The sequence below is a fragment of the Streptomyces sp. A01 genome (assembly GCF_059026195.1).
The window spans coordinates 56,220-113,030 of sequence record NZ_JBWLKN010000018.1; the positions used below are offsets into that span (position 1 = coordinate 56,220).

49 protein-coding genes and 3 pseudogenes (2 of these 52 running past the window's edge) are annotated in these 56,811 nt (G+C 70.1%); 32 read left to right on the forward strand and 20 right to left on the reverse strand.

The features are described 5' to 3' along the window. Positions 1–42: the end of a cyclase family protein gene (locus tag AC5P1B_RS23660; protein ID WP_493889479.1), read on the forward strand. The gene continues 897 nt to the left of window position 1, outside the view; only the last 42 of its 939 coding nucleotides appear in the window; its start codon lies off the left edge, out of view; it ends in the stop codon at positions 40–42. Between the two features lie 307 nt (positions 43–349). Here AC5P1B_RS23660 and AC5P1B_RS23665 read toward each other — a convergent pair whose 3' ends face one another. Next, the gene (locus tag AC5P1B_RS23665) at positions 350–1,243 is read right to left on the reverse strand and encodes an alpha/beta fold hydrolase (protein ID WP_493889481.1); all 894 of its coding nucleotides are present in this window, start codon (positions 1,241–1,243) and stop codon (positions 350–352) included. A 132-nt stretch (positions 1,244–1,375) separates the two neighbouring features. Between AC5P1B_RS23665 and AC5P1B_RS23670 the strand changes: the two genes are divergently transcribed. From AC5P1B_RS23670 to AC5P1B_RS23685, 4 genes are all read left to right on the forward strand, one after another. Beyond that, complete coding sequence (locus AC5P1B_RS23670; RefSeq protein WP_493889482.1) at positions 1,376–2,515, forward strand: hypothetical protein; 1,140 nt, start codon at positions 1,376–1,378, stop codon at positions 2,513–2,515. A gap of 642 nt (positions 2,516–3,157) precedes the next feature. After that, a complete protein-coding gene (locus tag AC5P1B_RS23675) occupies positions 3,158–3,997 on the forward strand; it encodes a hypothetical protein (protein ID WP_493889483.1) in 840 nt (279 codons plus the stop codon). Between the two features lie 19 nt (positions 3,998–4,016). Continuing rightward, a complete protein-coding gene (locus AC5P1B_RS23680) occupies positions 4,017–4,751 on the forward strand; it encodes a hypothetical protein (RefSeq protein WP_493889484.1) in 735 nt (244 codons plus the stop codon). 331 nt (positions 4,752–5,082) lie between these two features. Then, positions 5,083–5,343, forward strand: coding sequence for a hypothetical protein (locus tag AC5P1B_RS23685; protein WP_493889485.1), 261 nt, complete (start codon positions 5,083–5,085; stop codon positions 5,341–5,343). 406 nt (positions 5,344–5,749) lie between these two features. Here AC5P1B_RS23685 and AC5P1B_RS23690 read toward each other — a convergent pair whose 3' ends face one another. Then, positions 5,750–6,697, reverse strand: coding sequence for a hypothetical protein (locus AC5P1B_RS23690; protein WP_493889486.1), 948 nt, complete (start codon positions 6,695–6,697; stop codon positions 5,750–5,752). A gap of 352 nt (positions 6,698–7,049) precedes the next feature. Next, positions 7,050–7,346 (reverse strand): hypothetical protein, encoded by a 297-nt coding sequence (locus AC5P1B_RS23695; protein ID WP_493889488.1) that lies wholly within the window; start codon positions 7,344–7,346, stop codon positions 7,050–7,052. A 539-nt stretch (positions 7,347–7,885) separates the two neighbouring features. Between AC5P1B_RS23695 and AC5P1B_RS23700 the strand changes: the two genes are divergently transcribed. Continuing rightward, a complete protein-coding gene (locus tag AC5P1B_RS23700; RefSeq protein WP_493889489.1) occupies positions 7,886–10,024 on the forward strand; it encodes a glycosyltransferase family 4 protein in 2,139 nt (712 codons plus the stop codon). A gap of 293 nt (positions 10,025–10,317) precedes the next feature. After that, positions 10,318–12,477, forward strand: coding sequence for a glycosyltransferase (locus AC5P1B_RS23705; RefSeq protein ID WP_493889491.1), 2,160 nt, complete (start codon positions 10,318–10,320; stop codon positions 12,475–12,477). 128 nt (positions 12,478–12,605) lie between these two features. Here the strand turns inward: AC5P1B_RS23705 and AC5P1B_RS23710 are convergent, their stop codons facing one another. Continuing rightward, on the reverse strand, positions 12,606–14,777 hold the full coding sequence (locus tag AC5P1B_RS23710) for a protein kinase domain-containing protein (protein ID WP_493889580.1): 2,172 nt from the start codon (positions 14,775–14,777) through the stop codon (positions 12,606–12,608). A 421-nt stretch (positions 14,778–15,198) separates the two neighbouring features. Between AC5P1B_RS23710 and AC5P1B_RS23715 the strand changes: the two genes are divergently transcribed. After that, complete coding sequence (locus tag AC5P1B_RS23715; RefSeq protein ID WP_493889492.1) at positions 15,199–17,601, forward strand: bifunctional serine/threonine-protein kinase/ABC transporter substrate-binding protein; 2,403 nt, start codon at positions 15,199–15,201, stop codon at positions 17,599–17,601. Between the two features lie 164 nt (positions 17,602–17,765). Here the strand turns inward: AC5P1B_RS23715 and AC5P1B_RS23720 are convergent, their stop codons facing one another. Continuing rightward, a complete protein-coding gene (locus tag AC5P1B_RS23720; RefSeq protein WP_493889494.1) occupies positions 17,766–18,365 on the reverse strand; it encodes a CGNR zinc finger domain-containing protein in 600 nt (199 codons plus the stop codon). 91 nt (positions 18,366–18,456) lie between these two features. On the opposite strand from AC5P1B_RS23720, the gene AC5P1B_RS23725 reads away from it, so the two are divergent. Then, complete coding sequence (locus AC5P1B_RS23725) at positions 18,457–19,239, forward strand: MBL fold metallo-hydrolase (protein ID WP_493889496.1); 783 nt, start codon at positions 18,457–18,459, stop codon at positions 19,237–19,239. Positions 19,240–19,756: 517 nt separating this feature from the next. Here the strand turns inward: AC5P1B_RS23725 and AC5P1B_RS23730 are convergent. Together AC5P1B_RS23730 and AC5P1B_RS23735 are read right to left on the reverse strand one after the other, a co-directional pair. Further along, positions 19,757–20,977 carry a DUF418 domain-containing protein gene (locus AC5P1B_RS23730; RefSeq protein ID WP_493889497.1) on the reverse strand — a complete coding sequence of 407 codons (1,221 nt, stop codon included), beginning with the start codon at positions 20,975–20,977 and terminating at the stop codon, positions 19,757–19,759. Further along, positions 20,974–21,117: a hypothetical protein gene (locus AC5P1B_RS23735; RefSeq protein ID WP_493889499.1), complete on the reverse strand. Its 144-nt coding sequence runs from the start codon at positions 21,115–21,117 to the stop codon at positions 20,974–20,976. Before AC5P1B_RS23735 ends, AC5P1B_RS23730 begins: the two co-directional genes overlap by 4 nt. A 106-nt stretch (positions 21,118–21,223) precedes the next feature. Between AC5P1B_RS23735 and AC5P1B_RS23740 the strand changes: the two genes are divergently transcribed. Then, entirely contained in the window at positions 21,224–21,877 is a 654-nt protein-coding gene (locus tag AC5P1B_RS23740) for a GNAT family N-acetyltransferase (RefSeq protein WP_493889581.1), read from the forward strand. Then, positions 21,877–22,809 carry a PaaX family transcriptional regulator C-terminal domain-containing protein gene (locus tag AC5P1B_RS23745; protein WP_493889501.1) on the forward strand — a complete coding sequence of 311 codons (933 nt, stop codon included), beginning with the start codon at positions 21,877–21,879 and terminating at the stop codon, positions 22,807–22,809. Before AC5P1B_RS23740 ends, AC5P1B_RS23745 begins: the two co-directional genes overlap by 1 nt. On the opposite strand, the gene AC5P1B_RS23750 is transcribed toward AC5P1B_RS23745, so the two are convergent. Next, the gene (locus AC5P1B_RS23750) at positions 22,786–23,757 is read right to left on the reverse strand and encodes a helix-turn-helix domain-containing protein (RefSeq protein WP_493889502.1); all 972 of its coding nucleotides are present in this window, start codon (positions 23,755–23,757) and stop codon (positions 22,786–22,788) included. The genes AC5P1B_RS23745 and AC5P1B_RS23750 overlap by 24 nt on opposite strands. Before the next feature lie 111 nt (positions 23,758–23,868). Here AC5P1B_RS23750 and AC5P1B_RS23755 point away from each other — a divergent pair, with 111 nt between their 5' ends. Beyond that, positions 23,869–24,240 carry a cupin domain-containing protein gene (locus tag AC5P1B_RS23755; RefSeq protein WP_493889503.1) on the forward strand — a complete coding sequence of 124 codons (372 nt, stop codon included), beginning with the start codon at positions 23,869–23,871 and terminating at the stop codon, positions 24,238–24,240. Positions 24,241–24,713: 473 nt separating this feature from the next. Here AC5P1B_RS23755 and AC5P1B_RS23760 read toward each other — a convergent pair whose 3' ends face one another. Next, positions 24,714–25,502: an SDR family NAD(P)-dependent oxidoreductase gene (locus AC5P1B_RS23760; RefSeq protein WP_493889505.1), complete on the reverse strand. Its 789-nt coding sequence runs from the start codon at positions 25,500–25,502 to the stop codon at positions 24,714–24,716. Positions 25,503–25,633: 131 nt separating this feature from the next. On the opposite strand from AC5P1B_RS23760, the gene AC5P1B_RS23765 reads away from it, so the two are divergent. From AC5P1B_RS23765 to AC5P1B_RS23785, 5 genes are all read left to right on the forward strand, one after another. Next, positions 25,634–26,230: a TetR/AcrR family transcriptional regulator gene (locus AC5P1B_RS23765; RefSeq protein WP_493889507.1), complete on the forward strand. Its 597-nt coding sequence runs from the start codon at positions 25,634–25,636 to the stop codon at positions 26,228–26,230. A 435-nt stretch (positions 26,231–26,665) separates the two neighbouring features. After that, positions 26,666–27,400 carry an SCO2207 family protein gene (locus AC5P1B_RS23770; RefSeq protein ID WP_493889508.1) on the forward strand — a complete coding sequence of 245 codons (735 nt, stop codon included), beginning with the start codon at positions 26,666–26,668 and terminating at the stop codon, positions 27,398–27,400. Between the two features lie 295 nt (positions 27,401–27,695). Continuing rightward, positions 27,696–28,445 carry an SDR family oxidoreductase gene (locus AC5P1B_RS23775; protein ID WP_493889509.1) on the forward strand — a complete coding sequence of 250 codons (750 nt, stop codon included), beginning with the start codon at positions 27,696–27,698 and terminating at the stop codon, positions 28,443–28,445. 251 nt (positions 28,446–28,696) lie between these two features. Further along, positions 28,697–29,902 (forward strand): low temperature requirement protein A, encoded by a 1,206-nt coding sequence (locus AC5P1B_RS23780; protein ID WP_493889511.1) that lies wholly within the window; start codon positions 28,697–28,699, stop codon positions 29,900–29,902. 1 nt (position 29,903) lies between these two features. Then, on the forward strand, positions 29,904–30,770 hold the full coding sequence (locus AC5P1B_RS23785) for a LysR family transcriptional regulator (protein WP_493889512.1): 867 nt from the start codon (positions 29,904–29,906) through the stop codon (positions 30,768–30,770). 188 nt (positions 30,771–30,958) lie between these two features. Here the strand turns inward: AC5P1B_RS23785 and AC5P1B_RS23790 are convergent, their stop codons facing one another. From AC5P1B_RS23790 to AC5P1B_RS23800, 3 genes are all read right to left on the reverse strand, one after another. Next, on the reverse strand, positions 30,959–31,372 hold the full coding sequence (locus tag AC5P1B_RS23790) for a TIGR03618 family F420-dependent PPOX class oxidoreductase (protein ID WP_493889513.1): 414 nt from the start codon (positions 31,370–31,372) through the stop codon (positions 30,959–30,961). A 319-nt stretch (positions 31,373–31,691) separates the two neighbouring features. After that, positions 31,692–32,678, reverse strand: coding sequence for an LLM class flavin-dependent oxidoreductase (locus AC5P1B_RS23795; protein WP_493889514.1), 987 nt, complete (start codon positions 32,676–32,678; stop codon positions 31,692–31,694). Positions 32,679–33,205: 527 nt separating this feature from the next. Beyond that, positions 33,206–34,105 (reverse strand): aminoglycoside phosphotransferase family protein, encoded by a 900-nt coding sequence (locus AC5P1B_RS23800; protein ID WP_493889515.1) that lies wholly within the window; start codon positions 34,103–34,105, stop codon positions 33,206–33,208. A gap of 205 nt (positions 34,106–34,310) precedes the next feature. Here AC5P1B_RS23800 and AC5P1B_RS23805 point away from each other — a divergent pair. After that, positions 34,311–34,388 (forward strand): annotated as a pseudogene (locus AC5P1B_RS23805) (VOC family protein); the annotation flags it as partial. A gap of 418 nt (positions 34,389–34,806) precedes the next feature. Next, the gene (locus tag AC5P1B_RS23810; protein ID WP_493889516.1) at positions 34,807–35,922 is read left to right on the forward strand and encodes a M20 family metallopeptidase; all 1,116 of its coding nucleotides are present in this window, start codon (positions 34,807–34,809) and stop codon (positions 35,920–35,922) included. A gap of 216 nt (positions 35,923–36,138) precedes the next feature. Here AC5P1B_RS23810 and AC5P1B_RS23815 read toward each other — a convergent pair whose 3' ends face one another. Next, the gene (locus tag AC5P1B_RS23815; RefSeq protein WP_493889517.1) at positions 36,139–37,008 is read right to left on the reverse strand and encodes a helix-turn-helix transcriptional regulator; all 870 of its coding nucleotides are present in this window, start codon (positions 37,006–37,008) and stop codon (positions 36,139–36,141) included. Positions 37,009–37,166: 158 nt separating this feature from the next. Here AC5P1B_RS23815 and AC5P1B_RS23820 point away from each other — a divergent pair, with 158 nt between their 5' ends. Next, on the forward strand, positions 37,167–38,612 hold the full coding sequence (locus AC5P1B_RS23820) for a DHA2 family efflux MFS transporter permease subunit (protein WP_493889519.1): 1,446 nt from the start codon (positions 37,167–37,169) through the stop codon (positions 38,610–38,612). Here the strand turns inward: AC5P1B_RS23820 and AC5P1B_RS23825 are convergent. Further along, positions 38,605–38,745, reverse strand: coding sequence for a hypothetical protein (locus AC5P1B_RS23825; protein ID WP_493889520.1), 141 nt, complete (start codon positions 38,743–38,745; stop codon positions 38,605–38,607). The two genes, AC5P1B_RS23820 and AC5P1B_RS23825, sit on opposite strands and share 8 nt — an antisense overlap. A gap of 162 nt (positions 38,746–38,907) precedes the next feature. Between AC5P1B_RS23825 and AC5P1B_RS23830 the strand changes: the two genes are divergently transcribed. Next, complete coding sequence (locus AC5P1B_RS23830) at positions 38,908–39,465, forward strand: HAD domain-containing protein (protein WP_493889522.1); 558 nt, start codon at positions 38,908–38,910, stop codon at positions 39,463–39,465. A gap of 193 nt (positions 39,466–39,658) precedes the next feature. Here the strand turns inward: AC5P1B_RS23830 and AC5P1B_RS23835 are convergent, their stop codons facing one another. Continuing rightward, complete coding sequence (locus AC5P1B_RS23835) at positions 39,659–40,093, reverse strand: hypothetical protein (RefSeq protein ID WP_493889523.1); 435 nt, start codon at positions 40,091–40,093, stop codon at positions 39,659–39,661. A gap of 426 nt (positions 40,094–40,519) precedes the next feature. Here AC5P1B_RS23835 and AC5P1B_RS23840 point away from each other — a divergent pair, with 426 nt between their 5' ends. The 3 genes and pseudogenes from AC5P1B_RS23840 to AC5P1B_RS23850 form a co-directional block, all read left to right on the forward strand. Further along, positions 40,520–41,266, forward strand: a complete 747-nt coding sequence (locus AC5P1B_RS23840) for a hypothetical protein (RefSeq protein WP_493889524.1) — start codon at positions 40,520–40,522, stop codon at positions 41,264–41,266. 454 nt (positions 41,267–41,720) lie between these two features. Further along, a complete protein-coding gene (locus tag AC5P1B_RS23845) occupies positions 41,721–42,278 on the forward strand; it encodes a hypothetical protein (protein ID WP_493889525.1) in 558 nt (185 codons plus the stop codon). Positions 42,279–42,452: 174 nt separating this feature from the next. Next, positions 42,453–42,987 (forward strand): annotated as a pseudogene (locus AC5P1B_RS23850) (DUF4158 domain-containing protein); the annotation flags it as partial. Between the two features lie 74 nt (positions 42,988–43,061). Here AC5P1B_RS23850 and AC5P1B_RS23855 read toward each other — a convergent pair. From AC5P1B_RS23855 to AC5P1B_RS23865, 3 genes and pseudogenes are all read right to left on the reverse strand, one after another. Further along, positions 43,062–44,624 (reverse strand): FAD-dependent oxidoreductase, encoded by a 1,563-nt coding sequence (locus AC5P1B_RS23855; protein WP_493889526.1) that lies wholly within the window; start codon positions 44,622–44,624, stop codon positions 43,062–43,064. A 171-nt stretch (positions 44,625–44,795) separates the two neighbouring features. Beyond that, positions 44,796–45,044 (reverse strand): annotated as a pseudogene (locus tag AC5P1B_RS23860) (MarR family transcriptional regulator); the annotation flags it as partial. Positions 45,045–45,077: 33 nt separating this feature from the next. Next, positions 45,078–45,560, reverse strand: coding sequence for a winged helix-turn-helix transcriptional regulator (locus AC5P1B_RS23865; RefSeq protein WP_493889583.1), 483 nt, complete (start codon positions 45,558–45,560; stop codon positions 45,078–45,080). A gap of 92 nt (positions 45,561–45,652) precedes the next feature. On the opposite strand from AC5P1B_RS23865, the gene AC5P1B_RS23870 reads away from it, so the two are divergent. The 4 genes from AC5P1B_RS23870 (at position 45,653) to AC5P1B_RS23885 (ending at position 48,005) form a co-directional block, all read left to right on the forward strand. After that, positions 45,653–46,354, forward strand: coding sequence for an SDR family oxidoreductase (locus AC5P1B_RS23870; protein WP_493889527.1), 702 nt, complete (start codon positions 45,653–45,655; stop codon positions 46,352–46,354). 41 nt (positions 46,355–46,395) lie between these two features. Continuing rightward, on the forward strand, positions 46,396–46,821 hold the full coding sequence (locus AC5P1B_RS23875; RefSeq protein ID WP_493889528.1) for a tautomerase family protein: 426 nt from the start codon (positions 46,396–46,398) through the stop codon (positions 46,819–46,821). Positions 46,822–47,184: 363 nt separating this feature from the next. Then, positions 47,185–47,772: a DUF2975 domain-containing protein gene (locus AC5P1B_RS23880; protein ID WP_493889529.1), complete on the forward strand. Its 588-nt coding sequence runs from the start codon at positions 47,185–47,187 to the stop codon at positions 47,770–47,772. Next, positions 47,772–48,005 carry a helix-turn-helix domain-containing protein gene (locus tag AC5P1B_RS23885; protein WP_493889530.1) on the forward strand — a complete coding sequence of 78 codons (234 nt, stop codon included), beginning with the start codon at positions 47,772–47,774 and terminating at the stop codon, positions 48,003–48,005. The genes AC5P1B_RS23880 and AC5P1B_RS23885 overlap by 1 nt, the downstream gene beginning before the upstream one ends. Here AC5P1B_RS23885 and AC5P1B_RS23890 read toward each other — a convergent pair. Next, on the reverse strand, positions 48,002–48,424 hold the full coding sequence (locus tag AC5P1B_RS23890; RefSeq protein WP_493889531.1) for a MarR family winged helix-turn-helix transcriptional regulator: 423 nt from the start codon (positions 48,422–48,424) through the stop codon (positions 48,002–48,004). The genes AC5P1B_RS23885 and AC5P1B_RS23890 overlap by 4 nt on opposite strands. Positions 48,425–48,599: 175 nt before the next feature. Here AC5P1B_RS23890 and eno point away from each other — a divergent pair, with 175 nt between their 5' ends. Then, entirely contained in the window at positions 48,600–49,907 is a 1,308-nt protein-coding gene (gene eno / locus AC5P1B_RS23895; protein WP_493889532.1) for a phosphopyruvate hydratase, read from the forward strand. Between the two features lie 790 nt (positions 49,908–50,697). Next, complete coding sequence (gene helR, locus AC5P1B_RS23900; protein WP_493889533.1) at positions 50,698–52,854, forward strand: RNA polymerase recycling motor ATPase HelR; 2,157 nt, start codon at positions 50,698–50,700, stop codon at positions 52,852–52,854. Between the two features lie 635 nt (positions 52,855–53,489). Here helR and AC5P1B_RS23905 read toward each other — a convergent pair. Continuing rightward, positions 53,490–54,068 carry a restriction endonuclease gene (locus AC5P1B_RS23905; protein ID WP_493889534.1) on the reverse strand — a complete coding sequence of 193 codons (579 nt, stop codon included), beginning with the start codon at positions 54,066–54,068 and terminating at the stop codon, positions 53,490–53,492. Between the two features lie 1,223 nt (positions 54,069–55,291). Between AC5P1B_RS23905 and AC5P1B_RS23910 the strand changes: the two genes are divergently transcribed. Together AC5P1B_RS23910 and AC5P1B_RS23915 are read left to right on the forward strand one after the other, a co-directional pair. Continuing rightward, positions 55,292–55,903, forward strand: a complete 612-nt coding sequence (locus tag AC5P1B_RS23910; protein ID WP_493889535.1) for a lipoprotein — start codon at positions 55,292–55,294, stop codon at positions 55,901–55,903. A gap of 389 nt (positions 55,904–56,292) precedes the next feature. Continuing rightward, positions 56,293–56,811, forward strand: the start of a protein-coding gene (locus AC5P1B_RS23915; RefSeq protein WP_493889536.1) for a vanadium-dependent haloperoxidase. Its footprint extends 978 nt past the window's final position; only the first 519 of its 1,497 coding nucleotides appear in the window; it begins with the start codon at positions 56,293–56,295; its stop codon lies beyond the right edge, outside the window.

A 56,811-nucleotide genomic window follows, 5' to 3' on the forward strand; every position in this document is an offset into this window, starting at 1 on the left:
TTCCCTGTACGGGCCTACGCACTCCTCGACGAGGACCGGTGACACAGGCGTGGACAGCGAACTTGTCGAGGCCAGCGCCTTCCTTCCGCCAGGCGATCCACGCCCGCGGATGCCCGAAAGCGCAGCGCTGCCGCGTCCGTGTGTCGCTGCCCGAGTCGATGACGTGAGGGTCAGCGTCGCGCGCTCCCTCGTGCGATGACCGTTGCACGCGGTTCCTCGGACGCGGCATCGGTGACCGGACGGCGTTCTTTCCCTGGCGGGCGACGACGCCACTCGTAGGCCGGGGTCTCCGCAGGTGCCCCGCCCTGCCCTGCCCGGTTGAGGGCACCCCCGCCCTCGCGGGTGAGCCCTACTCGGGCGAGCCTGGCGACGCGTCCGGCGGTACTTCCGAGCCGCCGGGCCGGGCGGGGGTGCGGGCCGCCAGGACGTCACTCGTCTCCAGCACCGTGGTCAGCGTCTCGCGGAGCTGTCGGCCGAACTCGGCGGGCCACTTGGCGTAGCCGACATGGCCGCCGGGGAAATCCAGGAATCGCCGGCCGAGGCGGTCGGCGAGGACGACAGCCGGGCGGTGCACGGTGTGGGTACGGGAGTCGCGGCCGCCCGAGACCGCGATACGGTCCGCCATCGGGGTGAGGGCGGGAACGTCGGGGACGAAGCGGGTGGAGGGCCGGAGCATGTGGGCGAGGAAGAAGGCGGTGTTGTCGTGCGCTTCGGGCAGCTCAGGGGCGGGACGTCCGCCGAAGACCGCGCTGAACTGGGCCATGGCCGGTGCGGTGCCCTCACGGCGGAAGGTCTCGTGGACGGCGTCGATGAACGCCAGATACTCCGCCGCGTCCGGCAGCAGCCCGAACACGGGTGGTTCGTGCACCACCAGCGCCGCGATCCGCTCCGGATGGCGCAGGGCCAGTTCGAGTGCGACGAGCCCGCCCGAGCAGCTGCCGAAGACCCGTACCGGGCCGTCGCCCGGGGACAGCAGGCCAAGCAGGCGGTACGCGTCGTCGGCGTGTACCTCGATGTGCTGATCGACCGGGGGGCCGTCGAGCGGGCTGCGGGAGTTGCCGCGCGGGTCGAGGGTGACCACGCGGTGGTCTGCGGCGAGGACAGCGGCCAGCCGTTCGAAGACGGCGGCGTCGGAGTTGCCGCCTCCCAGGAGCAGTAACAGCGGCCCCTCGCCGCGCACTTCGTAGTGGAGGGTCGCACCCGGTACGGCCAGCGCGCCGGTCTCGGTCTCCTGCGGGTCCATGGCGCTCCAGGCTGGCACGGAAAGGCGACGCCACTGCGTCACAAGAGATGACTCAGCGTAGCGATACGGAGTAGAATGTGCCAGGTACCGGCGGCGCCGGGCCCAGCCCTCTCCTCCCCCGGAGCAGCCGACATGGCCGACCGCACCTCCACCCCCGGCCCCCGGTTGCTGCTGAACGCCCAGCCCTTCGGCTTCGGGCCGGCCGCGGCGACGGCCATCCTCGCCGAGGAACTGGCCCCCCTCTGCCGCGAACTGGCCTACGTCGGCGACGGACACACCCTCGATCTGCAACGCACACCGCCGTACCACGCGGTCCACGACTCGACGGACCTGCCGCCGCGGGAGCGGCTGGCGCAGTTGCGGCGGCTGGCGCCCCGGTATGACCTGTTCGTCACGGCGATGGACTTCCCCGCGGCCGAACTCGCCCGCCGCGTCGGCCTGCACGTGGCGGTCTACGACGCCCTCACCTGGTTCTGGCCCGAGATCCCGGCGGTCATCCGCGACACCGTGCTCTACATCGCCCAGGACTTCTTCGGCGTCCGGGAGCGGGTCGCCGCGGACACCACGCTCCGCTCGCACTCCCTCGTCGTGCCCCCGATCATCGGGCCCCGCCGCGTGTGGCACCCCGGGCGGCACGTCCTGGTCAATCTCGGTGGTCTGCACAACCCGTTCTGGGGGCCGTCCGACGCCGCCGCGTACGCCCGCCTGATGCTCGCCGCTGTCCGCGCCGCGCAACCTGCGGGCCGGCCCGTGACCGCCATCGCCAGCCACAGTGTCGCCTCGGCGCTCGGTGACCCGGCCGTCGGTACGTACGGTCACGGCGCCGTGCTCGACCTGATGAGCAGCGCCGCGTACGCCTGTATGACGCCGGGCCTCGGCAACATCTACGACGCCGCAGCGACCGGCGTACCCACCCTGTGGCTGCCCTCCGTCAACGAGACCCACCCGGCCCAGGCCCACCAGCTCTCCGCACACGGCTACTGCGACGCCCATCTGGACTGGGCCGACCTCGGCCAGCCCATCGACTACACCGCACCCTCGCCGACCGTCCAGAAAGCCGTCACCGACGCGATCCACCGGACCTCCGCGACCCCGCGCCTGCGCGGCCTGCTCGCCTCCCGGCTCACCGAGTCCACCGCCCGGCTCGGCCCCCTCCCCGGCCGGGCCCAGGGCTTGACCGACCGGTTCGGCCACGGCGGCATCCACCAGGCCGCCACCGCGCTTGTCCACCGGGCCGCCCACCACGCCGACGCTCCACGAGGACACCGCTGAACTCACCGGGAGGCTGTCGTTTCGCGGCGGGGCGCCGGTGCCCCATGGCGCACACCCGTCCCCTGCCCCACTCCCCTGCCCCTGCCTGCGGGCTCCCGCGCCCGGTGACGGGCAGCACCAGGAGACGTGTATGATCTTTTACGTAACTCCGGCGAACAACGCGGGAGTCACGCGTCTGTGGTCCAAGGAAAGACGCCCGCCATCCAGCGGGAAATGTAGGTGCAAGGCCTGCCGGGCGCTCCATATGAAGGTCCCTGTACTCGTCGAGTACAGGGACCTTCGTCGTGTCCCCGGTCAGTGGCGGCGCGTCACCGGCCCGCTGACTCCGGCTGACCGAAGATCTCCGCCTTCGTGCGGCCAGATCTCGCCGCCGGCGCCACTGTCCAGGTTCGCGGTGAAGAGCCGGCCGGGTTGTGGCCGCTGTCCCCAGGTCGGCCGTCCGAGGACCGTCACGGACCCGGTGCGGCGGTCGTGTCATCACCGGCCCCGGCGGTCGCCCTGGTGGGCCGTCGGGCACTCAACTGGCAGGCGGCTGACAGGATTTACCGCGTCGTGGACGTAAAGGCAAATCAGCCCCTTTACCGGCACTGCCGCGGTGTACGGTCGTGGCCGACGACGGCGCATCACGGGGGGAATCCGGGGATGGACAGTGGTATCCGCTACCGGGCGGAGCGCATCGCGCTGGGCCTGACGGCCATGACAGGTGTCGTGGTGTTGGTCGCCGACCTCCTCGGATGGCTCGACGAGCTGGCCCCTGGCGGCACGCTTCCGAAGATCACGCTACTCATCCTGAGCACGGTCACCTTGTTCCTCCTGCTGGAGGTCGATCGCCTGAAAGTGCTCGACAACGTCAATCTGCAGCTCTCCAAGCTCGATATCGACAACATCGCGCGTGAGCTCAAGGAGGAGCACTACGGTGGCGTGGTCGCGGTACACCGGCGGTTTCCCGAGGAGCAGTTCATCAGGCTCGTGGAGGACGCCGGTCGCGAGCTGACCATTTTGCAGACCTGGGTTCCCAACCTCCACAGATTCGAGTGGGCGTTGAAGAAGGCCATGGTCGACCGACATGTCCGGGTGCGCATTCTGCTGCTCCATCCGTCCTCGCCGGTGGCGCGGCTGCGCGACGAGGCGTTACGCCCCGTACGGGACCCCGCCCTGGAGGAGGACGTCAAGGCGAGCGTCGAACGGTGCCTGTCCATTTGCGAATCCCTCTGCCGGGGCGCTCAGGGGGACCCGTTGCAACTTCAGGTGCGGGTGTACAACTCCCTGCCGTCCATCGCCGTGTACAAGGCGGACGAGCACTATCTGGTCAGCTCGTTTCTGCACGGCCAGCTCGCCGTCGATTCCACTCAGATGGAGATCGACGGATGCGACACCGTGATGGGCAGGGAGGTCCAGCGAGAGCTGGACACGTTGTGGAGGGTCGGATACGACGTGGATCTGCGTAACTGGCGCGAATCGATCAGCAGCATCAGCTTGTGATGCGGGAAAGGTGACGGTCATGCGAGAACTGGACGCGTTCGAAGACGAGTTGATCGAGCGGTTCTCCGGGCATCCGGTCCTGGCGAACAGCGCGCTGCTGCCGGACGACGACTTCACCGCGATGCTGCTCCAACGCCGTTTTGTGTCACTCGCGTTCACCCCGTCCTATGATCTGGCGATCGACCTGCTACGCGACGAGGCGGGGCTGCGGATCGCCCGGATGATCCTGCGCGAGGAGTACCCGGACAGCCAAGGGGGCACGCGCTCGCACCGCGAGGACATGAAGGAGGATCTGCTCCAGCTCGGGGTCTCCCGGACGGACCTCGTCAAGACGCGGCCCACGGAAGCGACGGCGAAGGTCATCAGCGACACCTTCGAAGTGATCGCCGAGGCGGGCGGTCATGCCAACGCCGACCTGAGGCTGCTGACACTTCTGCGTTTCTGGGGCGAGGTGCTGGTCTCCGTCGAATACGGGCGGCTGTGGGAGCGGATGGGACCCGCGCTGACACGCGACGGCCACAATCGGTCACGCTTCTATCATCCGCACCACGTCCACGACGCGAAGGCGCACTCGCTCGCGACCGTGTCCTTGTTGTCCGCCACCCACTCCGACCGCCTCGCCACGCGGATCAGCGAACTCCTCACCCGCGAGGAATCCACCGACTGCTTCACACAGATGGAGGAACGGGGTCTGCGGCTGAAGACGGCCTTCTACGACCAGTTCTTGCCGGCCCTGGAACGCGTCAAAGCCTGAAGCGGCGCTGCTCGACCACCGGTTCACAGACGGCCGGCATCCGCCCCCTCGGCAGCGGCGCATCAGAGCCCACCACCGCACCCTGCGCAGCCCGCGCACCCACCGCCCAGCGCAGGCGGGTCGGACACCGGCGTCGCGGTGCTGTTCCCCCGCGAGGAGCTGGTGTTCGGGCGTGGGACGGGCGGCCCGACGAGCGCCCGCTCCAGCCCCCAGCCCCCAGTCCGCGGGCATCCGGGTCATCCCATAACGGGCCACCTTGGCCAGGATCAAGGCGTCCTTGGCGTCGTGCTTCATCCCGGGTTCCGATCGCGGCACCCAGGAGGGCTCCTGCTTGCTCAGGCGGTCGGTCATCTCCCGGCTGGCGGGCGTGTGGACGGCGTATCGGTGCACCTGTGTGCGCACGGCGACCAGACATCCCACCGCCACCAGCAGCCCGAAGCCGAGAGCCGGCGGCAGGGACGACCAAGCGCAGCATCTCCTCGCGGGGTTGGCCGTGGTCCTGCTCGTGCAGGGCCACGCCAAGCGCCATGAGCACGGTGCGGACGGAGACCGCCGCGGTGCGCGCCCCGTCCAGCTGGGTGGCGGCCAGTAGCGGGCAGATCAGCAGGAGCCCGGTCAGGCTCATTCCCGGGCCCAGGCCCAGATCGACCGCCGCGACGAGGGCTCCGGTCCCGAGCGCGAACAGCAGCCATCCGTTGGTATGGATGGCGCGCATATGCTCACTTCCCCCGCCAGGGCCGCTACCGGCGTGGCTGCCCTTCCACAACTGCCCAGCACTGCCCTGCCAGCTGGCGATATCAGTAAGAGAGCGACCAATAAGCGTCTTGCCAGAGACTTTCGTACTCATTTTGGCTCGCATAGAGGTCATCGCAAGATCGGCGGCTGGTGGTTGTCGCGGGTGGTCTTCAGCAGATCGATCCGCAGGTCGAAGGAAAAAGAAAAGAGCAGAGGCCGACGTCGCCTCCGCGAACGTCGGCCTGCTGCGCTGGCGGTGCCTCCTAGGCCGGCTTGCCAGCCGTGTACAACACGCGCTTGGGATCACTGGGGTCGCTGTGCTTGAGGGCCAGCTCATCGCGCAGGAGCCCGTCGAGCACGTTGCGGCAGCGTCGCGAGTCCTGCGGTTCGAAGGCTTCGTCGCCGACGACCGCCTTGGCGACATCGTTGTTCGTCAGCGGCTCAGAGGCCCCTTGCAGTACCTCAAGGACACGCGCGCGGGAGAAGCGCCGTACCTGCTGCTCAGGTGCCGGGCTGGCAACTGCCGGGGGGGCGGCTTCCGGCGCGTCGCCTGCGGCAGCGGCCGGTGAAGCGGAGGCCTCGGTCTCCTCCTCGCTGACGTCGTCGGCCGGGCTTGGCGCCGCGGCATCGGCGACCTCGTAGAAATGCGTACGGCCCTGACGGTTCCTCACCGCCTTCTCGTCGGTGACGAGGGCGGTCGTGGCCTGTCGCACGGACTGCTGCTGCGACTTGGTGGGGTTGGCGAACAACCGATCGGTGATCTCTTTGACCGTGAGCGGCTCACTGGGGCTGTCCTGGAGGACTTTCAGGACCCGCTTCGTCAGCGGCTTCGTCTTCGCCGACCGCCCCTTCCCGCTCGCCTGGCGCGCGGGGCCCTGGGCCGTGCGGAGTGCGCTGCGGTCCGGTTCCCGCTGAGGGGTTGGTGCTGCCGGCTCTGGCCGACTGGCCTGGGCGGGCACAGCCGGGGTTGGGAACGCGCTGTCCTGCTGGGCACCGTGGTCCTGCTCTTCGTCGCTGCGTGCCTCCGGGCCTGCCGCACTGGTCTCCTCGTCCGCGGTGTCGAGGACCTCGGTGAGAAAGGCGTGCTCTCCCCGGAGGTGGGAGAGCTCAAGCTCGATCTCTGTGATTCTGCGCGCCGTTGAGCGGAGCCTGGCCTCAACCTTGGCTCGGACGGCACTTGATGCTGCGGTGGTGGACGTTTGGGTTGTCATGACTTCCTTGGCTTGCCGGAACGGGGGGCATCACCCGCGTCTGCGGGGATGGTAAGCGCGCCGATGGCGGAAGCAACGGGCTTGGCAGCAATCAGTACCCGCGAGAGCGACGCGCACACAGTCCAAGGGAAAGGTGTGTCCGTAGGTCGGGCAGTCCTTCGGTTCCGGTGCCCTGACGCGACGAGGCATGGGCAGGCGGGCGCTCCTGCCTGTCCGGCCCGCTCGGCCGGCCGGGAGAACCGCTGGCGGACAGCGACTGCGGGCCGCCGGCCCGCAGGGGCCCGGTGCCCGCGGGGACCAGGTGGGAGGACCGTGCGCCCGGCCGCGGTATCGGCTGGGCGCGGGGTCGCGGTCAGCTTGTCGGGGCGACCTGGACCGCGGCCGGGGGTGTCCAGCGAGGACCCTCGTCGTTGTCCTCGCCCCAGATGGTGTGCTCCTGGGAGGTGACCGTCATGCCGGAGTCGTACTGACCGGGGGCGCCGCCGTGTGCCCAGTGCCGCCGGGCGTGGGCGAGTTCGTCGGCCAGGCGCCAGGGGCCGCCTTGGTAGGCCAGGGGTGTGCCCGTCTCCGGTGCGACGAGCGCGGCCCACGTCGTATGGCCGTCGTACAGCCACGCGGTGGTGCCGCCCGCGTCGGCCTCCGTGGCCATCCGTAGGCGTTGGTGGGCGCGGTGCGCGAGCCGCGGGTCGGCTTCGACACTCGTGACGCGGCCGGGCCCCACCCGTGCGGATCTCGTCGAGCGTCTGGATCTCCTCCTCCGCCGCATCCGGTCCCGACGCCCCACCACCGGTCACCACGTCACGCTCGCCGTGCCAGATGCCCGCGGGCCCGCCGGTCGCTGGAACCGCTGCCGCCTCGGTCAGCGGGGGCGGGCGGCAAGCCCACCGCCAGGGCCACCCCGGCGCTCGCGCTTCCGCTTGGGACGTACGTGGCTGTACAGGCCCATGAGAACTGATTCCACTTCATCTTTTTGTCCCTTCTGCGCCACCTCACCCCCCCCTGGCCGCAACATGACGGTCGTCACATTTCCCCCTCGCATTACAACCTCTTCACATCTCAGCTGGTCTAAACCATCAGGCACCACGGCGCTCTTTGGGGCATGGGGACCTTCGAGGCTTCGAGGGACCTGGAAGACAGCAACGGCCGCGCATTGACCCGCGCACGCCGGTGACACGGGGGGAACAACGGATGAAGATTTCTTTCCTGATCTACAACGCTTACGGCATCGGCGGGACCATTCGCTCGACCGTCAACCTCTCCAGGGCGCTGGCCGCCCACCACACCGTCGAGATCGCCAGCGTCTACCGCCCCGCCGACACGGCCCAGCTGGACATCGACGCTGCCGTCCGCGTCATCCCGCTCATCGACTGGCGGCCCGAGTCGCCCGGCTATGACGGCGGTGACCCGGCCGCGCGTGAGCCCAGCTCGATGTATCCCGACACCGGGGTCAGCCATGGCCCCCTGGCGCCCAGCCGGCTCACCGACGAGCGCATCGCCGCCTATCTGCGCGACACCGACGCGGATGTGGTCATCGCCACCCGGCCCATCCTCAACGGGTATCTCGCCCGTTACGGCGATGACCGGCTCATCCGTATCGGCCAGGAACATCTGACCTTCGCCTCGCACGTGCCCCAGCTGCGCGACGACCAGAACGCCGCGCTGGCCGCACTCGACGCCTTCGTCACGGTCTCCCAGGCCGACGCCGAGGCCTACCAGGCCGCGCTCCCCGAGGTGACCACCCGCATCCGGTGCATCCCCAACGGCGTGCCGGCCCCCGCCGTCGAACCCTCCGGAAGCGACTCCAAGCTGATCGTCGCCGCCGGCCGGCTGGTCCAGGTCAAGCGCTACGACCGGCTGATCGACGCCTTCGCCAAGGTGGCCGCCGAGCGCCCGGACTGGAACCTGCGCATCTACGGACGCGGCGCGCGGCGGGCCGCCCTGCGCGAGCAGATCGACCGGATGGGCCTCTACAACCGCATCCAGCTGATGGGAGCCGTCTCCCCGATCGAGACGGAGTGGGCCAAGGGCGCCATCGCCGCCGTCTCCTCGGACGCCGAGTCCTTCGGCATGACCATCGTCGAGGCCATGCACTGCGGGGTGCCCGTGGTCGCCACCGACTGCCCGTACGGACCCGGTGAGATCATCACCAACGGCGCGGACGGCGTGCTCGTCCCGCTCGACGGCGGCATCGACGCCTACGCCGCCGCCCTGCTGCGGCTGATAGACGACCGCGAGACCCGGCTGCGGATGGCCGCCAAGGCCCGTACGACGGCCGCCTCGTACGACCCGGCGATCATCGCCGACCGCTACGAGCGGCTCATCCACGAACTGCGCGAAGAACGCCCCCGCGCGCAGACATCGCCGCTGCTGCGCCGGATGCGGTCCACCCTGCGCCGCGCCCTGCCCAGGACCACGGCGGCGGCCGACGGCGTCACCGCACCCACAACGCCCGACGCCCCGCACCGGGTCCGCGCGCACTGCCGCGCCACCGCCGACGGCGGCGTGACCGTACGGCTGCGCACCACCGAACTGCCCCAGGGGCCCCTGGACTTCGTCATCCGGCTCCGTAAGGACCCCGAGAAGCGCGAGATACGCCTTCCCCTTCCCGGCGCTCCCGCGGACAGCCCGCATACGGAGGTCACGCTCGAACGCGCCGCCCACAGCCTGCCCGAGGGCCGCTGGGACTGCTACGTCGCGGCGCGCGACACCCACAACCGGCACCGGCTGGTCGCCGAGCTGGTCGAACAAGCCCGTCTGCTGCCCCTCCCCCTGGCCACAGGCCCCCACGGCGTCTCCGCCCTCATCCCCTACCCCACCAGTGACGGCTTCCTCGCCCTGCGGACCTGGCTGCGCCCCGCCCACGCCGAGGTCGGGGAGATCCTCATCGGCCAGGAGACAGCCACCGTCACCGCCACCCTGTACGGCGGCGAAACCGCGCGGGCCGTGTCGTTCAGCGACGCGGTCGTCCTCGCCGCGTCCCGCCAGGGTCTGACGTACGACATCGTCATGCCCGTCCGCGCACTGGACCCGGCGCCCGGCGCCCCAGGCGACCGCCGCTTCGAGTTCACGCTGCCCTACGGCGACGCGCTCACCCGGCGCAGCGCCGAGCAGGACCTGTGGGATCTGCGGCTGCTGCCCGCCCCAGGCGCGGAGCCGGTGCCCATCGGCCGCATCGCGGGGGACATCGCGGACCGGAAGAAGACCGACGTCCCACCGGCCGTGGTCCTGGAGCATCCGGCGCGCGGAGCGACCCGGTTCAGGCCCTTCTTCAACGCCGTCAACGATCTGAGCCTCAGCGCCCGCGACCACACCACCACCGACGAGTAAGAGCGCGACGTGTCCTATCGCGCAGGCCATCGGCCCGCGCCCACACCTTCACGGGCCCGCACAGCCCGCCCGCACGTCCACTCCCACGCCCAGGCGCCCGCGCTCAGCCGCTTCCGTGGAGCGGCATACGTCACCTTTAGCCGACCTCGAAGCAACCAATTCATCCCGCTTCACCTCTATACCTGATGAAACCGGTGCGCGGCTGACCACGCCGCACCGGTTCGCGGGAACCACCCGCCTACTCAAACCGGGGGAGGGACCGCGTGGCATGTCCGATGCCACGCGCAGCCACCATGAAGATTTCCTTTCTGCTGCAGAACGCCTATGGCATAGGTGGCACGATCCGGGCCACCTTCAACGCGGCCGGCGCGCTCGCCGCCCGCCACCACGACGTCGAGATCGTGACGGTGTGGCGCACCGGTGATGAGCCCCGCTTCCCGCTGAGCCGCAAGGTCCGGCTCGTACCGCTGATCGACAAGCGCGAGGCGGTGCCCGGTAGCGACTTCGGTCATGAGCTGATCGGCGAGCCGACCTCCCTCATCCCCCCGGTGGAGGCCCAGGGCGCGAGCTTCGACCAGCTGACCGACCAGCGTGTCGCCGACTTCCTCGCCCGTACCGACGCCGACGTGGTGGTGGCCACCCGCCCCGGCCTGCTGATCTACCTCGCGGAATTCGGCCAGCGCCGCTACCTGCGCATCGGCCAGGAGCACCGCATCTACGGAACCCACGAACCGCTGATCCGCGCGGCGCAGGATGCCGCTATCACCAGGCTCGACGCCCACACCACGGTCTCGGAAGCGGACGCCGCGACCCACCGCGCGCAGCTTTCGCAGGCCAGGGCGACCCGGATCGTCTGCATACCCAACGCCTCCCCCGCTGCCCAGGTCGAGCCGTCCGACGGCTCCGCCAAGCTGGTCGTCGCGGCGGGGCGCCTGATCCCGGTCAAGCGGTACGACCTCCTCGTCGACGCCTTCGCGAAGGTGGTCACCGAGCGCCCGGACTGGAGCCTGCGGATCTACGGGCGCGGCCCCGAGCGCGCCGCGCTCCGCGCACGGATCGACCGCCTCGGCCTGAGCGACCACGTCTTCCTCATGGGTCCGCACTCCCCCATCGAGACCGAGTGGGCGAAGGGCTCGATCGCCGCCGTCACCTCCCGTGAGGAGTCCTTCGGCATGACGATCGTCGAGTCCATGCAGTGCGGCACGCCGGTGGTGGCCACCGACTGCCCGCACGGGCCCGGCGAGATCATCACCCACGGCGAGGACGGCCTGCTGGTACCCGTCGGCGACGTCGGCGCCATCGCGCAGGGGCTGCTGACGCTCATCAATGACGAGGCGCTGCGCCGCTCCATGGGCGCGGCAGCCCAGATCAACGTCCAGCGGTACGGGCCGCAGAGCATCGCCCAGCGGTACGAGGAACTCGTCCACGAACTGCGCGGCACCCAACCCGGCGCTGCCGTCGCCCCCGCTCCCGTTGCCGCGCCCGCCCCGGACCCGCTGGCCCGGCGGGTGCGCAGGACGGCGGGCAAGCTCGCACGTCCGCTGCGCCGCATGGCCGCCACGGCGGCATCCCCCACCGCCAAGGCCGCCGGCTCCGCCGCCTCGGCCGGCCTGAAGCCGCTGCGCCCCACGGCGAGCTGCCGCGTCGACGCGGACGGCAACCTCGTTGTCCTCCTCGCCCCCTCCGGCATGTCCGGCGACGCGCTCTCGCTGACGCTGACCCGCCGGGGAGATGACGGCGAGCAGATCACCCTCCCCATCCAGCGGCCGGAGAAGGCCAAGGCCCCCTGGACGGCGCTGGTCGACCGCCGTGAGCACCGGCTCGCCGAGGGCCGCTGGGACTTCCATGTGGTCCGGCAGGAGGACGGTGCCCGCCGCCGGGTGGCGTCCCGCATCGTCGAACAGCGCGGACTGGTGACGCTGGAACCGCTGCCGGACGCGCCCTTCACCTGGTGGGTTCCGTATACGACGGTCAAGGGCTGCCTGTCCATCCGCGCCTGGCGACGCACCGCCCACGCCGAGGCCCGTACGCTCCAGCTCGGCGACGGCTCGGTCACCGTGGAAGGCACCCTGCACGGCGCCGCGTTCGGCCCGTCGGGCACGGCGCCCGTCGCCCTCGCCGTGCCGCGCGAGGGGACGAACCCGGCCTTCGACGTCGCGGTGACCGTGGTCGATGAGACCGCCTTCCGGTTCACCGTTCCCTACACCCGGCCGCTCACCGATCCCCGGGAGGACAGCGCCGTGTGGGATCTCTGGCTCCGCCTCGCCCCCGGTGCCGAGCCGGTCCGCGTCGGCCGCCTCACCGGCGACATCGTCGAACGCAACAAGACGGACGTCTATCCGACGGCTGAGGTGCGGTCCCCGGACGGCGGCCCGGCGACGCGTGTCCGCCCCTACTTCACCGTCACCAATGACCTGGCGATCAGCGCGGGCCCCGTTCCCGAGGCGAGCTGAGGCGGCGGGCCGGAGGGCGGGGGCCGGCAGCCCCGGCGGGGACCGGTCACCGCCGCTGACCGGCGGCGACCGCCGACCAGCGGCGGAGCCCCGCCCGGCCGAGCCGGGCGCCGGGCGGATCACCGCCCCTACTGGCCTCCGTTGACGATCGCCCGCTCCACCGCGCCGTCCTCGACGTGCCACTGCTTGAGGATCTTCGTGTACGCGCCGCTCACGATGAGGCGATCGAGGGCGTCCCGCACGGCGTCGCGCAGGCCCGTGTTGGTCTTGGCGACCGCGATGCCGTAGGGCAGGGGGTCGAACTGTTCGCCGCCGAGTTCGAGGACGTTGCCGTCCAGGCGGGTGGCAGCGGTGTGGGCCGCGACCGGGAAGTCGTCGAGGCAGGCCGTGGACCGGCCCTTGACGACGTCGCTGTAGGCCTCGGCCTGTGAGTCGAACTCCCGGACTTCCACCTTCTCGGGGACTTTCCCCCTCAGCTCGTCCAGGTAGTCACGGGCGACCGTGCCGCGCTGTACGGCGACCGTCTTGGCGGACAGGTCCTGAGGGGTCTTGACGCCCTCCGGGTTGCCCTTGCGGACGACGAGCGCGAGCCCGGCCCTGAAGTAGTCGATCAGGTCCACGCCGCTGCCGGTCTTCGTGCCGTCCACCCGCCCCTCCTGACGGCCCTTGGTGTCGGTCATCGCCGACATGACCAGGTCGAAGCGGCCCGCGTTCAGGCCGGCGAGAAGGGCGTCGAAGGTGGCGTTCTCGAACTCGAAGCGCACGCCCAGCTCGCGGCCGAGGGCGTTCGCGAGGTCGACGTCGACACCGGTGGGCTTGCCGTTCCCGAGGAACTCCATGGGCGGGTAGGCGATGTCCGAGCCGACGGTGACGACGCCCTTGTCGCGAATCTCCTTCGGCAGCCGACCGGACGGTATCCCGGCGGCCGAGGGGTTCCCGCTGGGCTTGGGGCCGTCGGACGGTTTCCCGGTGCCATCGGGCTTGTCCCCGGCGCTCGCGCCGCCACTGCCGCCGTCGCCACCGTCCGGCCACCGCGCCCAGACCAGCGCGCCGGCACCGGCTATGCCACCGACGGTAGTCAGGGCGGCGAGCATACGGCGCCGGCTCAGCCCCGGGGACGCGGACCGCCCAGGGGCGTGCGGCAACGGGGCCGGGGTGACGGTGATGTCCTGCGGCCCTCGTGGCGGGGCGGGGGCGTCGTGCCCCTGTGGCGGATACGCGAGGGCGGGGCCGTACGGGCTCTGAGGCGGAGTAGCGGGAGGCACAGGGGGCGCGGGGGTGCCCGCGGGCCGCGGCGGCGGCGTGTCGTACGACGGCGCCTGCGGCACGCTGCTTCCCGCGGCGTCGGCTGGCAGTCGGTCGTAGGGGTCGTCGGCGCGCCCCTCGTCCGGGGGGCGGGGCGCGAACGTGCCCGGGGACCTGGGGTCGCCGAGCTGCGCGGACAGACGGCGCAGCTGGAGGGCGACGGGCTCCGGCAGCCAGTCGCCGTACGGGCCCGGCGCGCCCACCCGCGCCATGAGGACGGGCAAAGCGGGCCGCCGTTCCGGCTCCTTCGCCAGACAGGCCGCCGCCAACCCCCGCAGATTCTCAGGGAGTTCGTCGAGTCGCGGCTCCTCGTGCACGGTGCGGTACATGAGGACCTGAGGCTCGGCGTTGCCGTACGGGCCGTCGCCCCTTGCCGCGAACACGATCACTCCGCCGAGCGCGAACACGTCCGCCGCGCCCGTGACCTTGGGGCCCGTCATGACGAGTTGCTCGGGCGCCATGAATCCCGGGCTGCCGAGGGCGGTACCGGTCGTCGTCAGGGCGGTGTCCGCGGCGGAGTGCGCGATGCCGAAGTCGATGACGCGCGGGCCTTCGGCGGTGAGCAGGATGTTCGACGGCTTGAGGTCGCGGTGCACCAGGCCGTGGGCATGCACCGCCGTCAGGGCGTGCAGCAGGCCCGCCGTCAGCAGCCACACCGCGGGCTCGGGCAGCGGCCCGCAGTCGTGCACGGCGTCGGTCAGCGAGACACCCGGCACGTAGTCGGTCGCCATCCAGGGCACGTCGTCGTGCGGCGCGGCGTCGACCACCGGCGCCACGAACGGGCCGCCCACCCGCTGGGCGGCGGCCACCTCACGGGCGAAACGCGCCCGGAAGCCCCGGTCGTCGGCGAGTTCGGAGCGCGCGGTCTTCACCGCCACCGTCCGCCCGTCCACCGCACGGCCGAGATAGACCCGCCCCATGCCGCCGCCCCCGAGCAGCCCGATGATCCGGAACGGGCCGATCTGCTGCGGATCACCCTTCGCCAGCGGTCGCACCAATACCCCCACCTGTGCCGACAATTGTCGGCACAGTATTCCGCACGCGCCCGAACGCTCCGACGGAGCTTCTGCGGCGCCCTCGCCGGGCGGCGCGGTGAACGCCACGCCCGTGGCGCTGCGTGACGAACTCGCGCCCGCCCCCGAGCGCCCCTTCCGCGACACCGGGGCCACCCGCTCCCCGGGCGCGGCGCGGTCATCGCCAGGACATACCGGCATCTCCCCCTGGCACCCCGCGCTACGCCTTCCGGGCGGAAGAGCGCACGTCCAACGCCTCGTTCGGGTCATCTTGGCGGCGCTTGCCGCACCGCCCGCTCGCCGCCCGGGCGCTGGCCCGCTGGGGCCGGTTGATGTGTCAGCGGGCCAGGCTCCCGCTCGGGAGGGCGGGGCGGCGGTGCGGCTGCCTGGGTATGTTGTCCCGGTGCGGCGGATCGGGGAGTTCACCCTGGAACGGCGGCTGGGGGCCGGCGGCATGGGGGTGGTGTACCTGGCGCGGAGCCGGGCGGGCCGCCAGGTAGCGCTGAAGGTGATCCGCCCCGAGTACGCCGACGACCCGCATTTCAGGGCCCGGTTCCGGCGCGAGGTGGCGGCGGCCCGCAAGGTCAGCGGCGCGTTCACGGCGTCCGTGGTGGACGCCGCGCCGGATGGTGATCCGCCTTGGCTGGCCACCCAGTACGTGCCCGCCCAGTCGCTGGCCGCACGAGTGCGCTCCGGCGGCCCGCTGCCCGCGGCGGACATCGCCCAGCTGGCCTGCCAGCTGGCGGCGGCCCTGTGCGACATCCACCAGCAGGGGATCGTGCACCGGGACTTGAAGCCGGGCAACGTCCTGCTCGCGGACGACGGCGCCCGTGTGATCGACTTCGGCATCGCCAGATCAGTGGCGGAGAGCCGGGCCCTGACGCGCAGCGGCGTGGTCGGCACCCCGGCGTTCATGGCGCCCGAGCAGTTGAACGGGCCGCACGGCATCTCCCCGGCGACGGACGTGTTCGCGCTGGGTTCCGTGCTGGCCTTCGCGGCCATCGGCCGCAGCCCCTTCGAGGAACGCGACGCGGTGGGCTCGGAGCCGATCGCGGTCGCGTTCGCCGTGGTCCACAAGGAGCCGGACCTGTCCGGCGTGCCCGGCCCGTTGCGCGGGCTGGTCGCCCGCTGCCTGGCCAAGGACCCCGGCCGGCGGCCCCGCTTGGACGAGGTGCTGCGCCTGGCCGCCCGGGCCGGGGAGGGCGCGTATGTGTCCGGCCCGCAGCGCCGGGCGCGGGGCAGGCGGCGCGCTACGGTGGCGGCCGCCGTGCTGGCCGTGCTCGCGGCCCTGGTGATCGGCGGCGACGCGCCGCGTTCCGTCCGACCGCCAGGGGGTACCGGCTGCGCCGACGGCCTGCGGAGCATCGGGGACGGCAGGACGCGCAGCTGCGTCGGCCTGCTCACCGTCGCCTCATCGCCACCGGACTCCTCACGCTCCTCGCGCGCGTCCGACGCCTCCGGCCCGTCGGGCTCCTCGGACTCGTCGGGCTCCTCGGGCAGTGACCTGGCGCCAGTACTCGAACGGATCGACGCGGAGAACCAGCGGGCGGTCGCGGCGGCCGCCGAGCCTGGCGGCCGCCCGTACGCCTCCATCGTGTATTTGACCCCGATCACCTCCGAGTACGACGGCACCAACCTGATGGAGACCGTCCGGCACGACCTGGAGGGCGCGTATCTCGCCCAGCATCGCGCCAACCGCGACCCGGCCACCGCGGCCGGGGCCCGGATCAGGCTGCTGTTCGCTCAGACGGGCGGCACCGCCGATCAGCGCGAGTACACGATCAGGCAGGTGCTCCGGCGCCAGCGCGCCGAGCGGATCGTGGCCGCGGTCGGCCTGGGCGGCAGCACGGCCTCCAGCCAGGACATGATCGGCGGGCTGACGGCCGGGGGCCTGCCCGCGTTCGGCTCGGTGCTCACCGCCGACTCCTGGGCGGGCACCCCCGGCCTGGTGCGGGTAGCGCCCGCCAACGCCGACCAGGCCGCCGCCGCCGTACGGTTCCTGTCAACGGGCGAACACGCCGACGCTCGTGTCCTGCTCGTCCAGGACGTCGCCGCGGGAGACCAGTACACCAGCACCCTGGCCACGCAGTTCCGCACCCGGGTGCCGACCGAGCGCCTGGTCGACGACGAGCCGACGCTGTTCGACTCGTCCCAACCCGATCAGGCCGGCACCTTCCGCGCGCAGCTCGCCGAGCTGTGCGCCCGGAAGCCGGACGTCGTCTACTTCGCGGGCCGCGGCACCTCACTGCCCGCCTTCCTGACCGCGCTCGCCGAACGCCCGTGTGCGGGCCGCTCGCTGACCGTGCTCTCGGCAGACGACACCACCCAGGTCACGCGCACCGCCGGTTTCGGCGCGAAGGAGCTGGCCAAGACCCTGCGCACGGGCAGGATCGACCTCGTCTACACCGGGCTGGCCCACCCCGGCGCATGGGACACAGCCCCCGAGGCGTTCGCCCCGAAGGCCATCGCCCCGTTCCGCGACGGCACCTTCGCCGCCGCCTTCCCGGACAGTGACCTGGACGACGGCCGGGCGATCATGATGTACGACGCTCTCCTGACCGCTACCCGGGCCCTGCGCAGCACCCCGTCGGTGTCCCATCCCACGGCCACCGACGTCTACCGGACACTGTCCGCGCTGCGCGAGGGCACGGGGCTCCCGGGGGCGAGCGGCTGGATCACCATCGGCGGCGACGGCGGCCCGCAGGACAAGGCCATCCCCGTCATCCGCATCGAGCCCGGCGGCCGGACCACGACCATCGCGGTCACCTCGGCCGACGGCACTCCCTACGCCCCCGCCAGGGGGTGACGCGGGGCGGGCCAGCCGACCGGCTCGCCTTTGGCCGACTCCCCTACGGGCAGCGGCGCGCGGGCCAGCGAAAGAGAGTCCCGCCCGTCGGTTTCTCCAGCTTCCCCGGTGCGGGGACCTTTCTGGTGTGGGGTGTGGGGTGCGGGGTGCGGGGTCGGGGGACTTCAGCGCGTCCCGTGTTGGGCGCGGCGGGCGTAGGCGCGGGCCGCGCGGGCGCGGTCGCCGCAGCGGGTGGAGCACCAGTGGCGGCGGCCGTGGCGCAGCAGGTAGCGGTTGCACGGGGTGGAGCCGCAGGCGGTGAGGCGTTCGGCGTCGGTGCCTGTGAGCAGGTCGGCGGCGCTGGCGGCGAGGGCCGCCAGGGCGTGGTCGACGATCTGGGTGGTGGGGTGGGAAGCGGCCCGGTACAAGCCGCGGGAGGGGGCCCAGTGCAGCAGGGAGGCCGCGGGGGCCCTGGTCAGCGCGTCGTTGATGGCGGCGAGAGCGCTTGAGGGAGCGGGGTGCCCGTCGACTTTCGAGGCGAGCAGCGCCCGGATCTGTTCGCGCAGCGACCGCAATTGCGCCGCACACATCTCCTGCAGTCCGGCGTCGTCCGGGGCGAGGCCGCGCTCGGTGAGCCACTGATTCGCGGCGGCGGGGGTGCCGAGGAGATCGAGGAAGTGGCCGCCGGGCAGGGCGATGGCGCTGTTGGCGAAGTCGAGGGCGGGGTACTGCTCCGCGCCCGGCGCAGGCGGCAGGACAGGCTCGGCGGTCACGGGCTCCTTCATGGATCTCATGTTACGGCTTGCGCTCATCCGTGAGAAGCCACTACGGTTCATCACGGATAAGCCCCTTCCCATCCGTGAGGTGTTCTGCGTCATGTCTGCTGAAAGCACGACCAACGAACAGATTGCCGTCCGCGTCTTCGGCGGCCCGACCGTCCTTTTCGAGTACGGCGGGCTGCGCTTCCTGACCGACCCCACCTTCGACGCGCCCGGCGACTACCCGGCACCCGCCGGCCCGGTGCTGACGAAGACCGCGCCCTCCTCCATCGACCCCGCCGGCCTCGGCCGCATCGACGTGGTCCTGCTCTCGCACGACGAGCACGCCGACAACCTTGATCACTCCGGTCGGGCCCTGCTCGCCGACGTGCCGCTCACCCTCACCACCCCCGGCGGCGGGCGCCGCCTCGGCAGGGGCGCCAAAGGCCTTGAAGACTGGGAGTCCATCGACCTGGACCGACCCGACGGCGGCACCGTGACGGTGACGGGCGTGCCCGCCATCCACGGCCCCGGGGCGCGCGAGGACGTCGAGGCGATCACCGGCCAGGTCGTCGGCTTCGTGCTGACTTCCACCGACCTGCCCACGGTCTACGTCAGCGGCGACAACGCCTCACTCGACGCGGTCCGGCAGACCGCCGAACGCTTCGGCCCCGTCGACACCGCCATACTCTTCGCCGGAGCCCCCCGCTTCCCCGGCATCTTCGACGGCGCGCTGCTCGTCCTCGACAGCGCCCAGGCCGCCGAGGCCGCCACGATCCTCGGCGCACGCCGAGTCGTCCCCGCGCACTGCGACAGCTGGGCCCACTTCACCGAGGGCCGCGATGGCCTGGTGGCCGCCTTCACCGCCGCGGGGCTGGCAGACCGCCTGTACGTGTCCTGACCCGGCACCGACCCGGACCTCGGCAACCGGCCCCGACGACACCACCCCTCCCCCGCCGCCGTGAGGGCTCCACGAGGACCCGCCAGACGTGGCGATACCGCAACAGCGCGGTGCCCGCCGACACTGCCGACCGACAACCGGCTGGACTTGGCGCTTCATCACCGCCGGGAGACGCACAGGTTGACAGAGGGATATTGACAGCGGGACAGGGGGAGCGCGGGGGCCGGAACACGGCCGTTACCCAGCCGGAAGGTGAGCCGGGTGGCCCGGGGAGAGTCCCCCGGGCCACCCGGCTACTGGCGCCACGGGGCGCAGCGGGGCGCAGCGACAAGGGAGCGGCACCGGCCTGGGCCGTTTCCGGTGCCGACGCGCGCACCCGCGGTGTCCGCGACGCGGTAATCCACCACCACATCAACCGGCCTCCGGTCCCCGGTGAGCACCCGCGGCCGATCCCGGCGACGCGGGCACCCGCGGCCGATCCCGTTGAACTTCCATGCCGGGACACGGCCCCGCACCGTCATGGTGCGGGTGCCGACGTCGTCGGGCGCCGGGTCATATTGGTCCAGGCGCGCAGTAGCCATTCCAGAGGGCCGTAGCGGTGTCGGCGCAGCCACCAGCGGCTCACCAGGGCCTGCGCCGCGAAGAGCACGAGGGCGATAGCCAGGACGCCCGCAGGAGGCACATCGCCGACCAGGGCTGCGCCGTAGCCGGTGAACACCAGGGCGCAGACGAGGGATTGGGTGAGGTAGTTGGTCAGGGTCATGCGGCCCGCCGGGGCGAACACCGCGATCACCCGACCCCCGTACCGGCCGCAAGCGAACCGCAGGACCGTCGCGGCGTAGGCGGCGGCCAGCAGCGGGGCGGTGATGACGTCGAGGCCCAGGGCGAAGATCTGGTACGCGCCGCCCGGGTGCTCCAGGCTCGCGTGGGCGTAGACGACACCACCCATCAGCCCCAGCGTGAAGCCCGCCCACTGGAGCCTGCCCAGCGTCCTGCGGTGGCGGGCGATATCCCCCAGGGCCCTGTGCCGTCCCGCCGCGAGGCCGAGGAGGAAGGCGGCCAGGGCAGCCGGAGCCTGGAAGAAGACGAGCAGGAACAGCACGTCGGGCAGCTGCTCCAGGTGCGCGGCGATCACTGATGACGGACCGCCGCGCAGCGCCGCGGCGGCCTGCTGGGCACCGGCCGCCTCAGCCGGGTCCACCCCGGCGCCGCCCGCCGCGTGGACGGCGAGAGCGAACACGACGTACGCGGCGGCGGTGAGGATGAACAGGGCGACAGCGGTGCGCACGGCGGTACGGGGCCGGAGGCGACGGGCGGCGAGCAGTACCAGGCCCAGCACCGCGTACACGGTGAGGATGTCCCCGGGGAACAGCAGGACCGCGTGCAGGACGCCGAGAACGAACAGGCCGGCCAGGCGTCTCAGGAAGCGGGGGGCGAAGCGGGCCCCGTGCCGCTCGGCGGAGGCGAACTGGAGGGTGAAGCTGTAGCCGAACAGGAACGAGAACAGCAGGAAGAACTTGGCCTCGAAGAACACCGCGACGAACCATCGGACCGCGTTGTCGAGCGGCGAGGCGAAGCCGGGGTCCTCGAAGCCCGTGCCGTGGTAAGTGGAGGCCAGGTAGCCGATGTTGACGATGAGGATGCCCAGGAGCGCGAAGCCGCGCAGGGCGTCGACGTGGGCGAGGCGTCCGGCCACGCGGGCTGGGGGCTCGGTGGTCGCGGTGGTCGCGGTGGTCACACGTTCTCCTTGCGGTCGCTGATCTGCTCGACGAAGTGGCGCTGGACGGCGAGGAGTCCGGGGGCGGACGGGCATCGCGGGGCGAAGACGGCGTCAGGGTGCGGCGACGCCGCGCGCTCGGCGCCATCCAGTCGACTCACGGCCCCGTAACTATCATCTATATTACGCTCGTGCCGATAATGAGCGTAGTAGAGTCGATAGCGCAAGTGCGGCGGCCCGCCGCGCGGAAGGAAGCCGATGGAGCCGATGGACACGACGAAGCCGGGGTACATGCCGGAGAATCCGGGTAGCCCGGGGGTGCGCAGGGGCGTGCCCGAGGGCAGTGAGTCACGTGTGGCCGCGCTGTACTGGGAGGCGTTCGGGCGAAAGCTGGGCGCCGCCCTGAACCCACCGGACCAGGCCCGCGCCTTCCTCGCGGCCCATCTCCACCACGACCGGGGCGTGGTCGCCGTCGTCGACGGCGAGGTGGCGGGGGTGGCCGGCTACCAGCTCGGCGGACGCGGCCTGACGGGCGGCGGCGCGGGCGACGTCCTGTCCGCCTACGGGACCTTGCGCGGACTCCCCCGTCTGGCTCTTCTCGCCCTGCTGGAACGGCGCCCCGCCGATGGCGAGCTCGTGATGGACGGCATCGCCGTCGCCCCCGAGCACCGCGGCAAGGGCATCGGCAGTCTCCTGCTGTGCGAGATCGCGGCCGTGGCCGCCGACCACTCCTGCCGACGCGTCCGCCTCGACGTCATCGACGTCAACCCGCGCGCCCGCGCCCTGTACGAACGGCACGACTTCGTCACCGTACGCACCGAGAAGACCCCTTACCTGCGCAAACTGATGGGCTTCAGCGCCGTCACCACCATGCACCGGACCGTCACGCCGACCGATTCGACGACCCGCCGGGAGGCTTGATGAGCACCCCCACGAACGCCCCGATGGGCACGCAGGCCGACGCGGACAGCACCGACCCTGTGCCCATCCCCACCCGGCTGCTCGTCCACGCCCTGGTCCGCGAGGACGGCACCGTCGACGCCGGTGAGCTGTACACCGTCGCCGGCCTTCTCGGCATGACCGACCAACAGGTCCGCCTCTGCATCAAGCGGCTCGTCGCCGAAGGCCGCTTCACCCACGAGGGCCGCGGGCGCAAGGCCCTGTTGAGGGCGGTCGCCGATGCCACCGGCTCCATCACCCCCAACGTCGCCTACGTCCGCCACGCCTACCGCCAGGACCACGGGCTCGCCGCCTGGGACGGCGTCTGGCACTTGTTCGCCTTCGCCATCCCCGAATCGAGCCGGACCGCCCGCGACGCCCTGCGCGACACCTTGCGTTATCTCGGCGCCGCTCCCGTCCAAAGCGGCCTCTACGTCAGCGCCAACGCCATCGAAGAACTCGTCGCAGCCCAGGCCCGCCACCTCGGCGTCGCCCACGCGGTCACCTGCCTCACCAGCACCGACCTCTCCGTCGGGGGCCTCCATGACCCGCCCGCCCTGGCCGCCACCCTCTGGCCCCTGGGCGACATCGCCGCCCGCTACGACCGCCTCGCCGGCCTCGCCCGGACCTACCTCGACCGGCTCGCGCAGCCCGGCAGCCCCACCGGTCCTGAGCAGCTGACCATGGCCGTCCAGCTCGCCGCGGCCTTCACCCATGCCATGGAACCGGACCCCCTCCTGCCCCCCGAACTCCTCCCGCAACCCTGGCCCGGCACCGATGCCCGCCGGCTCACAGCCGCCTGCTGGACCGCACTCGCCGAGGCCGACACCCACACCACCACCGGAACCCCGGCCCCACGCCTGTTCGCCCAGTACGAGGCCCTGCTCACATCACTTCCCGAGCGCCCTGCCTGACACGCCGCCAGCCCAACCCGACAGGCGCCACCGGGATGGCTCGCCGGGTCGGTGATGGCGTCGGGGATTACTGGGGCGGTCGGATGGGACGGATGGGTCGGGTGCATCCGACGCGGCCTCAGGGCGCATCTCGGCGGAGTTGGTGAGACTGCGCGTATAGCGTCCGGGCGTGGTGCCCACGTGGCGTGTGAAGTGTCGATTCAGGTGGGCTTGGTCGTGGAATCCGACGGTTGTAGCGACCTGGGCCGGTCGGAGGCCATCGAGCAGGAGCCTGCGTGCTTGGTCGATGCGTTTGCCGGTGAGATAGGTGTGCGGTGGCAGGCCGTAAGTCTGTTTGAAGCAGCGGATCAGGTGGGTGGGGTGAGCATGCAGAGTGGCGGCCGCCTCGCGCAGGGATATGCCGGCCGATGTCCGAGAGTCCAGTAGTTCGCGCAACTCGGTCGCCAGCCGGTTTGCCTCGCGGCTTGGTGGGAGGGGCTGGAGCGCGTCGAGGTGAAAGTGGAGCCGTTCACGGATGAAGGAGAGCCGGGACTCGGCTTCGAATTCGTCTCCCGCATGGCCGAGGGAAACGTGCAGCTGGTGTATCCGATAACGCAGCAGTGCGTCATCGAGGACCGGGCCGTCCACCGCGCCGCCGACCAGTCGCTGTGGAAGCACGGAGTCGTCGAGGTAGAGAACGCGCTTGCGGAAGCCTGAGGCTGTGACCGTCCGGCCGTCGTGGGCGACGCCAGGAGGCAGCAGGAGGACGCTGGACGCACCGGTCGCTCCGTGGCGGTGGCGGTCGAGTGCGAAGTCGACCGCTCCGTCATCGAGGATCATCAGATCCCATGTGTCGTGGGTGTGGGCCGGATACGCGTGGTCGGTGAAGTGCGCGTGGAAGACCTCCGCGATCCCGGGGACCGATGGCCGCCAGGCGCTGATGGATGTGCGGGGGCGCTGTGCGGTCATGCCAGGAACGTACAAGACCAGCGGAGCTCAAGGGCGGCAGACTCGTGACGCCGGCCGGACAACGGGAGGCACAAGCCTCCGGAGCTACCGGCCTTGAGGAAGGAATGCCGCATGCCCACGTTGCCCGTCCCCGTCAACCTCGCTGACAAGCTCGCACAGTTCAGCGAGCTGTGGTCGCAGAAGAAGGTGGCAGAGCTCAACGACTACGAGGTCAAGCTGGCCAAGCTCAAGGGGGACTTCGTCTGGCACAGCCACGAGAACACCGATGAACTGTTCCTGGTCATCAGCGGGCGGCTCACCCTCCAGCTCAGGGATGGTGATGTGGTGCTCGAACCCGGCGAGTTGTTCGTGGTTCCCCGCGGTGTCGAACACTGCCCTGTGGCGGACGAAGAAACCGCCATCCTGCTGTTCGAACCGGCTGGAACGATCAATACCGGCGACGCGGGAGGACCGATGACCAAGGCAGCCGAGACCTTCAACTAGCACCAAGGCGGTGTCAGACCGCACCGCGAGGGGGCGTCCGTCCCAGCGAATGCCTTTCTCACTGCGGATGCGGGCGCGCTCCTTGCGCTGGGCGGCCAGCACGTCGGGGGGTCGCGCGTTCGCGTTTCGCCAACGCATGCAGGCGTGCGGGGCCCGGGGCCGGATGGTGTTGGTTGGTGTGGTGGGAGTGAGCGAGGGTGAACTGCCGCGGCGGCCCGAAGTGGGCCTCGATGGAGTTGGCCCAGGAGGCGTTCGTCGGAGTGAAGCACGGCGTGACCTTGTTCTTCTGCGCCAGTGGCGGATCTTCGCACCTTTGGGGGGGCCGCACCAGGAATGACTCCTGGGCCCGCGAGGCGAAGACCCTTCTCCGCACTGCACTCCGACGAGTGGAGCCCGGGCGAAGTGCCGCCCCGGTCCAGCCCGGTGGGCCGGACCGGGAAGCATGCGGGAACTGGGCGGCACCGCGGCTGTGGTCATACGGTCTTTATCGCGCCTCCGTCGATGATGTGGTCCGCGCCGGTGGTGCTGCCGGCGAGGGGCGAGGCGAGGTAGGAGACGAGGGCAGCGACCTCGTCTGGTCTTACGAGCCTGCCGGTGACCATGCCCATGGCGGTCGGGAGATGGGCCAGGAGCTGTTCCTGCTCCAGGCCCATCGACTTGGCCAGCTCGGCTCCGTAGCCGTCGGGGCTTTCCCACATGTCCGTGCGGACGGGCCCGGGCGAGACGGTGTTGACGCGCACGCCCTGGGGGCCGAACTCCTCGGCCAGCGCCTTGCCGAACGCGGTCAGTGCAGCCTTGGCGGTGGTGTAGGTAACAGGGCCCGCATGCGGGGCCCTGGCTCCGTTGGAGGAGATGTTGACGATGGCGCCGCGGCTGTTGGTGAGGTGAGGCAGCGCGGCCCGGGTAGTGCGGACCGAGGCGAGGAAATTCAGGTCGAACGCGTCGTACCACTGCTGGTCGGTAAAGGCGAGGAAGCCGCCCGTCTGGCCCTCCCCGGCGTCGCCGCCACCGACGTTATTGACCAGGAGATCCAGCCCGCCGAGCTCGGCTTCGGCCTGGGCGACGAGCCGGGCAGGGGCGTCGGCTTGCGAAAGGTCCACGGACACGCCGATCGCGCCGGTGGCCTTGAGCTCCGGTGTGATCGTCCGTGCCGCGGCCACCACCCGCATGCCCTCACCAACCAGTGCGGAGACGATGGCCAAGCCGATCCCCCGGCTCGCGCCGGTCACGACAGCGGCCTTGTTGATCAGTTGCAGGTCCATGCAGCACCCCTATCCAAAGGTGAGTCTTGTGCGATGCGAGAACCCTAAGACTTGCAACATCCATGTTGCAGGTTACGGATGAATGGCGACTGTCCCGTACTCTTCTCGGAGAGCCAGGGAGAGGGAGCCTCGTGGAGCGGAAGAGTCAGCAGCGGCCACTGCGCGCGGACGCGGAGCGGACCGTGAGGGCAATCCTCGAAGCTGCCGAGCGTGTCCTCAGCTCCAACCCGGCGGCCACGATGGAGCAGATCGCGGAGGCGGCGGGCGTCGCTCGGACAACCGTGCACCGCCGGTTCACCAGCCGCGAGGCCCTGGTGAACGCTCTGGCAGCCTGGGCAACGCGGCAGTTCCACGAAGCCGTGACGAGTGCCCATCCCGACAGCGCTCCACCACTGATCGCCCTCTACCAAACGACCGCCAACGTCCTCCGGGTCAAGATCGGGTGGGGGTTCGCGATGAGCAGGACCACACCGGAGGACCCCGACGTAGCACGAGCACATGCCGATGTGCTCGATCAGTGCGAGCGCCTGTTCCAGCGCGCACTGGAAGCCGGCGTGCTGCGTCCTGACACCGACCTGGCGTGGGCTCGCCGCGTCTATTACGCCCTCATTCACGAGGCCGCCCAGAATCGCTCGGACGAAGCCGACGATGTCGATGAACTGGCAACCCTCGTGGTCGACACACTGTTGCGTGGCATGGGTCGGCAGGGCAGCTCCCTCAGCCCTTGACGAGTTCCGGAACGAGTACTTCGACGGCCTGCCGGCTGTGGTGGCTGAGTACGGCCGGCCACTCCTGGGCGAGGCCCGCAGGTCTGTGAGACACAGACCTAATCCCCGCCCCCTTCGGGGATGGCGGGGGCCTAGAAGCGAGTCAGAGTCTGAGTTGGCGGGGGTACATAACCCCCGCCATGCGCACCTCCTGTCTCCGTGGGCATGTCAGGCCATGCGGTGCACACCGCCAAGCAGCTGACGCGCGAGCGCTGCCTGGAGCGGCCGTTCGGCTTCGACCCGTGCTCGGATACCGCGCCCATGCGCGAGGGTCAAGGACTTACTCACATCCGGATGGGGTTACGTGCGGGCCGAGATGAGCGTGAGTCAGGTCCGTACCTGCCGGTACCACCACCGGACCCGGCCGTGGCACACGGTCGAGGACAGGAGTCACGCATGTCACGCAAGAGGACCCTCAGCCGGAAGAAGAAGCTGACCCTGCTGATCAGCTCCGTGGCACTGGCCGGCTCCGGTGCCGGGCTGCTGGCGGCCAACAGCCACGCCGGAACGCAGGAGGCGGACGGCGGGCAGGCGTCGGCGGCCTGCGGCGGACTGGTGCAGGCGCTGGCCAACAACGAGAAGTTCATCGCGGGACAGCGGGCCAACCCGGACGCGCAGTCGGAGGCGCGGATCGCCAACCGGGAGGCCGTCATCGAGGAGATCAAGCGGAAACAGCAGGCGGCCGGCTGCGAAGTGGGCGAAGGCTCCGGGCAAGGGCAGGGTGCCGGGCAGGACGGCGACCAAGGACAAGACCAGGGTCAGGGGCAGGGCGAGGGGCAAGGCCAGAACCAGGGCAGCGGTGCGCAGGACGACGCCTCCGGCCAGCAGCCGCCCGCCGACGCCGGCGAAGGTGTCGGCGAAGGTGCCGACGGCGCCGCGAACGGCGAGGTCGTCTGTGCCGGTTCCACCGTGACCCTCTCCGGAGAGGGCGGGTCCCCCGCCGCGTCCAGTAACCAGTTCCCCGTCGGCACCAAGCTGACGGTGACCAACCTGGACAACGACAAGTCCACGACCGTGTCCGTCACCTCCAGCTCCGGCAGCTGCGCGCTGCTCAACAACGCCGCCTTCGAGCAGGTCCGCGAGCCCGGCAAGTTCCTGATCAGGAACGCCCGGATCGAGCGCGTCGGCTGACCGCACCGCGCGGCCGGCTGTCGTGAGCCGGCCGCGAGCCGCGCGCCGGCGGGCGCCGCGCGCCGGCGGGGCCGGGGACCGGCGGGGCCGGGGACCGGCTTCCCCACACCGGTCCCCGGTCCCCGGTCCCCGGTCCCCGGTCTCCGGTCTCCGGTCTCCGGTCTCCGGGCCACTATCGACGGTATTTGTGGGGCGACCCGAAACTTCTGTTACCCAATGCCCGGAATGCCCCCTAGTCTCGGCTGGAGAACGTGATCAAACCGATCACCAGCAAGGACATGAGGGAGTGCTGAGCATGGCGGAGAACACGCTGCGCGAGAAGGTCGCGGTCGTCGGTGGAGGCGAGAAGAACCTGGGCGGGCTGATCAGCAGGACGTTCGCCGAGTCCGGGGCGAAGGTGGTAGTGCACTACCACAGCTCCGAGAGTGACGCCGAGCAGACGGTGAAGGCGATCCAGGATGCCGGAGGACAGGCCGTCGCGGTCCAGGGCGACCTGACGAAGGTCGCGGACGTGCGGCGGCTCTTCGACGCCGCGCTGGACACCTACGGCGGCGTCGACGTGGCCGTGAACACCACCGGTATGGTGCTGCGCAAGCCGATCCTGGAGACCACTGAGGAAGAGTACGACCGGATGTTCGGCATCAACGCCAAGGCGGCGTACTTCTTCATCCAGGAGGCCGGGCGCCGGCTGAACGACCACGGGAAGATCATCAGCCTGGGCACGTCGCTGCTGGCCGCCTTTACGGACGGCTACTCGACGTACGCCGGCGGCAAGGCACCGCTGGAGCACTTCACCCGGGCGGCGGCCAAGGAGTTCGCCGACCGCGGCATCTCGGTGAACACCGTGGCACCCGGGCCGATGGACACGCCCTTCTTCTACCCGCAGGAGACCCCGGAAAGGGTGGAGTTCCACAAGTCGCAGGCCCTGGGCAACCAGCTCACCCACATCGAGGACATCGTCCCGGTCATCAAGTTCCTGACCACCGAAGGCTGGTGGTTCACCGGGCAGACGATGTTCCCCAACGGCGGCTACACCACCCGCTGACCCCCACCCCTGGCGGGCCGCACCGGACCACATCTCGCACGGACTGGCCCGCCGGCTCACGGCCGGGAGGCGACTTCCCGTACGACGCACCCCCGAGGTCAGCACAACCGCCAAGGCATGCAGGTCGTACTCCTTGGGCGTCTGAGCCTCGCAGACCCGCTCACCCCGCCGCGTCCCTGCCGCCCGTGACCCGGGCGAGCGGTAAAGATGGGACCGACGGTGGCGGAAACGTGCACGAGGAGGCGGGTGTGATGAGCGGTCAGGGTGCTGATGCCATCCGGACCGGACCGCTGAGACGGACGATGCGCGGCCGGGACCCGGGCGAGGAGCACCGGGCGTCAACGCCGCTGGAGCTGTTGTTCGACCTGACGTTCGTGGTCGCCGTCTCCCAGGCAGCGGCCCAGCTCCATCACGCACTCGCCGAGGGGCACGTCGGTTCCGGACTGGCGGGATACGCGTCGGTGTTCTTCGCGATCTGGTGGGCGTGGATGAACTTCACCTGGTTCGCCTCCGCCTACGACACCGACGATGTGCCCTACCGACTGCTGACCCTGCTGCAGATGACCGGCGTGCTCGTGCTGGCCGCCGGCGTGGACGCCGTGTTCGAGCATGATGACTTCACTGTCGTGGTGGTCGGCTACGTCATCATGCGGGCGGCGCAGATCACTCAATGGCTCCGGGCCGCCGTCGAGCACCCCGAGGGCAGAGCCGGCGCGCTGAGGTACGCCGCCGGCATCGCCGTGGTGCAGGTGGGGTGGATCGCCCGCCTGTGGGCGCCTGGCGTCTGGGCCTGGACCACCTTCCTTGTGCTCGTCGCAGCGGAGCTGGCCGTGCCGGCATGGGCCGAGTACCGGGGCAGCCCCACCACCTGGCACCCGGGACACATCGCTGAGCGCTACGGCCTTTTCACGATCATCGTTCTCGGCGAGGTGATCCTCGGCTCGCTCGCCGCCGTCCGGTCCGCCGTGACCGACGACGGCCTGTCGGCTCCCGTGCTCCTGATCGCCATCGGGGGTCTGCTGCTGGTCTTCGCCCTGTGGTGGATCTACTTCACCGGAAGCGACGCGGGACTGACCAGCCTGCGCACGGCCCTGGCATGGGGATACGGTCACTATGCGGTCTTCGCCGCACTGGCCGCGATCGGCCCGGGCCTGGAGGCGGCCCTGGACGCCACCAAGCACCACGGACACCTTTCCACCCGAGGGGCAGGTCTGGCGGTCGCCGTCCCCGTCGTGATCGCGCTGCTCGTCCTGGGCGCACTGCACCGGGTCACCAGCACCGGAGCCGTGGGCCATGCCCTGCTGGTGGTCGCCGGTGCGCTCGTGGTACTGGTTCTGGGCTTCAGCGCACCAGCCCTGGGGGTCGGCAGCGCCGTGCTGGGCATGGGCCTGGCCGTGAGCGCCACTTTGGCAGCCAACCTCTTCGCCGTCCGCCACTACCGAGCCGAGGGGCGTTGATGTGCGACTTGACCTGAACAAGCTTGAGCACCTGGTAGCCGTCGCCGAGGAAGGCAGCCTCACGCGCGCCGCCGCCCGGCTGCACCTCTCCCAGCAGGCCCTGTCCACCTCCATCCGCGTCCTCGAACGCGAAGTCGGCGTGCCCCTGCTGGAGCGCAGCAGCGCGGGCGTCACCGTACTGCCCGCCGGAGCGGCCCTGCTCGAAGACGCCCGTGTCCTGAAGGGCATGGCGCACTCCGCCCTGCACCGCGCACGGCGCATCGGGCGCGGCGAAACCGAGACGCTGCGCATCGGCTACACCCCCGCCGTCACCGGCGACGAACTCGTCTCTCTGCTCTCTCCGGTGACCGACGCCCACCCCGGCATCGTCCCCGAGGTCCACCAGCGCTACCCCTCCGAGCTGACAGCCGCTCTCCTCGCCGGCGACCTCGACGTCGGGTTGTGCCGCGGCACAGCACCAGCCCACGGCCTGACCCGCACCACCCTCGGCCACCAGCGCCTGCACATCGCCGTCGCCGCCGACCATCCCCTCGCCACCCGCACCACCGTGACCCTCCCCGAACTCGCCGACGAACCCTTCATGGTCTGGGGAACTCCCGGCCACTCCGACTACACCAACCTCCTCATCGCCCACTGCCGCCACGCCGGCTTCGAACCCCGCGCCGAACGCCAAGGCACACCACCGGTCACCGCCGTCATCGGCACCCACCGCATCGCCTTCGTCACCACCCCGCCAGGCCCCGCCGCAGGGGGCAAAGCGCACATCCTCACCCTCGAACCCCCGATCTACGCGCCACTCCACGCGCTCTACCTTCCCCACACCACCTGCCCCAGCCGCAGCACCTTCCTCACCAACGCAACCGTGTGAATCAGTTCCCAGGGGCCGGCGGCGTGGATGAGGTGAGGACGTCCGAGAACGATCAATGACCGGTGGCAGGTCCGAAGCTGTGGGGCCGCGCCGCATGGCGGCGGTCCCAGCAGGAAGCACTCGTCACGCGGACGGCAGCGCCTTCGCGGCTCCAGCCACCGTGCCGCGCCTTCCGGCTCGACCGGCTGTCACCGCCGCCCGAAGGGCTCGACGCCGACGACACGGCGGACGCGCAGGGGCTCGATCACCACGGTCACCCGCCGTTCCCCTGGCAGCAGCCACTCGTACGGCGTGCCCAGGTACTTGTGCGCGAGCCTGTCCATGTCGCGCTCCGCCTGCGCCCCCTCGACGAAGCGGGCGACACGGCCATGGATCTGAATGCGGTCGAACGGATCTGCGTGGTGGGAGAGACGCACCCGCGGGTCGTGGCGCAGATTCCGCAACTTGGCCCTGCCCACCGAGGTGTTGAACCAGGGCTGGTCCCCGTCCACATCGACCCACATGGGGCTCACGTGCGGCGCCCCGTCTGGGTCTGTGGTCGCTACGAACCAGACGGCCGCCGCCGCCAGCCGCTCTCGTACGTCCTCGGTAAGCTCCTGCAACCCTGACACCCCTCATCACTCGCTCCCCGGCCATCACGGCCGCCGACATCATCCTGCCCCGCTCCCAGCGTCGAACCCCCGTTCATGCCGTGACACATGCCCCAGCCACCCCGGTCCGCGTGGTGGACGACACGGTGGACGACGAGGTGAACGACGCGGTGGACGACGAGGTCGGCGCCCGGCAAGGGCACGCCCGCGGCCCAGTCCAGGGCCCGCCGGGCACTCTGGCCGACACCGCGTGCGAGACACAGGCGAGAACAGGTGAGTGCTGGCACGGAGCGCCTGCGACGTGCGGCCACCACCGCCCTCCGCGTTATTCCTACGCTGCCGTCGTGGCCTCGGTGTACTTCTTGATGAGTTCGTAGGAACGCATGCGGTCGTGGAGGTCGTAGACGGGTGTGGTCAGCATCAGTTCGTCTGCTCCGGTCTCACCAGCCAGTTCCGTGAGCCGTTGCACGACGGTCCTGGGTGTCCCGACGGCCTGCTGTGCACGGAAGCCGGCCAGCGCCTGTCGCTCCTCCGCCGTGAAGGGATGCGTGGCGGCCTCCGCCGGCGTGGGGAAGGGTGCCTCACTCGTTCCTTTGAGGAGCCCGGCTTTGACGACGTCTATCGGTCCGGCTCGCCACGCGGCTTCTTCCTCCGTCTCGGCACACACCGCCTCCACGCACAACAGCACCCGAGGTCGCGCGCACCAACGGGACGGAGTGAACGCCGCCCGGTAGCGTTCCAGGGCCGCGAGGGTGTTGTCCGGCCGGATGTGGTGGGCGATGGCGACGGGCAGGCCGAGTCCCGCGGCGACAGCGGCACCTGCGGTGCTGGAGGCCAGCAGCCATGGCTCCGGCAGCGTGCCGAGTGCGACTTCGTCGATCAGGAAGGACAGGATCGCGGCGACGTCGCCTTGGTACTCCGCGTCCGTCGCCGGTCCGGCTCCGCGGCGAAGTGCCCGTGCGGTGGCTTCGTCCAAGGTGCCAGGACCGCGGCCGATGCCCAGGTCGATACGGTCCGGATGCAAGGCGGCCAGCGTTCCGAACTGCTCCGCCAACGTGATGGGTGCGTGGTTGGGGGCCAGCACTCCGCCTGAACCGAGACGGATGACCGAGGTCGAAGCGGCAGAGTGCGCGGTCAGCACGACTGGTGGGAACGCCCCGATCGCGGGCGAGTGGTGATGCTCGGCGTACCAGATCCGGTGGTAGCCCAGCCGTTCCAGTCCCTGTGCGAACGCCGCGGTGTCCCGCAGCGTATCCACGGCTCGGGCGCCCTTTTGGACCACCGCGACCTCCAGCGCTGAAAGAGGGATGTCGACCATGTCGTCAGCATAGAGATCACGCGGTCGGCGAGGGGAGCGGTGCTCTTGTTGATCTGGTGGTCGAGCCTCGCCAGCACCACGTCATTGCCCATTCGCCCGCGCCGCTCCCACTCCTCGCGATCGCCCACCACACGCGGCCGCATACGCCAACATGTCCTGGTGTGACGGAAGTTGCTCACCCGAAGCGACCCGCAACCGCGTTGACACCGTATACGGCGTCCGCTGGGCCATCACCCGGTACGTCAGCCCACCGGCATCGGCGCTCAGCTCGCGCAGCGCGGACGCGAACCGCTGCAGCCGACTCGCGGACAGACAGTCCCTGCCCCCACAGCAAGATCGCGCGGGCCGCTACCGTCGGGGGCGGCCCGCGCGGTCTCGCCGCCGTGCCACCCTGCCAACGGCGCCCGTACACGATCGAGGGGAGGCCCAGCGAAGACCGCTTCTGACGGTCCATCAACCTACGACGCTTACCCCGCCCGCCTCTGACCAGGGCAACCGTCGAAGCCCTGCTGGAGTACCAGGACGCCTCAGCCCTCCCCCAGCACCACCCGGATCACATGCCGGGCGTTGTGTGCCATCGCCGGGTTCGTCCTTCGGTAGTACGGCAGCGCGATCAGCGCTTGCGAGAGCGTCCGCCCCCGGCCCCGGTTCCAGGTCGCGTCGTCCACGCCGAGCGTCTCGCGGAAGATCTCCCTTGCGTCGGCCGGCAGCAGATTCCACGCCGGGAACAGGTCACAGGCCGGGTCACCCACCCCCATGCACCCGAAGTCGATCGCCGAAGACAGTCTGCCGTCTTCCACCAGCAGGTTGCCCGGCATCAGGTCGGCATGCAGCCACACCGGCGGCCCGTCCCACTCCGGGGTCCGCAGCGCGTCCTCCCATACAGCGGCCGCGGCATCGCAGTCGACGCCCTCCTGCGGGATTCCCCGCAGTTCCTCGATCGCCGCCCGGGTCGACGCGTCGAGCGAGGCGACCGGCCCGCCACGGTGGGCCACTGGCGCCCCCGGCAAGGTGATGCCCCGCATCGCCGCCACGAACCCGGCCAGATCCTTGGCCAGCAGCACGGGCTCACTCAGCGCCCCCACCTCGGGGTTCTCCCCCGCCAGCCACCGGAACACCGACCACGGCCACGGATATCCCTGGGCGGGCTCCCCGACCCCGAGCACCTCGGGGATGGCCGTGGCCAGCCGGGGCGCGAGGCGGGGCAGCCACTCCTGCTCCAGCGCTACGTCCTTGGCCCCGCCCTTCACCAGCGGCAGCCGTACGACCATGCCGTCGCCCAGCCGGTACATGGCGTTGACCGTGCCGCCGGACGGCAACCGCTCCACCGCCAGCCGTGCCCACTGCGGGAACTGCCCGGCGATCAGCCGCCGTACGAGGTCATCGTCGATGGGGTGCGTGCCGGGATGCATCTGCCCTGTGCTCATGGGGTGCCATCCGACCGCCGGGCTCCGAGGGGCGTCAAACGCTTTTCCGGTTGGTCCAGCGGACAGCATCACTGGGGCCGGTGACCGTGGACCTCGGAGAGAAAGGCGGGCGTCGACAACTCGCGATCTGCAGGGCGTGTCTCGCAGTCAGCTGCCCTACTGCGCGACCTACGGGCTCTCACCTGGCGGCCCCGGCCGGGCGAGGGGGGAGGAGTCCTGGCACGTCCTCGCCGATCCCGAAGGCAGCGAGTTCTGCTTGTTCAAGGCCCGCCTCGGCCCGCTCCGACGGCCCTCTTCGGCAACGAGGGCCGCGCCCGGGTGGAGTGTGTACAGGCGGCGTGCCCGGGAGGAGGGTGTACAAGCGGCGTGTCCGGCCCGCAGGAGCAAGAGGAGCGCTATCCGATCCAGGTGATCGCGACCACGAGGATCATCTCAGCGTCGTCATCGACCCGGAACGACAGCAGCCCTGGCCACCACCGAACGTCGTCTCCCGGAGGGTCGGGGCGTCGCCCGGCTCCGTATGCAGGCGTCCCACGGTGCGTCGGCGGGGCCTGCTCCTGTACTCGTACCAGACCGACGCGCCGCACGTAGCCACTCGGTCGCCCGGCGCCCCTGAGCAAGAAACGAGGACCCGGGCCAGGTAGCCCTCGCTCCGTATTCCTTCTCGGCGTACGTCACGGCGTACCCAGTACCCTTGCGACATGACGATGCACAAGACCGTCGATGTGAGTGTTGACGCGATGATTGAGGACCTCAGGACACTCGTCGAAATCGAGTCTCCATCGCGCGACCTCGACGCCTTGATGGCATCGGCCAAAGCTGTCGCCGCTGTCATCGAGAGCCGCCTTGGCGGGCAGGCCATCCTCGTTGAGAGTGAAGCCGGGCCGCATGTCCACTGGTCAGCTGGTGGCGACCCCAAAGTACTCATCCTCGGCCACCATGACACGGTGTTTCCGCTCGGCACCCTTGAACGCCGCCCGTTCATGGTCAAAGACGGGCGTGCGACCGGCCCCGGGGTCTTCGACATGCTTGGTGGTTTGGTACAGGCAGTTCATGGCCTGGCGACGCTCGACGACCGGTCAGGCGTCGAGATCCTGATGACTGCCGACGAAGAGGTCGGCTCCCGTTCCTCGCGAGCTCTCATCGAAGAACGAGCCCTTGCCTGCGGCGCCGTACTTGTGTGCGAGGGCGCCGCTGATGGCGGAGGCCTGAAGACCGGCCGTAAGGGCTGCGGCACGTTCGAAGTGACTGTCGCGGGCCGGGCGTCGCACGCAGGCCTTGAGCCTGCGGCCGGAGTCAACGCCCTGATCGAAGCAGCACACCAAGTACTGGATATCGCGGCGCTTGGCCGACCCGGCATCGGCACGACTGTCACCCCGACCGTCGCCTCCGCGGGAACTGTGGACAACGTCGTTCCCGCAGAGGCGACCGTCATCGTCGACGTCCGGGTCGAGTCAGCCGATGAGCAGGAACGCATCGAATCCGCGTTCGCCGCCCTGGCTCCGCATCTCGATGAGGCGGAGATCACGGTTCGGGGAGCTGTCAACCGCCCCCCGATGCCTGAGTCGGCGTCGGCCGAGCTCTTCGCGGTGGCCAAGACGCTGATTCCCGACGTCGAAGGCAAGGCAGTCGGCGGGGGAAGCGACGGCAACTTCACGGCCGCACTGGGGGTGCCGACACTCGATGGCCTTGGAGCAGTCGGGGGCGGTGCTCACGCCGACCACGAGTACCTGGTGATCGACGCCATGGCCGAGCGGGCGAACCTTGTTGCCGGACTGGTGAGCGCGCTGCGGAACACACAGCGACAGAACACGTAACGGATACAGAACACGTAGAAGAACACGAGCACGCGCGACCTGTGAGCGATCACGCGAGGCCGCGACCTGCGATCGCCAAGATTCGCCTGCGGTGATCGGGCGTATCCCCCAAGGGCGCCGGTCCCTGCGGCCGGGACGGGGCGAGGAGATCGGCGGCGTCGTCGCCCCGGGCTGGCTGCACCCCGCCGGATCGTACAGAAATGGGTACTGCCCCAGTTACGACTGAAGCTCTCCCTGCTGGCCTTCGCTGTGGCACGGCCCCAGCTCCTCCTCGACCGGCACCGGCACCGGCACCGGCTCACTCGTATCAGACGTTTCGAATACGGTGTCGCCGTTGAGGTAGCGCCTTGGGGAGATGCCGACAGTTCGGCGGAACGCCGCGAGAAACGCGCTCGCTGTCGCGTATCCCACGGCGTGTGCGACCCGGGACACGGATCGGCCTTCGGCGAGGAGAGGCAGGGCGGCGCGCAGCCGCACATGGGTGCGCCAGCGATCGAAGCTCATGCCCATGTCGTGGACGAACAAGCGTGTCAGGGTGCGTCGGCTCACTCCGACGGCCCGTGCGTGGGCTTCAAGGCTCCGCGGGTCCGCCGGGTCGGCAAGCAACGCGTCGGCCACGACGCATACGCGTTCGTCGACGGCTTGTGGAACATCGATGGGCATGGTCGGCAAAGGGTGCAGCAGATCCAGTACGACCGCCTCGGCCCGCAGTCGCACGTCATCAGCCAGGTCCTGCCGGTTGAGGTAGTGGACCAGGTGGGCCAGCAGCCCGTCGACGCCGACCGGCGTGGGCTCAGTCCAGCTCAGAGGGCACCGGCCCGGTTCGAAGTAGAGGCTGCGCAGCACCGCGTCGCGGGTCGCACCGGTCCGGTGCACGACTCCCGCGGGCAGCCACAGCGCCCGGGTGGGCGGCAGGACCCAGTAGGTGTCGTCGACGGCGACGCCGAGTACACCCCGTGGCGTCCAGGCCAACTGGTGCTGCGGGTGGCTGTGCGGGAGTATCCACTGCCCCGACGCCAAGGGGAAGTTTCCCACCACGATCGCCCCCACCCCGGGCGGGACGGCGCCTACGACAGCCTCGGTCATGCGTCCCAGCGTATGTCCTCAACGCGTTATGACATGGCCCCATAGCGGATTGTGGCCAACTCAGCCGGTACATAGCGTCATCGCATGCCTTTCAACCATCCGTGCCGCCCGCACTACCGCGGGGCGGCCGCGTCGGCCACGCCCACGGGGCGACCGTCATGACATCAGCAACCGCCCTTGCCACAAGCACCAATCGCCGTCGGCCGGCGCTGATCGTGCTGTGCTTCGTGCAGTTCATGCTCGTCCTGGACGACAACGTGGTGAGCGTCGCTCTCCCCAGCCTCCGGAACGACCTCGGCTTCAGCACCGCGGGCCTGGCCTGGGTCGTCAACGCGTACTTCCTGGCCTTCGGCGGGCTGCTGTTGCTGTCCGGTCGCGCGGCCGACCTGCTGGGCCGCCGTCGCGTGTTCCTCAGCGGTGTGGCCCTGTTCGGCGCCGCGAGTCTCGCCTGCGGTCTCGCTCAGGAGCCCTGGCAACTCGTGGCGGGGCGGTTCGTCCAGGGTGCGGGCGCGGCCATGGCCAGCCCGGCCGCGCTGTCACTGATCACACTCCTGTTCCCCGGTACCGAGGAGCGCGCCAAGGCGTTCAGCATCTGGGGCGGTATCGCCGGTCTGGGCGGCACGATGGGCCTGGTGATCTCCGGTGCGCTGACCGGTCTCGCCTCCTGGCGGTGGATCTTCCTGATCAACCTGCCCGTGGCCGTCGCGGCCCTTCTCCTGGTCCCACGTCTGATCCCCGAGAGCCGGGCCACCCACCAGGCACGCCTGGACGTACCCGGTGCGGTACTGGGCACCGGCGCCGTCCTGTCGCTGGTTTACGGTCTGCTCCGGGCCGGGGAGTCAGGGTGGGCCGACGCGGGCGTTGTCGGGCCCCTGATCCTCGCCCTCGTCCTGACCGTCTCGTTCCTCGCGGCCGAAGCACGCACCGCCGAGCCACTGGTACCGCTGTCGTTCCTGTCCTTCCAGACCCGCGCCGTCGCCAACGTCACGACCCTCCTGTTCTCCGCCGCCCTGTACGCGATGGCCTTCCTGCTGATGCTTCACCTGCAAACCGTGATCGGTTACGGCCCGCTCAAGGCAGGCCTCGCCTACCTGCCCTTCGGCGCCGGCATCCTCGCAGGCATGTGGCTCTCCTCCCACGCGGTGATCAGACTCGGGATGCGCCGGACCCTCGTCATCTCATTCCTGATCAGCGCGGCGGGGCTGCTCCTGCTGTCCGGTATCGCGCCGAGCGACGTCTACGCGTCCGGCGTGCTGCCCGGCATGCTCGTCACGAGTCTCGGGTGCGGCCTGAGCCTGCCCGCCCTGACGGTCGCCGCACTCGCGGGCACCACCGAGGAGAACGCCGGTCTCGGCTCGGCCGTCCTCAGCTCCGTCCAACAGGTAGGCGGCGCCGTGGGCTTGGCAGTACTGGTCACCCTGGCCGCACGCCGCAGCGACGCCCTGGCCGACTCGACCGGCCCACTGCACGCCGCGACGGAGGGCTTCTCGCTCGCGCTCACCGTCGCTGCCACCCTCCTCGCACTCGGCGCCGCCCTGATCGCCACACTGCTCACAAGCCACCGCTCAGGGTCCACAGTCGACGCCCCCGAAACTCCTACCTGACCGGGGCAGGTGCCGCTCGCCCCCAGCTGGCCACGATCTGCGGCGCAACGCCAAAGAACAGGCCCGGCGGCAGGCCGATCGCCCGCACCGCCGGGAGCTCATCGACCTCGGTGAGCATCGTCTCCAGGCTCACATCGCCCGGTGCTTCCTTGGCAGCCCATCGGCGCGGCCGGAAAACAGCGACATGGTGGAAACGGGTTGCCACCGAAAACGGGGAGGAATGACGGCCGCCGCCGACGGTAGGCTCACACGACCGCGAACGCCCGCCTTGCCTCGCATGGAGAGGAGCAACACCATGCCCTGCCCGTTGCTCTTTCTCGACGTGGACGGCCCGCTGAACCCCTGGGCCGCGAAACCCGAGCGGCGTCCGGCGGGCTACACGACCCATCGTATGAAGCCGGACGCCTGGTTCGCGCAACACCCGGGCGAGCCCCGCGCGTACGTGAAGCCGCTACGCGTCTGGCTCAAGCCCGACCACGGTCCCCAGCTGCTGGCCCTGACCGAGCGGTACGACCTCGTATGGGCAACCACCTGGGCCGCGGAGGCCCACACCTTCATCGCCCCCGTGCTGGGACTGCCGGAATTCCCGTTCGTGGACTGGCCCGCGATGCACGATGTCGGGCCGGACAGCACATTCTGGAAGACCCGTTACCTCGTGACGTACGCGGCGGGCAGGGACTTCGTCTGGGTCGATGACGAACTGGGCGACGCCGATCGGGCGTACGTGGGCACGCACCACTCCGGTGCGGCGCTTCTCCACCACGTCGACGCGCGGTACGGGTTGTTGGAGCCGGACTTCAAGGTCCTTGCCGCCTTCGCGCGTTCGCTGGGCGCCTCCGCCCGCGCGGCTTGACCGGCATACGGAGGAAGCCTCGGTTCGCGGGGACGCCCTCGACGGCGGGCTTCAACGCCTGGCCCTCCAAGCAGACGACGGAGGAACTGGCCGAGCCTTTCACCTTCGTCGCCGGTGCCGCCAGGACCCTGCGCCCGGCTCCAACGCGCGGGTCGAGAGTGGTCAAGGACCCGTGCGCGAGGTGGCGGATGGCTCAGGTCGCCTTATCAGCCCGATCCTCCAGGCCGTGGAAGGCGAAGATCGCGGCGCGCTGCACGGCTGTGCCGACCACCTCCTCAGCTGCTGCGGAGGCAAAGATATCCACCATCTCATCAGGTTCCGCGTTGACGATTCGGGACTCCGCGTCGCATGTGTACGCGTACCGGCCGCCCTCCATCTGCGCCTGCATCCCGGACAATGTGACATCGGGACGGGCGCCCTGACAGCAGAGCAACAGGCCCTCGGATTCGAGGTCTTTGCGCAGGTCCCACAGGCAGGCGTGCAGGTGAATCCCACCGTACGCCGCCTCCGGGCGGCCTTCCCTGACGACCATCACCTTGTACGGCTGTGCCGTGCTGAACCGCGGGTGCAGCATTTCCGTGGGAGTGCCGTCTGGGCTCGCGGCGGTCAGCGTGACGGACTCGGTCATCGTCTTCCTCCGAAGTTCGGCTGTGGCGCCCAATTTCCCGCCCGGTCCCCATCATGCCCACAGGCCGTTCCCTTCTCGTATGTCCAGGGCCGACCGGTGGCCCGAGCGGCCTGGTGGTATTCCTCGACCGGAACCGGGGCGCCCCGGGGGCGTATCCCGTGGGGCAGGAGCACGGCGTTTCCGCCTCACGTCTCGTACAGCACTGCGGCTGGCCCGGCGGGCGGCCCTCCGGTTCTGGCGACAAGCGACTCGACTGCGCCAGCGGGTGTACTCCATTGCTGCCGTCCGTGAAGTGGGCGCGGCCCGCGCCCCATGGCGGGTATCCGCGGCTGCTTCCCGTTGGAACGCCCAGCTGAAGCCCGTGTAGCGCACACCGGTAGGGTTCCGGCTCCGGAAGGACGGGCTGCGAAAGATGGAGGGCGGCTGATGGCGCGGCGGCTGTGGCTGGAATTGGGCGAAGCGGAGGACTCGGGAGCGGTGCGCCTGGAGATACGGCTGAGCGAGGGACGGACACCCGGGGAACTGGCAGAGTCCGAGCGGCCCCTGGCCTACCTTGAGCGGCGCTGCCCGCCCGGCGGCGGAGCCGAGGAGTACGCCGCCGCCCGCAAGGAGGGGGTCCGGGCCTTCACGCTCTGGGCGGACCCACACCGCGAGGAAGTGCTCGCTCACGTCACCACGGAGACCGCGGCCAAGCACTCGGCAACGTACGAAGTGCGAGACGCGGCAGGTGACCGGCTGGCCGTCGTCGTCCGCCAGCGGGCCCTCAGCGGCGGCAACGTACGGGCCCGGTGGGACGTCGAGCAGCATGGCCAGCCGGCGGTCACCGGCTACAAGGGGCGGGCCCGCTGGTGGTGGACGTGGTGGCTGCTGTCACCGTTGCAAATCCCGCTCGTCCTCTTCGTCCTCCTCGGCGCCGTCCTTCAGGGCGGCAACACGGATATCCCGCGTATGCCCCGCCGCGTCACCTGGCGCGCCCGCCGCGAGCGGGTCCTGGACGCCCGGCCCGCGACCGGCTCCGGAGAGTACGAGCTGCACGTCCTCGCCGACTGGTGGGACTCACGCGTGACGGCCGCCCTGGCAGCCCTCCTGGACAGCCACGCTGGTCTCATCGGCGTCAGCTGGGACACGGCCCCCAAGCCGGCCCGGGAAGCCGACGACGCACAGGCCAGCTGAAGAAGCTGTGCGACCACGTCTGTTCGGCCGCGGTGGCCAAGGTTTCCCAGAAGCTGAGCGCAAGCGGTTGGTCGTCACCGGGTTCTTCCACCACTCCGAGGGCCGTTTCCCACTCGTCCCGGGTGAGGTACTCCCGGACATCGTTCACCGTGATGTCGTCTCGGTGGCGATCTCCTCCGGAACCAGCAGGGAAGCGGCTTCCAGCAGCTTGGCGACGCCCGTGCTCCGATTCTGGACCACGGTCTTCCGCCGACCGACCGACCGACCGACCGGCCTGGCGGCGGGGCTCGCCGTCTCGGCAGTGACGCACGGGTTCTTCGATCGCCGGTGGCCGGTGGCCGGTGCACTGGGATGGCCCGGCAGCGGCCACGCAGGCCACCGGGGCGAATCGGCGGCGTGGCAGTGCCTAGGATCGTTGCCCGGTATAGCCAGGCGGTGAGGGGGCGCTGGGGACATGGTCGAGTGGCGGGGCGTGCGGTCCAAGGCACGCGCAGCGCTGAGGGCAGCGGGTGCGGTGGCCTTCGTGGTCGGTGCGCTCTCCGGTTTCCTGGTGGCGGTGTCTTCGCCGCGGTGGCTCATCCGGTTGACCCCTGATCTGCTGCTGGACTGGCCCGGTGGTCCGATCGGCTTCGGCGCCACCAGCGGAATCGTCGCGGCGGCCGGGGCCCTGGGAGCCAACGCCCTTCATCAACGCCAGGCGCACGGGATGTACCGCGTGCTGCGGCTGCTCGGCATCTGGTTGTGCATGGGCTCGGCCTGGCTGGCCTTCTCCTACGCCCTGTCGGCCGGCCCTGCCCGTGGCTGCCGCTCCTCCGACCCCGACTGCGGTTCCGTCGCGGGCGCGGGCCCGTCGATCATCGCCTTCCTGGTTACCGTCTGCGCCACTCTCTGGGGTGCCTACCGGGTCCACCGCGCCCGTGAGGCGCGGCGTGCGGCCGCACACCGGGAGCGCATCCGCAAACTCCGCAAGAGAGGGAAGGGCAAGAGCCGGTCGGCACTGGGGCGTGGCTGAAACGGGGGGCGAGGAAGACCGGAACGAAAACTCGCGCTAAGCCCTTCGCGCGCCTGAGAGCGCTTTGACCTGAGATTCGGCGGAGGCGGGGCCTTCGGCAGTCGTGTTGATCACTGACTGTCTGGAGGTCTGGAGGTCTGGAGGTCTGGAGTGCCGGAGTGCCGGAGTGCCGGAGTGCCGGTCGAGTTTCTGACCGATGAGCAGGCCGCAAGCCATGCGGCGTACGGCGGGGCGCCGTCGCGTACGGGGTTGGAGCGGTTCTCCTTCCTGGACGATGCGGGCCGGGAACTGATCAAGTCCAAACGGCGGTCCCACAACCGGCTCGGCTTCGCGGTACAGCTGACGACCGTGCGCTACCTCGGGGTTTCCTGGACGACCCGACCGACGTGCCGATCGAAGTCGTCGACTACCTCGCCGAGCAACTGGGCATCGCGGACGCCTCGGTGCTGAAGGCGTACGGCGGACGGGAGAAAACCCGGTTCGAGCACGTGTAGGAGCTGCGGAAGCTCCTGGAGTACACGGAGTTCACCGACGCGGAGGCGGGAGCTGCGGGCGTGGGTGGACGCGCGGGCCTGGACGACCAGGGAAGGGCCCGAAGGCGCTGTTCGACGCGGCGACGGGGTGGCTGCGTGAGCGGCGGGTGCTGCTGCCCGGCGTGACCACGCTGGCCCGGCTGGTCGCCTCCGTGCGGGAGGCGGCGAACCGGCGGCCGCCACACCGGGTGGGTGCGGCGGCCGTGGGTGGGATCGGCTCGTGGTTCGAGTCAGCCAGCAGAGCGGCGGATCAGCCCGGCGTCACCGCACCCTCCGGCACTCCGAACCACTCCTCCAGCGCCTCCGCCAGCCCGGCCGTCGACGTCGGCACCTGCGCCCCCGCGTCGGCCGCCCAGGCCGTGAAGCCGTCCGGACGGACGAGGACCGCCGCCAGTTCCGGCCGGGAGGGGCAGCCGGCCGTCAGGATGTCGACGCGGCCGGCATACCCCGCAGCGAGGGCCCGGAGCTCCGGGTCGTCGGTGAGGTCGAGCAGGAGCGCCCGGCCGCCGTGGAGGTGGTCCGCGAGGCGGCCGCCGTCGGTGAGTTCGAGGTCCGGGGTGCTGCGGCCGGTCAGCGGGTGCTCGCCCGGCAGCTCGTACCGCACCCCGGCACCGTTGAGCCGCGCGGTGAGGTACGTGGTGCCCACGACCGTCCCCGCCAGGTCGCTGACGATCTCGCGCAGGGCCCGGGACTGCGGGTCCGGGCGCATAGCCGCGACCTGGGAACGGGTCCAGTCCAGGACCCACGCACCGACCGGGTGCCGCTCGGAGGTGTACGTGTCCAGCAGCCCTTCCGGCGCCCGGCCGCCGATCACCGCGGCGAGCTTCCAGCCGAGGTTCATCGCGTCCCCGATACCCAGGCTCAGCCCCTGGCTCCCGAACGCGGAGTGCACGTGCGCCGCATCGCCCGCCAGCAGCACCCGGCCCTTGCGGTACTCGGTGGCCTGGCGGGCGTGGTCGGTGAAGCGGGTCGCGGTCCGCACCCTGGTGATCGTGACGTCCACGCCGGATACGCGGCGCAGCCGCGCCTGGAGGTCCTCGGTGGTGACCGGCGCGTCCCGGTCGGCCGGCGGGCCGTCGAACTCCACGGTGACGACGCGGCCCGGCATCGGCCCGTAGGCGTACACCCCGATGTCCGTGGCGGTCCAGCCGACCTTCAGGTCCTCGGCGCCGGTCACCTCCACGACAGCCTGGTGACAGGTGACCTCCGGTTCCGTACCGGGAAATTCGAACCCCGCGAGCTTGCGGACCGCGCTGCGGCCGCCGTCGCAGCCCACGAGCCAGCCGGCGCGTATCGCCCCATCGCTCGTCCGCACGGTGACGGCCCCGTCGTCCGCGTCGAAGCCGGTCAGCTCCACTCCCCGGCGCACGTCGACGCCGAGCTCGTCCGCCCGCCCGCCGAGCAGCCGCTCGATGTCCTGCTGCGCCACGAAAGCGATCTCGGCGGCGGGTCCGGCGTCGCCGAAGCCCGGCTCCGTACGGTCGACCAGGTCGGCGCGCAGCATGATCCCGGCGAAGTGCCCGACGAACCCGAGCCCTTGGCCCGCGGTCCCGCCTCCGTCCCCGCCGTTCCGCTCGCGCATGAACGCCTGGAAGCGGTCCATCGCCTGCCGCTGCACCTCGGCCAGCGCGGGCAGCATGCCCCGCCGGTAGAGCGCCTCGGCGCTGGGCGTGGTGATCGCCCCGCCCTTGATCGTCGGATTCACTTCGCTGAGACGCTCCAGAACGGCCACTCGCGCGCCTCCGAGCCGGAGCTCGCAGGCCAGCATCAGTCCGACCGGGCCGCCTCCGGCCACCACTACGTCATAGTCCATGGCGCCCACTATGACCGAGGGCCAAAAAGGCCCTTACACCGCCCTGACCAGCCACAACAGGGGCCGCGATGTCAAGGGGTCGGCCCCGCGAGGAGGGACGGGAAGCGAGTCGTCCGCGCTCTTGCCCGGCTACGTCACCCGCCGCCCGCCGGTGTCCCGGCCGGTCCTCGATCAGGCGGTCAGCGCCGCAAGCTCCGCCTCGGCGCGCTCGGTGACCAGAGCGAGGGCGCGGCCGGCGGCGGCCAGGTCCTCGGCGGGTATCCCGCCCCAGATGCGGGCGGTGATGGGGGCGGTCTCCGCACTGGCGGCGGCGATCAGCTCGTGCCCTGCAGCCGCGGGGCGAAGGTGCGCGCCGTCCGGGACGAGCAGCTGCTTGGCCAGCAGCTCGTCGAGAACGGCGAGGATGTCGGCCGGATCGGCCGCTGAGACTGATCACGATTACGGACGGTCGGCTTAGCCGCGCCGCCAGGCGGGGTTCAGCCGGACCTCGATGTCGTCGGACATCGTCTCCGGCGCCGGGTCGGCGGTTACGCGGGCCCGTATCGGGCGGCCGGTGTCGGCTTCGACGAACGACAGGGGCGGGCGGCCTTCCTGTAGGTACTTGTCGCCCCATTGCGTCAGCGACAGGAGCACCGGCAGCAGGTCCTCGCCGGCCTGAGTCAGCCGGTACTCGTCGCGGGCCCGGCTCCCCGGCTCCCGGTACAGAACGGGCTCGACGACGTGCGCGGCCTTCAGCTGTTTGAGTGCCCGTGACACCGCGGGTGCCGAGGCTCCGATCCGATCCACGAAGTCCTCGAACCTGGTTGTGCCGTAGAAGCATTCGCGGACCACCAGAAACACCGTCTTGGTGCTGAGCAGGTCCAGCACCCGCCCCGCCGAGCATCCGTCGCCGATCGACCACGCATCCCGGTCGCGCAGCCGCTCCTCGAAGTTCATCGCCACCTCGCCAGTGTAACTAACGATTGCGTTATCCAGCGTGACGTGATTCCATCTGCCTAACGGTTACGTTACTCAGGTGGGAGGTGCTTGTGGTTGCAGTAGCAGGCAGGGCGGTCGTGGTGACCGGGGGCCGGCGGGGACTCGGCGCGGCGCTGGTGGATGAGGTGCTGGCACGCGGGGCGCGAAAGGTGTACTCGACCGCGCGCTCGGCGTACATCGACAACCGTCCAGAGGTGGTTACCGCCGAACTGGAGGTCCGCTCGGCGGCGTCGGTCGCCGCCCTCACGGAGGTCGCCGGCGATGTCGAGATCGTGTTCAACAACGCTGGGGTCCTGCTGCCGACTCCGCTGCTCACGGGTGACTTCGAGCGCGTCACCGCGACATTCGACGTCAACGTCTTCGGGCTGCTGCGGGTGGCACGAGCGTTCGCGCCGATCCTGGCCGCGAACGGCGGGGGCGCACTGGTGAACATGCACTCCGTGCTGTCCTGGCTGGCCGGCAGCGGCGCCTACGGGGCATCCAAGGCGGCGGCGTGGTCCGTCACGAACTCGCTCCGACTCGAACTGGCACACCAGAACACTCAGACCGTCGGCGTGCACGCAGGCTTCATCGACACCGAGATGGTCTCCGCCTTCTGGCTGCCGAAGGCGACGCCGACCGAGGTGGCCGCGCGGATCGTCGACGGCCTGGAGGCCGAGGCCACGGAAGTGCTCACGGACGACGCCACAGTCGCCGCCAAGGCGGCGCTGTCCGGCCCCGTGGAGCGCCTGGCCTTCCCGGCCGCCCGTTGACACCCCAACCCAACCCAACATTCGAGGAGTAGCGAACCGCCATGCCACTGTGGACGATTCACCACACGCCCGGAACCTTCACCGACGCGGAAAAGCGTCGACTCGCCTCCCACATCGCTGACCACTACGAAGAGTTCGGGTTGCCCCGGTTCTACGTGGTCACGCTGTTCCACGAGACCCGGCCCGAGGATTTCTACGTCGGCGGGGAGCCCACCTCGGTCGGGGTCCGCATCGCCATCGACCACATCGCCCGCCGCAACCCCGACCGGGAGAGCCGGCGCCGGACCGCCCAGTGGATCAAGGGCATGCTGCAGCCCCACCTCGAACGGAGCGCGGGGCTGCACTGGGAGTTCCACATCGACGAGACCAGCGACGACCTCTGGATGATCAACGGCATCGTGCCGCCCCCGGCAGGCTCCGACGCCGAGAAGCTCTGGGCTGAGAACAACTCGGCGTCCCCGTACTGATCGCGCCGCCGGTGCCGCTCCCGGAACAAATGAGCCGCACCTCGGTCGCCACCGCCTAGCGCATCCTCGCCGAGGACACCGAGGACACCGAGGACACCGAGGACACCGAGGACACCGAGAGCACCGAGAGCACCGAGAGCACCGAGAGCACCGAGAGCACCGAGTGAGCCCGGACGCCCGGCAGAGCTCAAGATCAACTCATTGCCCCTTTGACGCGGATCTGGGGCACACCCATCGGCCGATCCCAGATGGAAGCCGACCTCCCAGCCCATCGGAGCGTCCCCGTCGGCGACCATGAACGTGTCGATTATCGATATGCCCCTCCAGTCTTGGGCGTATCGATAATCGATGGGAAGGCATGCGGTGAACACGCGACTCACGAGGACCCTGGCCTCGGGGACCTTTGTACTGGCGGTGCTCTGCGGGCTCGCCTTCTTCGGCACGAGGGCCACGCACACGCTCGACGACGGGGCGGTCTGCGTAGAGACGGACTTCTGGCGCAACGCCTCACTTGCCCCGGACGACCTGCCGATCGGCAAGGGCGTGGAGGCGTCCAGCAGTGCCACACGCCTCTGCCAGGACAGCCCCTCCGTGGGGCAGCACGCCGCGGACCTCGGGGGCGAACTGCCCTGGCTGCTGTTCGGTTCCCTCGCGCTGCTGCTCTTCTCCCGGCCGCTCAAGGCCGTCCTGCCGCAGGGGCCGTTCACTGACGTGGTGTCGCAGCGGCTCTCCGTTCTCGGCTGGTTCGTCGCCGTGGGTACGCCGCTGGCCGGCCTCGTCGTCGGCTGGTCTCAGCCCTGGCCCGTCGGGAGCATGGCGCCGGTCGCGGGTTCTGAACCGACGGCCACCGGGCCGCAGGCGCTCGTCCTTGCCGGCCTCGCCGCAGTGATCATGAGGAAGATCATGCGCGAAGGCGTGCGCATGCGAGAGGACTTCGAAGGGACCATCTGATGGCCGAAGAGGAACTCCACACGATCCGGGTTCACCTCGACCGACTCCTCGCCGAGCGCGGCATGACGCTCACCGAACTGTCCGCGCAGGTGGGCATCACCGTCGTTAACCTGTCCGTACTCAAGAACGGGCGGGCCAAGGCCATCCGCTTCTCAACCCTGTCGAGGATCTGCGATGTCCTCCAGTGTCAGCCAGGAGACCTGATCACCCACGACCCCGCCGAGCCGGCCTAGCGTGTGGCGAGCCGCTCCAGCAGGGCGGCGCTCCGCGCCAGCAACGCCCGCTCCTCATCCGTGAGTTCGGCCTCGATGGCCTGCGCGAGCCAACCGGCCCTGCGGCCGCGCTCCGCTTCGAGCGCGGCCCGGCCCGCGTCCGACAGCTCGACCAGTGACTTACGGCCGTCCGTGGGGTGCGCCCGGCGCGTGATCAGGTTCTGTTCCATGAGCAGCCCCACCGCCCGTGCCATCGACTGGGGGCGTACGCGCTGATCGGCGGCGAGGTCGCTGGTGGTCATGGCGCCGTTGCGGTCGAGCGCACCGAGCACGGCGACCTGACCCAGCGGGGTGCGGTCCTCGTGTTTGACACGTCGGGTGAGCTTGCTCATCGCGGTGCGCAGTTCGGCTGCGATGGCGGCGGCTTCCGAGGTGGGCATAGGGCACTTTACCCCGCTGTGCAGTATTGCTGTGCACCTGACCTGCACAGCAATACTGCACAGCCATGCTGTGCAGCAAAACTGAGCAGCATTGCTGTATGGTTTGCGCTGTCGGGCTCAGCGCCAGCGTCGTCGCAGCCGGGGCCACGGCACACGACAACGGGAAGGGACTCCCATGTCCGTAAAGGCAGCCGGAACCGTCAACGCCGCCATTGAGACCGTCACCGCCCGCCGGATCATCGACAGCCGGGGCAACCCCACGGTCGAGGTCGACGTCGTCCTGGCGGACGGTTCCCTGGGGCGCGCGGCTGTCCCCTCCGGCGCCTCCACCGGTGCCCGGGAGGCCGTGGAGCTGCGCGACGGAGACCCCGCACGCTGGCACGGCAAGGGCGTCGACCGCGCGGTGGCCCACGTCAACGGGGAGATCGCGGCGTCCGTGCGCGGCCGGGACGGGGCGGACCAGGCGGGTCTCGACGCCGCGCTTGTCGCCCTCGACGGCACCGCCACGAAGTCCCGGCTCGGCGCCAACGCGGTCCTCGGCGTCTCCCTCGCCGCCGCCAAGGCCGCCGCGGCGGCCCACCGCCAGCCCCTCTACCGCTACCTCGGCGGCGCCGACGCCCACCTCCTGCCGCTGCCCATGATGAACATCGTCAACGGTGGCGCCCACGCCGACAATCCGCTGGATTTCCAGGAGTTCATGATCGCCCCCGTGGGCGCGGACACCTTCACCGAAGCCGTCCGCATGGGCAGCGAGGTCTTCCACACCCTGCGCCGCGATCTGCTGGCCGCCGGGTACTCCACGAGCGTCGGCGACGAGGGTGGCTTCGCGCCCGCGCTGCGCACCGCTGAGGAGGCGCTCGACTTCGTGATGACCGCCATCGAGCGCACCGGCTACCGCCCCGGCACGGACATCGGCCTGGTCATGGACCCGGCGTCGTCGGAGTTCTTCCGCGACGGGGTGTACGACTACGCGGGCGAGGGGGTGCGCCGCACCCCCTCCGAGAACGCCGACTACCTCGCCAAACTCATCGACGCCTACCCGGTCGTCTCCATCGAGGACCCGATGGCGGAGAACGACCTGGACGGCTGGCGCGAGCTGACCGCCCGCGTCGGCGACCGCTGCCAGCTCACCGGCGACGACGTGTTCTGCACCAACGAGACGCTGCTGCGCGAGGGCATCCGCACCGGCGTCGGCAACTCGGTCCTGGTCAAGGTCAATCAGATCGGGACCCTGACCGAGGCGCTGGCCGCGGTGGCCACGGCCCACCAGGCGGGCTGGACGGCTGTCATGTCGCACCGCTCGGGCGAGACGGAGGACACCACCATCGCGGATCTGGCGGTGGCGACCGGCTGCGGTCAGATCAAGACCGGCTCGCTCTCCCGTTCCGACCGCACGGCGAAGTACAACCAACTGATCCGGATCGAAGAGGAGTTGGGCGACTCGGCGCGCTTCGCGGGCCGCTCCGCACTGCGTCGGGCGTGAACAGCAGGCAGAGGTAGAGCCCACGCGGGCCCCCCGATCGTGATCGGGGGGCCCGCTCGCGTGCCGGGGAGACACACCTTCCTCAGCTGTCCACCCCCGTGTGACCTTCGCCTTCCTTCCCGGACCGGTCGGCACGGCCGGTCGAATGGAGCCAGCCAGTGCCGAATCAGGCATCGCTCGCCCTGTCGTGGTGGGACGCGCTGCTCGGTTCCGTTCCGGGCGGAGCGTGACCGTCATTCTGTGCGGGTGGAGAACGCGTACGCGTGCGTGAGAGCGACGATGACGAGTTTCAGCAGGTGAGAGATGGCGGCCTCGGGTACATCTGCCGCTCAGGCACGATTCAGCACGGCGCTCTCAACGATGCTCAAGCCGGCCTTGCTCAAGGGGAAGAGGGTGAGAACTTCTCGTTCTGCGGCTGCAAACAGGCCCGGGGGGAGATTCTCCTGGCCGGCAAAACCGCCATACGTGGCGCGTCGCCGCCTAGCGAAGGGTGTGTCCGTCCACAGCGGGCGAAGGCAAACGAGGAACCCACTCCTTGCCACTTTCAACTTATAGCGCACCGGGGGGCTTGCGGCAAGACCCAGGTCGTGCCGCAGAATCACTGGCCGAGGCCAGAACCTGCAGAAATGGGAGATTCACGAAGTGCGTGTGTTGTTGTCGGTTTATAGGCCGTGCGGTGACGTCGAGCAAGTGGTGAGACTCGCGCCGCGGTCGCGGGCACTCGGCGCCGAGGCGCGGGTGTGCGCACCGCTGGACTTCGCGAGCGCGACCTCAGACCGGAGCTGGTGACATGAACTCCCTGACCACCAGCGCGTTCGACCTTCCCGACCACCTCTCCCCCAAGGCCGACCCGGCGCTGATCAACGGTGACGAGCAGCATTTCGCGGCCATCGAGGAAAGCCTTGAGCGAGCGATATCCGAACTGTCCGACCGCCTCGATGCCGAGCGCAAGGCGCCCGGCGGCATTGGCCGGGAGGCGATGGACCGGGACATGGAGATCCACCGGCTGACCGCTCGCCTGCGCGCCTTGCGTGGCTTCGGTTTGGACCTGTGCCTCGGACACATCGTCAGCACAGACAACCCCGAGCCCGTGTACGTCGGACGGCTTGGCCTCACCGACAGCGCGGGGCGTCGGCTGCTGCTCGACTGGCGCTCGCCCGCGGCTGAGCCGTTCTTCGCGGCGACCCACGCCAACCCGATGGGTCTGGCAAGCCGCCGCAGGTATCGCTGGACCCGCGGCCGGATCAGCGATTACTGGGACGAGGTGTTCACCTCGGACGGGCTTGAAGGGCACGCCGCGCTCGACGACCAGTCCGCCTTCATCGCCAGCCTGGGCAGCAACCGGTCAGCACGGATGCGAGACGTACTCGGCACCATCCAGTCCGATCAGGACGCCATCATCCGGGCTGGGTCCCGCGGCGCGCTCGTCGTCGACGGCGGTCCGGGTACGGGGAAGACCGTCGTCGCTCTGCACCGCTCCGCCTACCTCCTCTACTCCGACCCCCGCCTCGGTCACCGCCACGGCGGCGTGCTGTTCGTCGGCCCGAGCCGGCCCTACCTGACCTACGTCTCCGACGTCCTCCCCAGCCTCGGCGAAGAGGGCGTGCAGACCTGCACGCTGCGCGACCTCGTCTCCGAGGGAGCCACTGCCGCGATCGAGACCGACCCGGACGTGGCCCGTCTGAAGTCGTCCGCGGACATGGTGAAGGTGATCGAGCCGGCCGTCGGCATCTACGAAGAGCCGCCCACCAAGGGGATGACGGTCTCGACCCACTGGTCCGACCTCTGGCTGAGCGCCGACGACTGGGCCGCGGCGTTCGAAGCGGTGGAACCGGGCACTCCACACAACGAAGCACGTGACCAGGTCCGGGAAGAGCTGTTCACGATCCTGATGGACAAGCACGACGAGGACAACGTCTCACCCGACCTGCTCCGGAGGTCGCTGCTGCAGAACAGAGAGCTGATCGGGACCCTCAACCGCGCGTGGCCGATACTCGAAGCGACCGACCTCGTCGGAGACCTGTGGTCGGTTCCCGCCTACCTGCGCAAGTGCGCTCCCTGGCTCAGCCCCGATGACGTTCGCAAGCTGCAACGCGAGGACGCCCAGGCCTGGACGGTGTCCGACCTGCCGCTCCTGGACGCAGCACGGCAGCGGCTCGGCGACCCCGAGGCGTCGGTGCGTAAGCGTCGGCAGGAAGCCGCTGTCGCCGCCGAACGCGCGCGCCGGGCCGACGTCATGGACAGCCTGCTGCAGAACGTCGTGATCGACGAGAGCGAAGGCGCGTTGGGGATGCTGCACGGACGGGACCTGCAGGACAGCCTGATCGACGAGACCGCACTGCCCACCGCCGAACCGGACCTCCTCGCCGGCCCGTTCGCGCACATCGTCGTGGACGAGGCTCAGGAACTGACCGACGCGGAGTGGCAAATGCTGCTGCTCCGCTGCCCGTCCCGGAGCTTCACCATTGTCGGGGACCGCGCCCAGGCCAGGCACGGGTTCACAGAGTCGTGGCAGGAACGGCTCAAGCGGATCGGGCTCGACCGGATCAACGTGGCCTCCCTGAGCATCAACTACCGGACGCCGGAAGAGGTCATGGCGGAAGCCGAGCTGGTCATCCGAGCCGTGCTCCCGGACGCCAATGTGCCGACCTCCATCCGCAGCAGCGGCGTCCCCGTCGTACACGGATCTGTTGCGGCTCTGGACTCGATCCTCGACACCTGGCTCGTCGCGCATGCCGACGGGATCGCCTGCGTCATCGGCGATCCCACGTTCCGGGCGACGTCCCGCGTGCGGTCGCTGGCTCCGGAGCTGTCGAAGGGGCTGGAGTTCGACCTCGTCGTCCTCATCGACCCGGAGACGTTCGGCAAGGGTGTCGAAGGAACGGTCGACCGCTATGTCGCGATGACCCGAGCGACCCAGCAACTCGTCATCCTCACGAACTCCTGATGTCCGCCCAGACATCGTGATCGCAGCCCTCTACGATCACGAAGAGCGCCACCGAAGGAATGCCTGGGCTTCGCGGCGTGGCGCGACCTCTCCGCCGAGTACGGGCACCGCACTCCCTGGCTGGTCCTGCTGCCTCGCCGCCATGTCACAGCGGTCCATGAGCTCACCGACGTAGAGGCGGCAACACTGGGAATGTGGCAGGTGCGACTGCCCCGAGCACTTCACGATGTGACGGGCTGCGTCAAGACGCATGTAGCACATCACCGAGGTCAGGGGCTTCGCGCATGTGCACTTCCACGTGATGCCGCGCCTATCAGACCTGTCTCAGGAACTGCGCGGACCCGAAGTGTTCGCCTTACTCAGAAGACCCCCACAATAGCGGATGGCAGCTGATCTGGTGGAATAAATCGCGCGCTCCCTTCACGCCTACCTCGCATCGATATCCGGGCTCTCAGTAACCGACTCAGTAACCGACCACGGAAGTTGAGCAGGAACCCGAGAAGCGTCAGAAGGAGTGGGCCTCGCGGCAGGCGCACTACTACGCGATCACCTCGGGCGGTGTGATGATCGGCAGCCGCAGTCCGATGCGCCGGATCGGTCCGGACGAGCTGGAGCCACTTAAGCCGCGTCTATGGTCAGTCGCGGTCGGGGCGGAGTCTGCGGTGGGTACCGGAGCGGCCGATTTCCAGGTCCAGGAACGAGGTCAGCGCGGTTCCGCTGTTCCAGAAGCCGAGCAGGTTCACGTCGATCAGGCTCAGTTGGTGGCGGGCGGCGAAGTCGCGGGCCGGCTTCGTGAAGACGCAGGAGGCGACGAAGACGGGGACGTCGGCGCCATGCTCGGCGCGAGCGGTGCCGTTGAAGGTCTGGATGTAGCGGCTGCCGACGGTGCGGTGTTTGGCGTACCGCTTGCACTGGATGACGATTCGGCGGCCATCGGGGAGGAGGCCGGTGACGTCCGCGCCCAGGTCGCCGGCTCCGCCGACGCGCTTGACGTCGGTGCAGCCGTCCCGGCGGCAGAGTTCGGCGACGTATTCCTCGAATTGCCGGTCGTCCATCGCCCAGACCGCGTCGAGCGACCGGCGCGCTTGTCGCTGTGTTTCTTCAGCAAGCCGCGCCTTCTCGGCCTGCGCCTCTCGGCGCCCTGCGCGTACCAGGCTCGTCACCACGACTGCGGCAACGACGACGGCTAACGACGCCAGCAGCACTGTCCCCATGTGTTCTTGCCCCCCTGCTTCCGGCTGTATGCCCCCTTCTGCCTCCCCAACTCGAAGGCGGTCTACCCGAGTCCAGGGCCCCCGCGCCGCCCACCAAGGGAGGTAGATGGGTCGTCGGGCTCCGGCCGGGACGGGTGTCGTGCGGCGGCGCTCCCCGGAACTCGCGGCTGCCGCGCTTGAACGCTCTGTCGGGAAGCTGCGGCGGGGTCAGCGCTGCCGAGGGCGTGGCCGGGCTTTCGGGAGAGCGCCGGCTGCGCGCCGGTGCGGCGGAGCCGCGCGAACACCCTCTGGGGGGCTGTAGCCGCTTCCATCAGAGTGAGTCATCGAGAGCGCCCTGCCATATCTGCCGTACGCCGCAGACAAGCCGCCCGGGACAGGGGGAGACGGTACGCCGGGCAGCCCGTTCAAGCCTCCGACGGTCGCCCTTGCGCCGCTAGCCCCACCGTCGTGTATACGCGTCCGCCCCACACCACGCAGATGCACAAGCCCCAGGTAGGCGACATGTGGTGAGGGCCTGTCAGGTGCAAGAGTGCTCGGGAACGGGTGGACTTGCGGGGCTAACCCCTTGGTGCCTCACGGTGTGTCTCATCCCGCTCCGGTCCCCCTTCCACAGGAACCCGGAGCACACCCGACACCTGTGAAGGACCTTGCCGTGACCACCACAACCGCCCTCCTCCTCCTGACCCTCAGCCTCTCCTGCTCGCCCGTCCTCGGGGGCGTGTTCCACCTGACCCACACCCGCCCCGCCCTGAAGGACCCGATCAAGGTCACCGTCGCCACTCTGATCGCGTTGACCGCCTCGTGGCTCTCGCCCTCAGCCTCTGACCCACAGTCCGGCAGCCTTCCGCCGGATACAGCGGCCCGGCCTCTCACCAGGCGCCCCGGAGCTCTCAATGGTCACACCGGAAGAGAAACACACGCCGCAGAGTCACAACGAGCCACTTTCGATACGGGCCCTCGGCCGTGGCCCCATGGTTGATGAGGCTGCGAGAGATGCGCGTCGAGGTGTCGGACGCGGACAGCGGGATGCCACGGCCGCGTCGCGACTCGCCGGACGACGAGTCGGGACGCGGGCTGGCGCGATCTCCGCGCTGCCGGACAAATGAGCATGCACCACCCTGCCCCTGCGGCATCGGAAAAACGGTGTGGTTCGCGACTAAATCTGTCGTATAAGCTGCGGCGAATTTTCGAAACTTCATGCTCAAGAGTGGGGGAATCCCGGAATGCGCAAGGTATCGCAGGCCGTGATGGGCGCGGTGGTCGCGATGAGCGTGCTCAGTGGCTGCTCGTTCGGCTGGGGCGGGGACGGGGGCGAGAAAGAGAAGGTCGCCGAGAAGAAGCTGGGCGACAAGGGCACGGCGTGCGAACTGTCCGTGCACTTCACGCTCGCGACGTCCTGGAAGGCGGAGGCCATCACGCAGGCGACGGTGGACCAGATGGGCCCGCTCGGCCATCAGGGGCCGCTCACGCCCGCCTGCGAGCTCGACGCCAAGCCCGCCGGGCACGTCGGCTTCCTCATCGTGTGGTCCGGCACCAAGGGTGCCGCCGCGCCCGGCGGCACATCCCGCGCCCTGATGAAGACGTTCGTCGCCGCCGAGAACTTCGAGAGCAACGTCAAGTTCCGTGAGGTCAAGGCCGGTGACCTGCCTGCTACCGAGGCCACCTACACCGTCACCGACCTGTCCGCCGGCGAGGTCAGGCCCGAACGTGCGCTGGCCGTGATGACCAAGCACGGTGGCGTGGTCATCCATCTCGGAGGGCTCAACGCAGACGAGCACAAGGCGATGCTCCCGGCGTTCGAGCTGGCCAAGGAGACCCTCGGCGTGGCCTCCTGAGCACCACCGCCGCGCCCCCGGGGCTCGCCCGAGAGCGAGCCCAGTCCCGCAAGGAGCATTCCGGAGTGCGGCACGGCGTCTTCATCACTCACGCCGATCAACTCAACCGGGTCCTGCCCGACTTCATCGCGACACCGCATCCTGAAGTTGCCGCTCCGCCAGACAGGGCCGCAATGTCAGGGCAGCCATAGCCTGAGGCAGGCGATGGTGACGGCGGCGCCGTCCTCCCCCGCGCCTGAAGCGGAACTCCATGTCATGAATGTGGAGATGCCCGATGATTTTTCTGTTTCGTGCAACGCGCGGCACGGGCTGGGAGTCCTCAGGGACATAAGTGCGATACCGCACTTCGTTCACACGGGGAAGCACGGGGAAACACGGGGGAAGAGATGATGAGCACTCGTCGATTCGTCGCGCGTGGAACACGTAAACGGGCCGCTGAGGCCGAGTTCGCGCGCCATGTACCGCTTCAGGTCGGCAACGGAGAGGAAACGGACTATCCCTTCGTCGCCAACTACTCCAAGGCCCTGCCGCACAACAAGTTCGGCGAGGCAGACCCAGGCGCCTACCGCCTGCTGCTGCGTGCGTTGGGCACCGGTCGCAGTGGGGACTTCGAGCAAGTACCGCTCGGTGGCACCCGCAAACTGGTCAACCCGCAGGCGGGCTTCAGCTTCGACCTGGAGGGCCCGGACGCACAGGCGCTTGCCATCCGGCCGGCACCGCGTATCGACGGCGCGGAGAACTCCGCCGAAATGGTCGAGCTGTACTGGATGGCGCTCCTCCGCGATGTGTTGTTCACACGCCTGGACGCGAGCGAGCTCGCCGCGGAGGCAGCGACGGAACTCAGCGGTCTCTCCGACTTCCGCGGCCCCAAGCAGGACGGCCAGGTGACGACGCGGACGCTGTTCCGC

Excerpts from the sequence above, each read along its gene's own strand:
- AC5P1B_RS23665 (WP_493889481.1), bottom strand. The coding sequence starts at position 1,243 with ATGGACCCGCAGGAGACCGAGACCGGCGCGCTGGCCGTACCGGGTGCG.
- AC5P1B_RS23670 (WP_493889482.1), top strand. The coding sequence starts at position 1,376 with ATGGCCGACCGCACCTCCACCCCCGGCCCCCGGTTGCTGCTGAACGCC.
- AC5P1B_RS23675 (WP_493889483.1), top strand. The coding sequence starts at position 3,158 with ATGGACAGTGGTATCCGCTACCGGGCGGAGCGCATCGCGCTGGGCCTG.
- AC5P1B_RS23680 (WP_493889484.1), top strand. The coding sequence starts at position 4,017 with ATGCGAGAACTGGACGCGTTCGAAGACGAGTTGATCGAGCGGTTCTCC.
- AC5P1B_RS23690 (WP_493889486.1), bottom strand. The coding sequence starts at position 6,697 with ATGACAACCCAAACGTCCACCACCGCAGCATCAAGTGCCGTCCGAGCC.
- AC5P1B_RS23695 (WP_493889488.1), bottom strand. The coding sequence starts at position 7,346 with ATGGCCACGGAGGCCGACGCGGGCGGCACCACCGCGTGGCTGTACGAC.
- AC5P1B_RS23700 (WP_493889489.1), top strand. The coding sequence starts at position 7,886 with ATGAAGATTTCTTTCCTGATCTACAACGCTTACGGCATCGGCGGGACC.
- AC5P1B_RS23705 (WP_493889491.1), top strand. The coding sequence starts at position 10,318 with ATGAAGATTTCCTTTCTGCTGCAGAACGCCTATGGCATAGGTGGCACG.
- AC5P1B_RS23720 (WP_493889494.1), bottom strand. The coding sequence starts at position 18,365 with ATGAAGGAGCCCGTGACCGCCGAGCCTGTCCTGCCGCCTGCGCCGGGC.
- AC5P1B_RS23725 (WP_493889496.1), top strand. The coding sequence starts at position 18,457 with ATGTCTGCTGAAAGCACGACCAACGAACAGATTGCCGTCCGCGTCTTC.
- AC5P1B_RS23740 (WP_493889581.1), top strand. The coding sequence starts at position 21,224 with ATGGACACGACGAAGCCGGGGTACATGCCGGAGAATCCGGGTAGCCCG.
- AC5P1B_RS23745 (WP_493889501.1), top strand. The coding sequence starts at position 21,877 with ATGAGCACCCCCACGAACGCCCCGATGGGCACGCAGGCCGACGCGGAC.
- AC5P1B_RS23750 (WP_493889502.1), bottom strand. The coding sequence starts at position 23,757 with ATGACCGCACAGCGCCCCCGCACATCCATCAGCGCCTGGCGGCCATCG.
- AC5P1B_RS23755 (WP_493889503.1), top strand. The coding sequence starts at position 23,869 with ATGCCCACGTTGCCCGTCCCCGTCAACCTCGCTGACAAGCTCGCACAG.
- AC5P1B_RS23760 (WP_493889505.1), bottom strand. The coding sequence starts at position 25,502 with ATGGACCTGCAACTGATCAACAAGGCCGCTGTCGTGACCGGCGCGAGC.
- AC5P1B_RS23770 (WP_493889508.1), top strand. The coding sequence starts at position 26,666 with ATGTCACGCAAGAGGACCCTCAGCCGGAAGAAGAAGCTGACCCTGCTG.
- AC5P1B_RS23775 (WP_493889509.1), top strand. The coding sequence starts at position 27,696 with ATGGCGGAGAACACGCTGCGCGAGAAGGTCGCGGTCGTCGGTGGAGGC.
- AC5P1B_RS23780 (WP_493889511.1), top strand. The coding sequence starts at position 28,697 with ATGAGCGGTCAGGGTGCTGATGCCATCCGGACCGGACCGCTGAGACGG.
- AC5P1B_RS23795 (WP_493889514.1), bottom strand. The coding sequence starts at position 32,678 with ATGGTCGACATCCCTCTTTCAGCGCTGGAGGTCGCGGTGGTCCAAAAG.
- AC5P1B_RS23800 (WP_493889515.1), bottom strand. The coding sequence starts at position 34,105 with ATGAGCACAGGGCAGATGCATCCCGGCACGCACCCCATCGACGATGAC.
- AC5P1B_RS23810 (WP_493889516.1), top strand. The coding sequence starts at position 34,807 with ATGACGATGCACAAGACCGTCGATGTGAGTGTTGACGCGATGATTGAG.
- AC5P1B_RS23815 (WP_493889517.1), bottom strand. The coding sequence starts at position 37,008 with ATGACCGAGGCTGTCGTAGGCGCCGTCCCGCCCGGGGTGGGGGCGATC.
- AC5P1B_RS23820 (WP_493889519.1), top strand. The coding sequence starts at position 37,167 with ATGACATCAGCAACCGCCCTTGCCACAAGCACCAATCGCCGTCGGCCG.
- AC5P1B_RS23830 (WP_493889522.1), top strand. The coding sequence starts at position 38,908 with ATGCCCTGCCCGTTGCTCTTTCTCGACGTGGACGGCCCGCTGAACCCC.
- AC5P1B_RS23835 (WP_493889523.1), bottom strand. The coding sequence starts at position 40,093 with ATGACCGAGTCCGTCACGCTGACCGCCGCGAGCCCAGACGGCACTCCC.
- AC5P1B_RS23840 (WP_493889524.1), top strand. The coding sequence starts at position 40,520 with ATGGCGCGGCGGCTGTGGCTGGAATTGGGCGAAGCGGAGGACTCGGGA.
- AC5P1B_RS23845 (WP_493889525.1), top strand. The coding sequence starts at position 41,721 with ATGGTCGAGTGGCGGGGCGTGCGGTCCAAGGCACGCGCAGCGCTGAGG.
- AC5P1B_RS23855 (WP_493889526.1), bottom strand. The coding sequence starts at position 44,624 with ATGGACTATGACGTAGTGGTGGCCGGAGGCGGCCCGGTCGGACTGATG.
- AC5P1B_RS23865 (WP_493889583.1), bottom strand. The coding sequence starts at position 45,560 with ATGAACTTCGAGGAGCGGCTGCGCGACCGGGATGCGTGGTCGATCGGC.
- AC5P1B_RS23875 (WP_493889528.1), top strand. The coding sequence starts at position 46,396 with ATGCCACTGTGGACGATTCACCACACGCCCGGAACCTTCACCGACGCG.
- AC5P1B_RS23885 (WP_493889530.1), top strand. The coding sequence starts at position 47,772 with ATGGCCGAAGAGGAACTCCACACGATCCGGGTTCACCTCGACCGACTC.
- AC5P1B_RS23890 (WP_493889531.1), bottom strand. The coding sequence starts at position 48,424 with ATGCCCACCTCGGAAGCCGCCGCCATCGCAGCCGAACTGCGCACCGCG.
- eno (WP_493889532.1), top strand. The coding sequence starts at position 48,600 with ATGTCCGTAAAGGCAGCCGGAACCGTCAACGCCGCCATTGAGACCGTC.
- helR (WP_493889533.1), top strand. The coding sequence starts at position 50,698 with ATGAACTCCCTGACCACCAGCGCGTTCGACCTTCCCGACCACCTCTCC.
- AC5P1B_RS23905 (WP_493889534.1), bottom strand. The coding sequence starts at position 54,068 with ATGGGGACAGTGCTGCTGGCGTCGTTAGCCGTCGTCGTTGCCGCAGTC.
- AC5P1B_RS23910 (WP_493889535.1), top strand. The coding sequence starts at position 55,292 with ATGCGCAAGGTATCGCAGGCCGTGATGGGCGCGGTGGTCGCGATGAGC.